Origin of the sequence: Micromonospora okii, from assembly GCF_020884795.1 — a bacterium.
GTDB lineage: Bacteria > Actinomycetota > Actinomycetes > Mycobacteriales > Micromonosporaceae > Micromonospora > Micromonospora okii.
In genome coordinates this window covers 220,211-260,742 of the sequence record NZ_BBZF01000019.1, presented here as the reverse complement: position 1 = coordinate 260,742, position 40,532 = coordinate 220,211, and the positions used below count along the sequence as shown (strand labels likewise).

The 40,532-nt window shown below is 74.8% G+C and carries 40 protein-coding genes, 1 tRNA gene, 2 pseudogenes and 1 riboswitch; of the genes and pseudogenes, 34 read left to right on the top strand and 9 right to left on the bottom strand.

Going from position 1 to position 40,532, the window contains the following annotated elements; genetic code table 11:
- Positions 1-256: 256 nt before the first annotated feature.
- Positions 257-1,066, bottom strand: a complete 810-nt coding sequence (locus tag LPU43_RS18210) for an SDR family oxidoreductase (protein WP_229401646.1) — start codon at positions 1,064-1,066, stop codon at positions 257-259.
- Positions 1,067-1,157: 91 nt separating this feature from the next.
- Here LPU43_RS18210 and LPU43_RS18205 point away from each other — a divergent pair, with 91 nt between their 5' ends.
- The gene (locus tag LPU43_RS18205; protein ID WP_229401645.1) at positions 1,158-2,576 is read left to right on the top strand and encodes an RtcB family protein; all 1,419 of its coding nucleotides are present in this window, start codon (positions 1,158-1,160) and stop codon (positions 2,574-2,576) included.
- A gap of 81 nt (positions 2,577-2,657) precedes the next feature.
- On the opposite strand, the gene LPU43_RS18200 is transcribed toward LPU43_RS18205, so the two are convergent.
- Entirely contained in the window at positions 2,658-3,083 is a 426-nt protein-coding gene (locus tag LPU43_RS18200) for an archease (RefSeq protein ID WP_229401644.1), read from the bottom strand.
- A gap of 73 nt (positions 3,084-3,156) precedes the next feature.
- The gene (locus tag LPU43_RS18195; protein ID WP_229401643.1) at positions 3,157-3,825 is read right to left on the bottom strand and encodes a TetR/AcrR family transcriptional regulator; all 669 of its coding nucleotides are present in this window, start codon (positions 3,823-3,825) and stop codon (positions 3,157-3,159) included.
- Between the two features lie 110 nt (positions 3,826-3,935).
- Here LPU43_RS18195 and LPU43_RS18190 point away from each other — a divergent pair, with 110 nt between their 5' ends.
- Genes LPU43_RS18190 through LPU43_RS18180 form a run of 3 tightly spaced genes read left to right on the top strand, consistent with a single transcriptional unit; the run spans position 3,936 to position 7,297 of the window.
- Positions 3,936-5,429, top strand: a complete 1,494-nt coding sequence (locus LPU43_RS18190; protein ID WP_229401642.1) for a flavin-containing monooxygenase — start codon at positions 3,936-3,938, stop codon at positions 5,427-5,429.
- 27 nt (positions 5,430-5,456) lie between these two features.
- Positions 5,457-6,449, top strand: a complete 993-nt coding sequence (locus LPU43_RS18185; RefSeq protein ID WP_229401641.1) for an SDR family NAD(P)-dependent oxidoreductase — start codon at positions 5,457-5,459, stop codon at positions 6,447-6,449.
- A complete protein-coding gene (locus tag LPU43_RS18180; RefSeq protein ID WP_229401640.1) occupies positions 6,446-7,297 on the top strand; it encodes an alpha/beta fold hydrolase in 852 nt (283 codons plus the stop codon). Before LPU43_RS18185 ends, LPU43_RS18180 begins: the two co-directional genes overlap by 4 nt.
- A 19-nt stretch (positions 7,298-7,316) precedes the next feature.
- Here the strand turns inward: LPU43_RS18180 and LPU43_RS18175 are convergent, their stop codons facing one another.
- The gene (locus LPU43_RS18175; RefSeq protein WP_229401639.1) at positions 7,317-8,771 is read right to left on the bottom strand and encodes a cryptochrome/photolyase family protein; all 1,455 of its coding nucleotides are present in this window, start codon (positions 8,769-8,771) and stop codon (positions 7,317-7,319) included.
- A 251-nt stretch (positions 8,772-9,022) separates the two neighbouring features.
- Between LPU43_RS18175 and LPU43_RS18170 the strand changes: the two genes are divergently transcribed.
- The 13 genes and pseudogenes from LPU43_RS18170 to LPU43_RS18115 all read left to right on the top strand — a co-directional run bounded on the left by LPU43_RS18170 (position 9,023) and on the right by LPU43_RS18115 (position 22,596).
- Positions 9,023-10,111 carry an S-(hydroxymethyl)mycothiol dehydrogenase gene (locus LPU43_RS18170; RefSeq protein ID WP_229401638.1) on the top strand — a complete coding sequence of 363 codons (1,089 nt, stop codon included), beginning with the start codon at positions 9,023-9,025 and terminating at the stop codon, positions 10,109-10,111.
- Positions 10,108-10,737 carry an MBL fold metallo-hydrolase gene (locus LPU43_RS18165; RefSeq protein WP_229401637.1) on the top strand — a complete coding sequence of 210 codons (630 nt, stop codon included), beginning with the start codon at positions 10,108-10,110 and terminating at the stop codon, positions 10,735-10,737. Before LPU43_RS18170 ends, LPU43_RS18165 begins: the two co-directional genes overlap by 4 nt.
- Positions 10,738-11,026: 289 nt before the next feature.
- Positions 11,027-11,215, top strand: a pseudogene (locus tag LPU43_RS29050) (hypothetical protein); the annotation flags it as partial.
- Between the two features lie 102 nt (positions 11,216-11,317).
- Positions 11,318-11,761 (top strand): annotated as a pseudogene (locus LPU43_RS29045) (hypothetical protein); the annotation flags it as partial.
- Positions 11,762-12,376: 615 nt separating this feature from the next.
- Positions 12,377-12,979: a hypothetical protein gene (locus tag LPU43_RS18155; protein ID WP_229401733.1), complete on the top strand. Its 603-nt coding sequence runs from the start codon at positions 12,377-12,379 to the stop codon at positions 12,977-12,979.
- 445 nt (positions 12,980-13,424) lie between these two features.
- Complete coding sequence (gene fdh / locus LPU43_RS18150; RefSeq protein ID WP_229401635.1) at positions 13,425-16,694, top strand: formate dehydrogenase; 3,270 nt, start codon at positions 13,425-13,427, stop codon at positions 16,692-16,694.
- Entirely contained in the window at positions 16,687-17,730 is a 1,044-nt protein-coding gene (locus tag LPU43_RS18145; RefSeq protein WP_229401634.1) for a 4Fe-4S dicluster domain-containing protein, read from the top strand. Before fdh ends, LPU43_RS18145 begins: the two co-directional genes overlap by 8 nt.
- A complete protein-coding gene (gene nrfD, locus LPU43_RS18140; protein WP_229401633.1) occupies positions 17,727-18,857 on the top strand; it encodes an NrfD/PsrC family molybdoenzyme membrane anchor subunit in 1,131 nt (376 codons plus the stop codon). Before LPU43_RS18145 ends, nrfD begins: the two co-directional genes overlap by 4 nt.
- A 45-nt stretch (positions 18,858-18,902) precedes the next feature.
- Positions 18,903-18,998, top strand: a tRNA-Sec gene (locus LPU43_RS18135).
- Between the two features lie 25 nt (positions 18,999-19,023).
- Positions 19,024-20,322, top strand: a complete 1,299-nt coding sequence (gene selA / locus LPU43_RS18130) for an L-seryl-tRNA(Sec) selenium transferase (protein WP_229401632.1) — start codon at positions 19,024-19,026, stop codon at positions 20,320-20,322.
- 1 nt (position 20,323) lies between these two features.
- The gene (selB, locus tag LPU43_RS18125; RefSeq protein WP_229401631.1) at positions 20,324-22,087 is read left to right on the top strand and encodes a selenocysteine-specific translation elongation factor; all 1,764 of its coding nucleotides are present in this window, start codon (positions 20,324-20,326) and stop codon (positions 22,085-22,087) included.
- A 50-nt stretch (positions 22,088-22,137) separates the two neighbouring features.
- Positions 22,138-22,335, top strand: coding sequence for a hypothetical protein (locus LPU43_RS18120; RefSeq protein ID WP_229401630.1), 198 nt, complete (start codon positions 22,138-22,140; stop codon positions 22,333-22,335).
- Between the two features lie 90 nt (positions 22,336-22,425).
- Complete coding sequence (locus tag LPU43_RS18115; protein WP_229401629.1) at positions 22,426-22,596, top strand: amidophosphoribosyltransferase; 171 nt, start codon at positions 22,426-22,428, stop codon at positions 22,594-22,596.
- A gap of 27 nt (positions 22,597-22,623) precedes the next feature.
- On the opposite strand, the gene LPU43_RS18110 is transcribed toward LPU43_RS18115, so the two are convergent.
- Positions 22,624-23,271 (bottom strand): hypothetical protein, encoded by a 648-nt coding sequence (locus tag LPU43_RS18110; protein ID WP_229401628.1) that lies wholly within the window; start codon positions 23,269-23,271, stop codon positions 22,624-22,626.
- Between the two features lie 142 nt (positions 23,272-23,413).
- On the opposite strand from LPU43_RS18110, the gene LPU43_RS18105 reads away from it, so the two are divergent.
- The gene (locus tag LPU43_RS18105) at positions 23,414-23,617 is read left to right on the top strand and encodes a hypothetical protein (RefSeq protein WP_229401627.1); all 204 of its coding nucleotides are present in this window, start codon (positions 23,414-23,416) and stop codon (positions 23,615-23,617) included.
- Here LPU43_RS18105 and LPU43_RS18100 read toward each other — a convergent pair.
- From LPU43_RS18100 to LPU43_RS18090, 3 genes are all read right to left on the bottom strand, one after another.
- Positions 23,614-24,093, bottom strand: a complete 480-nt coding sequence (locus LPU43_RS18100; protein WP_229401626.1) for a hypothetical protein — start codon at positions 24,091-24,093, stop codon at positions 23,614-23,616. The genes LPU43_RS18105 and LPU43_RS18100 overlap by 4 nt on opposite strands.
- Entirely contained in the window at positions 24,090-24,299 is a 210-nt protein-coding gene (locus LPU43_RS18095; protein WP_229401625.1) for a phosphatidylethanolamine-binding protein, read from the bottom strand. Before LPU43_RS18095 ends, LPU43_RS18100 begins: the two co-directional genes overlap by 4 nt.
- A gap of 81 nt (positions 24,300-24,380) precedes the next feature.
- Entirely contained in the window at positions 24,381-25,205 is an 825-nt protein-coding gene (locus tag LPU43_RS18090; RefSeq protein WP_229401624.1) for a universal stress protein, read from the bottom strand.
- A gap of 239 nt (positions 25,206-25,444) precedes the next feature.
- On the opposite strand from LPU43_RS18090, the gene LPU43_RS18085 reads away from it, so the two are divergent.
- The 14 genes from LPU43_RS18085 (at position 25,445) to LPU43_RS18020 (ending at position 36,965) form a co-directional block, all read left to right on the top strand.
- A complete protein-coding gene (locus tag LPU43_RS18085; RefSeq protein WP_229401623.1) occupies positions 25,445-26,632 on the top strand; it encodes a PP2C family protein-serine/threonine phosphatase in 1,188 nt (395 codons plus the stop codon).
- Positions 26,633-26,674: 42 nt separating this feature from the next.
- A complete protein-coding gene (locus LPU43_RS18080) occupies positions 26,675-27,142 on the top strand; it encodes a MarR family winged helix-turn-helix transcriptional regulator (RefSeq protein ID WP_229401622.1) in 468 nt (155 codons plus the stop codon).
- 313 nt (positions 27,143-27,455) lie between these two features.
- Complete coding sequence (gene clsA, locus LPU43_RS18075) at positions 27,456-28,076, top strand: cardiolipin synthase ClsA (RefSeq protein ID WP_229401732.1); 621 nt, start codon at positions 27,456-27,458, stop codon at positions 28,074-28,076.
- Positions 28,073-29,014 (top strand): DUF881 domain-containing protein, encoded by a 942-nt coding sequence (locus tag LPU43_RS18070; protein ID WP_229401621.1) that lies wholly within the window; start codon positions 28,073-28,075, stop codon positions 29,012-29,014. Before clsA ends, LPU43_RS18070 begins: the two co-directional genes overlap by 4 nt.
- On the top strand, positions 29,011-29,343 hold the full coding sequence (locus LPU43_RS18065; protein WP_229401620.1) for a small basic family protein: 333 nt from the start codon (positions 29,011-29,013) through the stop codon (positions 29,341-29,343). The genes LPU43_RS18070 and LPU43_RS18065 overlap by 4 nt, the downstream gene beginning before the upstream one ends.
- A gap of 10 nt (positions 29,344-29,353) precedes the next feature.
- Complete coding sequence (locus LPU43_RS18060) at positions 29,354-30,259, top strand: DUF881 domain-containing protein (protein ID WP_229401619.1); 906 nt, start codon at positions 29,354-29,356, stop codon at positions 30,257-30,259.
- Positions 30,260-30,324: 65 nt separating this feature from the next.
- Positions 30,325-30,705 carry a glycine cleavage system protein GcvH gene (gene gcvH / locus LPU43_RS18055; protein ID WP_229401618.1) on the top strand — a complete coding sequence of 127 codons (381 nt, stop codon included), beginning with the start codon at positions 30,325-30,327 and terminating at the stop codon, positions 30,703-30,705.
- A gap of 210 nt (positions 30,706-30,915) precedes the next feature.
- Positions 30,916-31,368, top strand: coding sequence for an oxoglutarate dehydrogenase inhibitor Odhl (gene odhI / locus LPU43_RS18050; RefSeq protein ID WP_229401617.1), 453 nt, complete (start codon positions 30,916-30,918; stop codon positions 31,366-31,368).
- A gap of 50 nt (positions 31,369-31,418) precedes the next feature.
- Entirely contained in the window at positions 31,419-32,123 is a 705-nt protein-coding gene (gene ftsR, locus LPU43_RS18045; RefSeq protein WP_229401616.1) for a transcriptional regulator FtsR, read from the top strand.
- A 225-nt stretch (positions 32,124-32,348) separates the two neighbouring features.
- On the top strand, positions 32,349-32,816 hold the full coding sequence (locus tag LPU43_RS18040) for a bifunctional nuclease family protein (RefSeq protein ID WP_229401615.1): 468 nt from the start codon (positions 32,349-32,351) through the stop codon (positions 32,814-32,816).
- 206 nt (positions 32,817-33,022) lie between these two features.
- Positions 33,023-33,604, top strand: coding sequence for a MerR family transcriptional regulator (locus tag LPU43_RS18035; protein WP_229401614.1), 582 nt, complete (start codon positions 33,023-33,025; stop codon positions 33,602-33,604).
- 284 nt (positions 33,605-33,888) lie between these two features.
- A complete protein-coding gene (locus LPU43_RS18030; protein ID WP_229401731.1) occupies positions 33,889-35,127 on the top strand; it encodes a nitric oxide synthase oxygenase in 1,239 nt (412 codons plus the stop codon).
- Between the two features lie 3 nt (positions 35,128-35,130).
- Positions 35,131-36,354, top strand: coding sequence for a globin domain-containing protein (locus tag LPU43_RS18025; RefSeq protein ID WP_229401613.1), 1,224 nt, complete (start codon positions 35,131-35,133; stop codon positions 36,352-36,354).
- Positions 36,351-36,965, top strand: a complete 615-nt coding sequence (locus LPU43_RS18020; protein WP_229401612.1) for an SPFH domain-containing protein — start codon at positions 36,351-36,353, stop codon at positions 36,963-36,965. Before LPU43_RS18025 ends, LPU43_RS18020 begins: the two co-directional genes overlap by 4 nt.
- A gap of 10 nt (positions 36,966-36,975) precedes the next feature.
- Here LPU43_RS18020 and LPU43_RS18015 read toward each other — a convergent pair whose 3' ends face one another.
- Positions 36,976-37,635: an NAD(P)H-binding protein gene (locus LPU43_RS18015; protein WP_229401611.1), complete on the bottom strand. Its 660-nt coding sequence runs from the start codon at positions 37,633-37,635 to the stop codon at positions 36,976-36,978.
- Between the two features lie 118 nt (positions 37,636-37,753).
- Here LPU43_RS18015 and LPU43_RS18010 point away from each other — a divergent pair, with 118 nt between their 5' ends.
- Together LPU43_RS18010 and LPU43_RS18005 are read left to right on the top strand one after the other, a co-directional pair.
- Positions 37,754-38,635 carry an NAD-dependent protein deacetylase gene (locus LPU43_RS18010; protein ID WP_229401610.1) on the top strand — a complete coding sequence of 294 codons (882 nt, stop codon included), beginning with the start codon at positions 37,754-37,756 and terminating at the stop codon, positions 38,633-38,635.
- Between the two features lie 76 nt (positions 38,636-38,711).
- A riboswitch (glycine riboswitch) is annotated at positions 38,712-38,808 on the top strand.
- A 78-nt stretch (positions 38,809-38,886) separates the two neighbouring features.
- Positions 38,887-40,532: aminomethyl-transferring glycine dehydrogenase (locus LPU43_RS18005; protein ID WP_505845717.1), on the top strand; the 1,646-nt coding region annotated here is incomplete at its 3' end.

Genomic DNA, 40,532 nt, shown 5'->3' with positions numbered 1-40,532 from the left:
GCCGGCGCGACGCAGCACAGCGCGAAGCAGCGCGAGCAGTCCGCCCGCAGGTCGTGGCCGCCGGCCGGGTCCGGCCCGGGCCGGGGGGTCTCGGACACGCTGACCGTTCTCCTGCCGATGGACGGGGTGCTGCCCGGGGGCGCCCGGTGCCGCCCCATTGTCGCGCCGACGGCCGGAACGCCATGCCAGGGGGTGGCCGACCGTGCCGGACGAGGCGGTGGCCGCCCGGCCCGGCGCGGGCGGCCACCGGGCGGGGTCAGCCGCGCCGCCAGTCGTCCGACGTCAGGTGCGAGCCGGCCTGCGGGCCCATGAGCAGCATCCCGCCGTCCACCGGCCAGGACGCCCCGGTGACGTACGCGGCGGCGGGGGAGGCCAGCAGCGCCACCACGGCGGCGACCTCCCGGGCGTCCCCGGGCCGGCCGACCGGCACCCCCGGCCGGTCCCGGGTGAACGGGTCGACGTCCTCCTGGCCGGTCATCGGGGTGGCGATCTCCCCGGGGGCGACCGCGTTGACCGTGATCCCGTCGGCGGCGAGTTCCTGCGCCATCACGCGGGTGAGCAGGCCCAGCCCGCCCTTGGCCGCGCAGTACGCCGACGACCCGACCCGGGGCGCGTGCTCGTGCACGCTGGTGATGTTGACGATCCGGCCCCCGGTGCCCGCCGCCCGCATCCGCCGGGCGGCCCGCTGGGAGCACAGGAACGGCCCGTCGAGGTCCACGGAGAGCACCTCCCGCCACTGCTCCCAGCCCGTGTCGACGAACGGGGTCGACGCGCCCGTGCCGGCGTTGTTGACCAGCACACCGACCCCGCCGAGCCGGTCGGCCAACTCGTCGACCACGGCCGCCGCCTCCGGCAGCCCGGTCAGGTCCAGCGCGGCGGTTTCGCAGCGGCGGCCGGTGGCGCGTACCTCCTCGGCGGTGCGGCGCGCGCCGTCGGCGTCGCGGTGCCAGGTGATGCCGACGTCGAAGCCGGCCCCGGCGAGGGCGACCGCGCACGCCTTGCCGATGCCGGAGTCGGCGCCGGTGATGATCGCGATTCTGGGATAGTCCTCGTAGCGCTGCGGCATGTCGCCCCCACTACCCCGGCCGGCGGCGTCGAACCACCCGGCCCGCGTCGCGGCGGGGTGTGGCCGGGCGCGGGGCGGGTAGCCCCGGTGCGTGGAGCTGGTGGAGGAGTCGCCGTACCGGTTCCGGATCGACCGGCGCGACCCGATGCGCGTGCCCGGGGTGGTCTTCGCCTCCCGCGCGCTGATCCCGGACGTCGGCGCGGACCGGTCCCTGGAGCAGGTGGCGAACGTGGCCACGCTGCCGGGCGTCGTCGGCGCCTCGTACGCGATGCCCGACGTGCACTGGGGGTACGGGTTCCCGATCGGCGGCGTCGCCGCCACCGACGCGGCCGACGGCGGGGTGGTCTCCCCGGGCGGCGTCGGCTTCGACATCTCCTGCGGGGTGCGGCTGCTCGCCGCCGACCTGGACCGCGCCGAGCTGCCGAGGCTGCGCGACGCGCTGATGGACGGCCTCGACGCGGCGGTCCCGCGCGGCATGGGCCGGGGCGCGGTGTGGCACCTGGCCGACCGGGCGGAGCTGGACGCGGTGCTGCGCGGCGGCTCCCGGTACGCCGTCGAGCGCGGCCACGGCGTGCCGCGCGACCTGGACCGCTGCGAGGACTTCGGCGCGGTCGACGACGCCGACCCGGCCCAGGTCAGCGACCGGGCGGTGCAGCGCGGCCAGGGGCAGGTCGGCAGCCTCGGCTCGGGCAACCACTTCCTGGAGGTGCAGGCCGTCGACGCCGTGTACGACGAGGCGGTGGCGTCGGCGTTCGGCCTGCACGCCAACCAGGTCGTCGTGATGATCCACAGCGGGTCGCGGGGGCTGGGCCACCAGGTCTGCACCGACCACGTCCGGGCGATGGAGCGCACCATGCCCCGGTACGGCATCGAGGTGCCCGACCGGCAGCTCGCCTGCGCCCCGACCGACTCGCCGCAGGGGCGGGCGTACCTGGGGGCGATGGCCGCCGCCGCGAACTACGCCCGGGCCAACCGGCAGTTGCTCACCGCCGCCGCCCGCCGGGTCCTGCACCGGGTCGCCGGCCGGCGGCTGGACCTGGTGTACGACATCTCGCACAACCTCGCCAAGGTCGAGACGCACGAGGTGGACGGCGTCGACCGGCGGCTCTGCGTGCACCGCAAGGGCGCCACCCGGGCCCTGCCGCCCGGGCACCCGGACCTCCCCGACGACCTGCGCGCCGCCGGCCAGCCGGTGCTCATCCCCGGTTCGATGGGCACCGCCTCGTACGTGCTGACCGGGGTGCCCGGCGGCCCGGCGTTCGCCTCCACCTGCCACGGGGCGGGCCGGGTGCGCAGCCGCAAGCAGGCCACGAGGACCGTCCGGGGGCAGGAGCTGCGCCGGGAGCTGGAGGCCCGGGGGATCGCGGTGCGCGGGGCGTCCTGGCGGGGGCTGGCCGAGGAGACGCCGGAGGCGTACAAGGACGTCTCGGCGGTGGTCGACGTCGCCGAGGCGGCGGGGCTGTGCCGCCGGGTGGCCCGGCTGGTGCCGCTGGGCGTGGTCAAGGGGTGACTCCCCGCCCGCGTCCGGCCCCGCCCGCGTCCGGCTCGCCTGCGATCCGGCCCGGGGGTCCGCCCGCGTCCGGCCCGGCCGTCACACGTCCAGGGTCACCGCGCAGGACCAGCCCGCCGCGTCGGGGCCGAAGCGCAGCCCGTGCAGCGACACGGCCTTCGGCACCGCGCCCACCAGCTCCACCGCCTCGGAGTCGACCACCCGCCACCGCACCCGCAGGCCACCGCCCACGGCGGCCACCTCCGCCGCGACCGGCAGCACCCCCTCGGTCTCCAACCGGAAGATCACCTCGTCGAGGACGGCCACCAGCAGGTCCTCGTCGTCGCCCGCCGGCACGTCGAACGCCGCCTCGGTGCCCCCGCCCGCCCCGGCCGGGTCGGCGAAGGTCTCTACCATCGCCGGCACCGCCTCGGCCAGGCAGCCCTCCCGGTCGGGCGCCCACGCCTCGATCCGCACGTCGGCGGTGTGCGGAACGGCCCGATGCCCCCGCCCCGCCCCTCGCTCCATGCCCCGATCATGCCGCCCGGCGGCCCGCCGCGGCGGCGATCCGCCCGGGGCCCGCCTCAGGTGGTGAGGGGTGTCAGCGGGCCGGCGTCGGCGTGGTCGTCCGGTAGATGCAGGTGAGCCAGAGGTCCAGCAGCACGTCGACCACGTCGCCCTCGGCGACGGCCGGCCCGTCGGCGGCGAAGGTGGCGTACCAGACCCGCTCGTTCATCGAGTTCAGCGCGATCGCCAGGTCCCGGGCGGGCAGCCCGTCCGGGGCCGCGCCGCGTCGCCGCTCCGCCACCACGGCCGCCTCGACGGCCTGCACCCAGCGCTCCAGCACCCGCGCCCACAGCCGGCGCACCTCGGCGTTCGTGCCGCGCACCTCGGCGCAGGCGAGCACCACGGCCCGGTGCGCGCCGAACGTGTCGTGGAAGCGGGCGATCAGCTCCCGCCACCGGGCCCGGGGGGCCTCGGCGAGCCGGTCCAGCACGTTGCCGGCCGCCGCGTCGGCCTCCTCCGTCACCCGGTCCAGCAGGGTGAGCAGCACCGCGTCCTTCGACGGGAAGTAGAAGTAGAACGTGGGCCGGGAGATGCCCGCGCCCCGGGCCAGGTCGTCGACGGACACCTCGGCGAACGGGCGCTGCCCCAGCAGCCGCTCGGCGGTGGCGAGGATGGCCCGCTCCCGGTCGTCGCCGGTCGAGCGCGCCGCCCGCCGGCCGCGCGCCCCGGCGCCGCCTGCGGGGGTACGGGCGGTGGCGGTCATGGGCGCAGATGCTACCTCCTCGACGGGGTGTCGATTCCAGTCGACAGGGTGTTGACCGGCGTCGACGGTGCTGGATAGGGTCTCCAACCATCCGCGACGGAAGGCGCGCCATGAACTCCGACCACGTCGACGTGCTGATCGTCGGCGCCGGCCTCTCCGGGGTCGGTGCGGCCTGCCACCTGCGCCGCGACTGCCCGGACAAGTCGTACGTGGTGCTGGAGGCGCGCGGCGCGATCGGCGGCACCTGGGACCTGTTCCGGTACCCGGGCGTGCGCTCCGACTCGGACATGTTCACCCTCGGCTACTCGTTCAAGCCGTGGACGAACCCGCGCGCCATCGCCGACGGCGACTCCATCCGCGACTACGTCCGCGACACCGCCCGCGAGTACGGCGTCACCGAGCACATCCGCTTCCACCACCGGGTGCTCGCCGCCGAGTGGGACAGCGCCAGCGCCCGCTGGACGGTGCGCGCCCACCGCGCCGACACCGGCGAGGACGTCACGCTCACCTGCGCGTTCCTGTTCACCTGCTCCGGCTACTACCGCTACGACGCCGGCTACACCCCGGACCTGCCGGGCGTCGAGGCGTACGGGGGGCGGCTGGTGCACCCCCAGCACTGGCCCGCCGACCTCGACCACGGCGGCAGACGGGTGGTGGTCGTCGGCAGCGGCGCGACCGCCGTGACCCTCGTCCCGGCGCTGGCGCGGCGCGCCGCCCACGTCACGATGCTCCAACGCTCGCCGACGTACGTCGTGGCGTTGCCGTCGCGCGACGCGCTCGCCGACGCGCTGCGGCGCTGGCTGCCGGCGAAGGCCGCGTACCCGGTGGTGCGGTGGAAGAACGTGCTGGTCGGCACCGCGACCTTCGCGCTCAGCCGGCGCGCCCCGAAGCTGGTCAAGCGGTTCCTGCTGCGCGCCGCGAAGGGCCGGCTCCCGGCCGGCTACGACGTCGACCGGCACTTCTCGCCCCGCTACGACCCGTGGGACCAGCGGCTCTGCGTGGTCCCCGACGGCGACCTGTTCGCCGCCGTCGCCGCCGGCCGGGCCGCCGTGGTGACCGACCGGATCGCCACCTTCACCCCCACCGGCCTGCGGCTGGCCTCCGGCGCGGAGCTGACCGCCGACGTGGTGGTCACCGCCACCGGGCTCAACCTGCTCGCCCTCGGCGGCATGACGCTCACCGTGGACGGCGAGCCGGTCGACGTGGGGGACACGGTCGCCTACAAGGGCATGATGCTCTCCGGCGTGCCGAACTTCGCGATGACGATCGGCTACACCAACGCCTCCTGGACGCTCAAGGCCGACCTGGTCGCCACGTACGTGTGCCGGCTGCTGCGGCACCTCGACGCCACCGGACAGCAGGTCGTCACCCCGCTCGCCCCCAACTCCGGCGAGCTGGTGCCGCTGATCGACCTGAAGTCCGGGTACGTGCTGCGCAGCCTCGACGCCCTACCCAGGCAGGGCGTGTCCGCGCCGTGGCGGCTGTACCAGAACTACGCCCGCGACGTGCTGCTGATGCGGTACGGCCGGCTGGCCGACGGCGGGGTGACCTTCGCCCGCGCGACGGCCCCGCCGGCCCGGCCCGCCGACACCCCCGTCGGCTGACCGCCACCGACCGAAAGGGAGATCGACGTGCGCAGGTTCGACTTCACGGCCGCGACGGCCGTGGTCACCGGGGCGGCCAGCGGCATCGGCGAGGCCCTTGCCCACGGCCTGGCCCGGCGCGGGGCCGAGCTGGTCCTGCTCGACCGGGACGCCGAGCGGCTGGCCGCCGTGGTGGACGCCATCCGGGCCGACCACCCCGACCGGAAGGTCACCACCTACCTGGTCGACCTCGCCGACGCCGCCGAGACGACCCGGGTCGCCGAGGAGCTCCGGCGCCGCCACCCCCGGGTGCGGCTGCTGGTCAACAACGCCGGCGTCGCCCTGGGCGGCCGGTTCGACCAGGTCACCCTGGACGAGTTCGACTGGGTCGTCGACGTCAACTTCCGGGCCGTGGTGCGGCTCACCCACGCCCTGCTCCCCGCCCTCAAGGCCGAGCCGGGCGCCCACCTGGTCAACCTGTCCAGCCTCTTCGGGATCATGGCCCCCGCCGGGCAGGCGGCGTACGCGGCGAGCAAGTTCGCCGTCCGGGGCTTCACCGAGGCGCTGCGCCACGAGCTGGCCGACGACGGCATCGGGGTGACCTGCGTGCACCCGGGCGGCATCCGCACCCGGATCGCGCAGAACGCCCGGATCGGCAGCGGCGTCCCCGTCGCCGAGTACGAGGTCGGCCGCCGCCAGTTCGAGAAGCTGCTCACCATCGACCCGGCCGTGGCCGCCGAGGTCGTCCTGCGCGGCGTCGAGCGCCGCCGGGGCCGGGTGCTGATCGGCTGGTCGGCGAAGGTGCCGGACCTGCTGGCCCGCCTCGCCCCCGCCGGGTACGGGCGGGTCGTCGCCCTGGTCATGAAGAACCCCGCCGGGCGGACCCCGGCCGCCGCCATCCCACCCGCCGTCCCCGCTGCTTCGCCCGCCCCCGCCGCCTCGTCCGCCGCGACCTCGGCCCCCGCCGTGACCTCGTCCCCGGTGCCCGCCGCACGGCGACCGGCCGAGCCGGCCCCGGACCGGCCGGGGGAGTCGGCGTGACCGTGCCGGCCGACACCGTCGTCACCGTCCACGGGCGCGCCACCCGCTGCCGGGTCGCCGGCGACGGCCCGCCGGTGGTGCTGCTGCACGGCATCGGCCGCACCCTCGCCGACTTCGCCGAGCTGCACGACCGGCTCGCCCGCGACCACCGGGTGATCAGCGTCGACCTGGCCGGGCACGGCGGGTCCGCGCCGCTGGACGGGCCGCACACCCTGCCCGCGCTGGCGCGGGCGGTGGCCGGCTGCCTCGACGCGCTCGGCGTCGACGGCCCCGCCCACCTCGTCGGCAACTCCCTCGGCGGGGCGGTCGCGATGCGGCTGGCCGTCGCCGACCCGGCCCGCGCGGCCAGCCTGACGCTGGTCGCCAGCGCCGGCTTCGGCGCGGAGGTCACCGTCGCGCTGCGGGTGCTCGCGCTGCGGCCACTCGGGCGGCTGCTGCTGCGCCCGAGCCGCTTCGTGGTCCGGCGCACCGAGCGGGCCCTCTTCCACGACCGGCGGCACGTCACCGCCGCGCGCCTCACCGAGGCGTACGCGATGGCCCGGCGACCGCACGCCGCCCGGGTGATGCTGGAACTCACCCGCAGCCTCGGCACGTTCCGGGGCGTCGCCGCGCCGTGGCGGGAGGAACTGCTCGACGCGGTGGCGAAGCTGGACCTGCCAGTCCTGGTGGTGTGGGGCGACCGGGACCTGATCCTGCCCGCCGTCCACCTCGACGCCGCCCGCGCCCGGCTGCCCCGGGCCCGCGCCCACCTGTTCGCCGACACCGGCCACATGCCGCAGATCGAGCGGGTGGAGGAGCTCCACCGGCTGGTCACGGGTTTCTGGGCCGAGCAGGCCGCCGGGCGCTGAGCGGGCCGCCGGGCGGGCGTCACGGCGGGCTGGAGCCGCGCTTGTCCTCCTGGGCCAGCACCGCCTGGCGCATCTGCGGGTCGTCGCGTTCGGCCAGCTCGGCGGCGAGCCGCGGGTCGGTGTCGAGCCGGTCCCGGTTGCGGTGCAGGAAGGCCCCGAACCCCGCGGTGTACGGGCAGGCCAGCTCGCCCAGCGCCGTGTCCGGCTGGTACCGGCAGCCCGTGCAGTAGTCGCTCAGCTCGTCGACGTACCGGCCGTCGACCGCGTACGGCCGGGTGTCCACGCGGCCCAGGTCGGCGTACTGGCTCATGCCGATCACGGCCGCGTTCATCACCCAGTCGGTGCCGTCGACGAAGCAGTCCCGGAACCAGGCCGCCAGCTCCGCCGGCCGCCAGCCGCGCTGCAACGCGTAGTTGCCCAGCACCAGCAGCCGCTGCGCGTGGTGCGCCCAGGCCCGGTCCCGCACCCCGGCCAGCACGTCGGCCAGGCAGCGCGCCTGCACGGCGTCCGCGTCGAGGGTGGCGAACCAGTCGGGCAGCGGCTCCGTCGCGGCCAGCCAGTTGGCGCCCTGGAAACCGGGGCCGAAGTACCAGTAGAGCTGCCAGAGGAACTCCCGCCAGCCCAGCAGCCCCCGGATGAACGGCTCCACCGCCGACAGCGACGCGTTGCCGGCCCGCCACGCCTCCTCGGCCGCCCCGATCGCCTCCGCCGGATCGAGCAGCCCCAGGTTGAACGACGACGACAGCACGCTGTGCGCCAGCAGCGGATCGCCGCCGCTCATCACCTCCTGGTACCGGCCGAAGTCGGGCAGCCGGTGCCGGACGAAGTGGCGCAGCCGGGCGTCGGCCTCGGCGTGGGTGGCGGGGTAGCGGCGCGGGGCGTCCCGCCCCAGGAACCGGACCCCCTCCTGCTCCCACCGGTCCAGCTCGTCGCGGACCTCCGCGTCGATGACGTCCTCCACGATGGGCGGGGGAGCGGGGGCGACCAGGCCGTCCCCGCGTTCGCACGGGTGGGGCCGGCGGGGCACCCGCCCCGGCGGGCCCTCGAGCACGCCGTGCCGGCGACGCGCCCAATCGTAGAAGTCCCCGATCCGCAGCGGCCCCCGCCGGGGCGCGTCGGCCCACTCGGCGAAGCCGTCCCGGCTGGTGAGGAAACCCCGGGGCGGCAGGATCGTCAGCCCCGGCACCGAGCGGGCGAAGGCCAGCCCCGCCCGCGACCCCGGGTGGCAGACCTCCACCGGCCCGTCGACCTGGGCGAGGGCCTCCCGGAACGTCCCGGCGCGTACCAGGATCGCCCGTTCGCCCAGCTCGGCGGCCCGGTGCCGCAGCGCGGACAGGATCAGGTGCGCCTTCTGCCGGTGCATCGGGCGCCGCCGGAACAGCTCCCGGGCCTCCACGAGCAGGACCGGCTGCGCCGGATCGTCGAGAAAGTGGGGCCCGAGTTGGTCGGCGAGCAGCCACCGGCGCGAAGACATGCGTCGATTCTGCCGAGTGGGCGCGGGCGCCGCGAACGGCACCGGCGTGTCCGTCGGGTGGCGCACGCCACAGTACGCCGTCGAGCCGTCACCGCCGCCGGAACGGGGCCGAGCACCGGCATCGGTGGGTCGGGGGCGGGGGTCGAAGGTAGTTTCGCCAGGGAGCGGGATCGGCGCGACCGCTCCCGTCGCCGACGCGGCGCCTGCGGGCCGGCGGCGGAGCCACCGACAGCGCGTGAGCAGGAGGAATCGTGAGCCAGGAAGTCCGGGGAGTCATTTCGCGGCGCAAGGGCGCGCCGGTCGAGGTCACCACCATCGTGGTGCCCGACCCGGGGCCCGGCGAGGCGGTGGTCCGCGTCCAGTCCTGCGGGGTCTGCCACACCGACCTGCACTACCGCGAGGGCGGCATCAACGACGACTACCCGTTCCTGCTCGGCCACGAGGCCGCCGGGGTCGTCGAGCAGGTCGGCGAGGGGGTCACCGAGGTCGCCCCCGGCGACTTCGTGGTGCTCAACTGGCGGGCCGTCTGCGGCGTCTGCCGCGCCTGCCGTCGGGGCCGGCCCTGGTACTGCTTCGCCACCCACAACGCCTCGCGCAAGATGACCCTCACCGACGGCACCGAGCTGACCCCGGCGCTGGGCATCGGCGCGTTCGCCGAGAAGACCCTCGTCCACGCCGGACAGTGCACCAGGGTCGACCCGGCCGCCCGGCCCGCCGCCGTGGGCCTGCTCGGCTGCGGGGTGATGGCCGGCCTCGGCGCGGCCATGAACACCGGCGGCGTCACCCGCGGCGACAGCGTGGCGGTCATCGGCTGCGGCGGGGTCGGCGACGCCGCCGTCGCCGGCGCGGCCCTCGCCGGGGCCACCACGATCGTCGCCGTCGACACCGACCCCCGCAAGCTCGACCTGGCCCGCGGGTTCGGCGCCACCCACACCGTCAACGCCTCCGCCGACGACCCGGTCGAGGCGATCCGCGCCGCCACCGGCGGCTTCGGCGCCGACGTCGTCATCGACGCGGTCGGCCGACCCGAGACCTGGAAGCAGGCGTTCTACGCCCGTGACCTGGCCGGCACCGTCGTGCTCGTCGGCGTGCCGACCCCCGAGATGACCGTCGACCTGCCGCTGCTCGACGTCTTCGGTCGCGGCGGCGCGCTGAAGTCGAGCTGGTACGGCGACTGCCTGCCCAGCCGGGACTTCCCGATGCTCACCGAGCTGTACCTGCAGGGCCGCCTCGACCTGGACGCGTTCGTCACCGAGGAGATCGCCCTGGACCAGGTCGAGGAGGCGTTCGCCCGGATGCACGGCGGCGACGTGCTGCGCTCGGTGGTGGTGTTCCCGTGACCGCCCGCGTCGACCACGCCGTCACCTCCGGCACGTTCTCCCTCGACGGGCAGACCTTCGACGTCGACAACAACGTCTGGGTGGTCGGCGACGACAGCGAGTGCGTCGTGCTGGACGCGCCGCACGACGTCCAGGCGATCCTGCGGGCCGTGGGCGGTCGCCGGGTGGTGGCGATCGTGGCCACCCACGCCCACGACGACCACGTCCGGGTGGCCCCCGAGCTGTCCCGGGCCACCGGCGCGCCGGTGCTGCTGCACCCCGACGACCGGGTGCTGTGGGACATGGTCCACCCCGACGTGAGCCCCGACGGCGAGCTGCGCGACGGCGCCACGATCGAGGTGGCCGGCACCGACCTGCGGGTGCTGCACACCCCCGGGCACAGCCCCGGCGCGTGCAGCCTGTACGCCCCGAGCCTCGGTGTGGTCTTCACCGGCGACACCCTCTTCGCGGGCGGGCCGGGGGCCACCGGGCGCTCGTACAGCGACTTCCCGACGATCGTCGAGTCGATCCGCGCCCGGCTGCTGACCCTGCCGCCGGAGACGGTCGTGCACACCGGCCACGGTGACAGCACCACCATCGGCGCGGAGGCGCCGCACCTTGAGGAGTGGCTGGCCCGGGGGCACTGACGCACCGTCGACCACGCCCCCGCCCCCGGATCGGGACATTTCGCCCGGGTCGGCACGACCGTGCCGGCCCGGGCGCTCGCGTGCGCCTTTCCCAGGGGCTTCCCGGCCCCGCCGACCGGTTGCCCTGCGTGACGGCCGTCCCACCGCCAGCGCTGCCGCACATATCCGGAATGACGGACACCTGAAGCTGGTTGTGTCCCCGTACCGCCGGCCGGCAAACCTCGCCTGCCGCGCACCCCCAGGGGCGCTCAACCCGGAGCGCGTCGTAACGATCGAAAGGGCAACCATCGTGAAGGCCGACTTCACTCGATGGCTCCCGGCCATCGCCAAGACCACGAACCGCAGGACCATCCTGACCGTCGCCGGAGTCGCCGTCCTCGGCGGCCTGGCCCTCGGCGGCCCGACGGCCGTCGCGGCCCCCGTCACCGCCGGCCCGCACGAGGGCGCCGTGGCCGCCATCGGCCTGGCCACCGGCAAGAGCCGCGAGGGCGTCACCGTCGAGTCCGCGCAGACCACCGGCGAGCCGGCGTCCGCCGGCAGGCAGTCGTCCACGGACGGCAGGCAGTCGTCCACGGACGGCAAGCCCAGCCGGGACGAACTGATCCCGCACGGGCTGGAGGGCGCCCAGTCGCGCATCCCGCTCGACGACGCGCAGCTCGCCAACGCCAGGGAGATCGTCAAGGTCGCCAAGAAGACCGGCGTCGGCGAGCGCGGCGCGGTGATCGGCGTGGCCACCTCGCTCCAGGAGTCGAAGCTGTACAACCTGGGCCACCTCGGCGCGTACAACGACCACGACTCGCAGGGCCTGTTCCAGCAGCGCCCGTCGTCCGGTTGGGGCTCGCCCGACCAGATCACCGACCCCGAGTACGCCTCCACGGCGTTCTTCGAGGCGCTGAAGAACGTGGGAGGCTGGCGCGAGCTGCCGCTGACCGCGGCGGCGCAGACGGTGCAGGTGTCGGCGTTCCCGTACGCGTACGCGCAGTGGGAGGAGCAGGCGGCGGACATCGTCCAGCGGCTCTGGTGACCCCCGTCCCCCAGTCCTCGGCCCCCGGTCGGCCCCTCCATTCGGAGGGACCGCCCGGGGGCCTTTGTTCTCATGACCAACTCCATGTCGGCGGCATGGGGGCATCCCCGGGACGCGGATGCCGCCGTGTCGCCGACATTCAGTGGATCGACGCGAGCCCTGGGTGCCGAAACATGCCCGTCTGTCCGGTCTGGGTTGCGTGGGGCCGGCCGTCCGGTCGCCCGGTGCTCGCTGGCCCGGAGATGGGCCGTCGTCCCCGGCATCCGGTGGACGGTGCCGCGTCTGGGGCGGTGTATCCCGTTGGCCGGACGCTCGCTCAGGCGATGTGACCGGCGGCATCGTGGGGTCGGAATCGTGGCGGGCCCGGGGTGGTTACACATGGCGTACGACCGAGTAGCGCAGTGCCTCTGACCTGCGCCGACGCCCCCACCCCCCCCGGGTTGCCGGGTGGGAATGGCGGTGGGTGGCCGGTCGTTACACATGGTCCCCGGGCCGCGAGTCGGCCGGGCGAAGACTTCTTTTCCTCGTGATTTCTTGTTGGGCGCCTCGTGGTGCTCACACCCGCCCTTGTTCCCCCTGGGGTGGGTGTCGATCCCCCGAATGGAGCTGTCGATCATGAACACGATGCTGCGTAAGAGTGTGCTGGGTATCGCTGGTCTGGCGTTCGCCGGTGGTCTGGCCGCCGGTCCTCTGAACCACGACACCACCGCCCCCGCCGCTGCGGTGGATGCCCGGCCCGTCGCCGTCGCGGTGCAGGCCGACAAGCCTGCCGTCGACATGGGCAAGCTGATTCCGCACGGTGTGCAGGGTGAGCAGTCGCGTATCGAGCTGAACGACGAGCAGACGGCGAACGTGAAGGCGATCATCGCCGCGACGAAGAAGGCGGGCATGGACGAGCGTGCCGCCGTGGTCTCGATCGGTACGGCGTTGCAGGAGTCGAAGCTGGAGAACCTGGGTCATCTGGGTGACCGCAACGACCACGACTCGCAGGGCCTGTTCCAGCAGCGCCCGTCGTCGGGCTGGGGCAGCGTGGAGCAGATCACCGACCCCGAGTACGCGACCATGGCGTTCCTGAAGGGCCTCAAGCAGGTCGACGGCTGGCAGGACATGCCCCTGACCGAGGCCGCCCAGACGGTGCAGGTGTCGGCGTACCCCGACCACTACGCCCAGTGGGAGCAGCAGGCCGCCGACCTCGTCGCCCAGCACTGGAACAGCTAAGACCCACCCGCACCACCCCGCCTACCGGCCGGACCCCGATCCACGGGGCCCGGCCGGTGGCGTGTTAGCAGGGGACCCTTCCTATACAGAAAGCGTTAACAAGGGGCCCTTCCTTGCACCCTCGTCGGGCGGGGAAAAATTGGGTGCCGGATCGGGTGGAATATCGGCGGGGGCGGGTAAGTTGTAGCCGGTGTCGGTGTGTCCAGTGTCCCCGGGCCTCACCTAAATTGCCGTCGCGGAATACCGTTCGGCTGGAGCCGCGTCGCGCCACTCGCCGAGAGGCGACCTGCACACCGACACCCCGAGCCGCCCCCGGCCAGCTGGCCGGGGGCGGTTTCGTCTGCCCGTACGGTGGAAAAGATCCCCCCGGGTCGCGACGTGCCGACGGCTGGCCTATGTTCGAAAGCGTCAGGCTTCCGCCCGTGGGGGAAGGGGGTGTTCCGGGATGGGTCTGCGGACGTTCATCCAGGGCTGGCCGGTGTACCGGCAGCTCACCGGCACCGACCCGCTCGGCCGGGGCGCGGCGGCCCAGTCGGCCCGGTCGGCGGAGCTGACCGCCCGCACCGAGACCGCCGACAGCATGGCCCGCTCGGTCTGCCCGTACTGCGCGGTCGGCTGCGGCCAGAAGGTCTACGTCAGCGACGGCCGGGTCACCCAGATCGAGGGCGACCCGGACAGCCCGATCTCCCGGGGGCGGCTCTGCCCGAAGGGCTCGGCCAGCAAGAGCCTGGTCACCAGCCCGTTGCGGCAGACCACGGTGCGCTACCGGCGGCCGTACGCGACGGAGTGGGAGGACCTGGACCTCGACACCGCCCTCGACATGATCGCCGACCGGGTCCTCGCCGCGCGCGAGGAGACCTGGGAGGACGTCGACGACGAGGGCCGGCCGCTGAACCGCACGCTGGGCATCTCCAGCCTGGGCGGGGCGACGCTGGACAACGAGGAGAACTACCTCATCAAGAAGCTGTTCACGGCGATGGGGGCGCTCCAGATCGAGAACCAGGCCCGTATTTGACACTCCGCCACCGTCCCCGGTCTGGGGACCAGCTTCGGTCGCGGCGGCGCGACGGACTTCCAGCAGGACCTGGTCAACGCTGACGTCATCGTCATCCAGGGCTCCAACATGGCCGAGGCCCACCCGGTGGGCTTCCAGTGGGTGATGGAGGCGAAGAAGCGCGGCGCCAAGGTCTTCCACGTCGACCCGCGCTTCACCCGCACCAGCGCGCTGGCCGACACGTACCTGCCGATCCGCGCGGGCACCGACATCGCGCTGCTCGGCGGCGTGGTGCGCTACATCCTGGAGAACGAGCTGGACTTCCGGGAGTACGTGCTGGCGTACACGAACGCCGCGTCGATCGTCAGCGAGCGCTTCGTCGACACGGAGGACCTGGACGGGCTCTTCTCCGGCTACCAGCCGGAGACCGCCTCCTACGACCAGACGAGCTGGCAGTACGAGGGCCAGGAGCGCAACGGCGGCGAGGACACGGCCAAGGAGCGGGACAGCGCGGCGGGCCTGCGGCACGAGTCGCACGGCATGCCGGTGCCGGGGCAGCCCCCTCAGGACGAGACGCTGCAGCACCCGCGCTGCGTCTACCAGATCCTCAAGCGGCACTTCTCCCGGTACACCCCGGAGATGGTGGAGCGGGTCTGCGGCGTGCCGAAGGAGAAGTTCCTGGAGTTGGCCCGCGCCTGGACGGAGAACTCCGGCCGGGAGCGCACCGGCGCGCTGGTCTACTCGGTGGGTTGGACCCAGCACAGCGTGGGCGTGCAGTACATCCGCACCGGCGCGATCATCCAGACCCTGCTGGGCAACATCGGCCGTCCCGGCGGCGGCATCCTGGCGCTGCGCGGGCACGCCAGCATCCAGGGCTCCACCGACATCCCGACGCTGTTCAACCTGCTCCCCGGCTACCTGCCGATGCCGCACCACGCCGACCACGTGACCTTCGACGACTGGGTGGACAGCATCAGCCAGCCCGGGAAGAAGGGCTTCTGGGGCAACTCCCGGGCGTTCGCGGCGAGCCTGCTGAAGGCGTACTGGGGTGACGCGGCGACGCCGGAGAACGACTTCTGCTACGGCTACATGCCCCGGATGACCGGCGACCACGGCACCTACCAGCAGGTGCTCAACATGATCGACGGGAAGATCAAGGGCTACTTCCTGCTCGGCCAGAACCCGGCGGTCGGCTCCGCGCACGGCCGGGCGCAGCGGCTCGGCATGGCCAACCTCGACTGGCTGGTCGTGCGCGACCTGTTCATGATCGAGAGCGCCACGTTCTGGAAGAACGGCCCCGAGGTGGAGACCGGGGAGATCGTCCCGCAGGAGTGCCGCACCGAGGTGTTCTTCCTGCCGGCGGCCTCGCACGTGGAGAAGGAGGGCACGTTCACCCAGACGCAGCGGCTGTTGCAGTGGCGGGAGAAGGCCCTCGACCCGCCGGGCGACGCCCGCTCCGAGCTGTGGTTCTTCTACCACCTCGGGCGCAGGCTGCGGGAGAAACTGGCCGGCTCCACCCACCCGCGCGACCGGGCGCTGCTCGACCTGGCCTGGGACTACCCGACGCACGGCCCGCTGGTCGAGCCGAGCGCCGAGGCCGTCCTGCGCGAGATCAACGGGTACGACACGGTCACCAACCGCCCGCTGGCCGGCTTCACCGAGGCGCGCGACGACGGCTCCACCGCGATCGGCTGCTGGATCTACAGCGGCGTGTACGCCGACGACGTGAACCAGGCCGCCCGGCGCAGGTCCCGCCACGAGCAGGACTGGGTGGCCGCCGAGTGGGGCTGGGCCTGGCCGGCGAACCGCCGCACCCTCTACAACCGCGCCTCCGCCGACCCGCAGGGCCGACCGTGGAGCGAGCGCAAGAAGTACGTGTGGTGGGACCCGGAGGCCGGCGAGTGGACCGGCTACGACGTGCCGGACTTCGAGAAGACGAAGCCACCGACGTACCGGCCGCCGGACGGAGCCTCCGGCCCGGAGGCGATCGCCGGCGACGACCCGTTCATCATGCAGAGCGACGGCAAGGCGTGGCTGTACGTGCCCAGCGGCGTGCTGGACGGCCCGATGCCGACGCACTACGAGCCGGCCGAGTCCCCGCTGCGCAACCCCATGTACGGCCAGCAGGCCAACCCGACCCGCAAGGTCTACCCGCACCCGGTGAACCGGATCAACCCGAGCCCACCCGAGGCGCACAGCGGCGTCTTCCCGTACGTGTTCACGGTCAGCCGGCTCACCGAGCACCACACCGCCGGCGGGATGAGCCGCAACGTGCGGCCTCTGGCCGAGTTGCAGCCGGAGATGTTCGTCGAGGTCTCCCCGGAGCTGGCCGCCGAGGTCGGGCTCTCCCACCTGGGCTGGGCGCACATGGTCAGCGGCCGGGCGGTGATCGAGGCGAAGGTGCTGGTCACCGACCGGCTCACCCCGCTGCGGGTGGACGGGCGGATCATCCACCAGCTCTGGCTGCCGTACCACTTCGGGTCGGAGGGGCTGGTCACCGGCGACTCGGCCAACGACCTGTTCGGCATCACCCTGGACCCGAACGTGCTGATCCAGGAGAGCAAGGTCGGCACCTGCGACGTGCGACCCGGCCGGCGGCCCACCGGGCCGGCCCTGCTGGACATGGTCGCCGACTACCAGCGGCGGGCCGGGCTGACGGTCGAGCACCGGACCCCGCTCGCGACCACCGACGCGGCCGGCGAGAGGGGCGAGGATGCCTGACGCCAACAGTCTCTACGGGCCGCTGGACCCGGCCCCCGACGCGGGCTGGGCCGACGCCCCGCCCCGGATGGGGTTCTTCACCGACACCAGCGTCTGCATCGGCTGCAAGGCGTGCGAGGTGGCCTGCAAGGAGTGGAACGACGTGCCGGCCTCCGGCCTGGACCTGCTCGGCATGTCGTACGACAACACCGGCGCGCTGACGGCGAACTCGTGGCGGCACGTGGCGTTCATCGAGCAGCCCCGCCCCGCCGGGCACCGCACCCCGCCGTTCGCCGGCAACCCCACCGACGGGCCGGTCAGCGCCGCGGCGGCGGCGGTGGCCGCCGGCACGGGCAACGACACCGGCACCGACCCCGGGGTGCCGCCGGGCGACCCGGCCGCCGCCGCGCGGATGGCCGCCGGCCCCGAGTTCCTCGGCATGCCGGGCGCGCAGCCGCCGGGCCGGGGCACCGGGGCCGCCGAACGCACCGACTTCCGCTGGCTGATGATGTCGAACGTGTGCAAGCACTGCACCCACGCGGCCTGCCTGGACGTCTGCCCGACCGGGGCGCTGTTCCGCACCGAGTTCGGCACGGTCGTGGTGCAGGAGGACATCTGCAACGGCTGCGGCTACTGCATCTCCGCCTGCCCGTACGGGGTGATCGACCAGCGCAAGGGCGACGGCCGGGCGTGGAAGTGCACCCTGTGCTACGACCGGCTGGGCGCCGGGCAGACCCCGGCGTGCGCGCAGGCCTGCCCCACCGAGTCGATCATGTACGGCGAGCTGGACGAGCTGCGCGAGCGGGCCGCCGCCCGGGTGGCGACCCTGCACGAGCGGGGGGTGCCGGAGGCCCGCCTCTACGGCCACGACCCCGACGACGGCGTCGGCGGCGACGGCGCGTTCTTCCTGCTGCTCGACGAGCCGGAGGTGTACGGGCTGCCGCCGGACCCGGTCGTCACCACCCGGGACCTGCCCCGGATGTGGCGGCGCGCCGGGCTGGCCGCCCTGACCATGGCGGCGGCGGCCGTCGCCGCGTTCGTCGGAGGTTCCTCGTGAGTCCGCAGCGCCCCCCGGTGGGCGACCGCTTCCGCCACTTCCTCAGCGCTCTCGGCGGTGCCACCACCCCCGCGGGCGACCCGGCGGTCCCGCAGGTCGCCGCGCCGGCCGGCGTCCCGCCGACCACGGAGCAACGGCGCGGCGGGGGGCGGCGCGGCGGCGGTGAGCCGCTGAACGTTCCGCCCGCCGAGTTCACCTCCTACTACGGCCGCCCGATCCTGAAGCCGCCCGTGTGGAAGTGGGACATCGCGGCGTACCTGTTCACCGGCGGGACGTCCGCCGGCTCGGCGCTGCTGGCCGCCGGCGGGCAGCTCACCGGCCGCCCCGCCCTGCGTCGCGCCGGCCGGGTCGCCGGGCTGGCGGCGATCGGCGCCAGCACCTTCTTCCTCATCCACGACCTGGGCCGTCCGGACCGCTTCCACCACATGCTGCGGGTGGCGCGGCCCACCTCCCCGATGTCCATGGGCACCTGGATCCTCGGCGTGTTCGGGCCGGCCATCGGGGCGGCCGCCGTCGCCGAGGCCGCGCCGCTGCTGCCCGCGCGGGGGGTGCTCGGGCTGGGCCGCCGGCTGCTGCCCCCGGTGGGGCACGCCGCCGGCCTGGTGGCCGCCGTCACCGCGCCGGCCCTGGCCACGTACACGGCGGTGCTGCTGGCCGACACGGCCGTGCCGTCGTGGCACGAGGCGTACCCGGAGCTGCCGGCCGTCTTCGGGGGCAGCGCCCTGGCCAGCGGCGCCGGCGTGGGCCTGCTCGCCGCGCCCACCCGCCAGGCCGGCCCCGCCCGTCGGATGGCCGTGGCCGGCGCGGCCATGGAGCTGTGGGGCTCGCACCGGATCGAGCACCGGCTCGGCCTGCTCAGCGAGCCCTACCGCAACGGCACGCCGGGGCGGCTGCTGACCGCCGGCCGGCTGCTGACCGCCGCCGGGGTGGCCGGCGCGCTGGTCGGGCGGCGCAGTCGCCTGCTCTCCGGGCTCTCCGGCGTCGCCCTGCTCGCCGCGTCCCTGGCCACCCGGTTCGGGATCTTCCACGGCGGCGTCGCCTCCGCCCGCGACCCGAAGTACACCGTCGTCCCGCAGCGCGAGCGCGTGCGCCGCCGTGAGGCGAGCCACTCGGAGGGGGAGAGCTGAGCCCTTCCCGGGCGGCGTCGCGGGCGCTGTGATCCAATGGCCGGTGGAGGCGTTCAGGCGGCTGGTGCCCCTCCCGGTCTTCAAAACCGGTGTGGTCCGGGACCCGGGCCAGGCGGGTTCGATTCCCGTCCGTCTCCGCCAAGCGAAACCGGGGGAGAGGGCACCGATGCGCCACGCCGATCCGCGACGGCGGGTGCCGCGCACCGACACCCTCCTGGCCGATCCGCGCCTCGCCGCCGCCACCACCACGCTCGGCCGGCGTCGGGTCAAGGCCGCGATCGTCGCCGCCCAGGACCGCGCCCGCCGTGGCGAGATCACCCCCGAGCGGGTACGCGACGCCGCCCTCGCGGCCCTGCCCGCCCCCGCCCCCCGGGCGGTGCTCAACGCCACTGGCGTCGTGCTGCACACCAACCTCGGCCGGGCGGCGCTCTCCGACGCCGCCGTGGCCGCCCTCACCGCCGCCGCCGGGCACACCGACGTGGAGCTGGACCTGGGCACCGGCCGGCGGGCCCGGCGCGGTCGGGACGCCCTCGACGCGCTCGCCGCCGCCGTGCCCGACGCGGGCGGCGTGCACGTGGTCAACAACGGCGCCGCCGCCCTGGTCCTCGCGGCCACCGCCCTGGCCGCAGGCCGGGAGATCGTGGTCAGCCGGGGCGAGCTGGTGGAGATCGGCGACGGGTTCCGCCTGCCCGACCTGCTGGCCAGCACCGGCGCCCGGCTGCGGGAGGTGGGCACCACCAACCGCACCACCCTCGCCGACTACGCCGCCGCGCTCGGCCCCGACACGGGCTTCGTGCTCAAGGTGCACCCGTCGAACTTCCGGGTCACCGGGTTCACCTCCGCCGTCGGCGTGGACCGGCTGGCCACCCTCGGCGTGCCCGTGGTCGCCGACATCGGCTCCGGGCTGCTCGCCCCCGACCCGCTGCTGCCCGCCGAGCCCGACGCGGCGAGCACCCTGCGGGCCGGCGCGCACCTGGTCACCGCCAGCGGCGACAAGCTGCTGGGCGGGCCGCAGGCCGGGCTGCTGCTCGGCGACGCCGACCTGGTCGACCGGCTGCGCCGGCACCCCCTCGCCCGCGCCCTGCGGGTCGACAAGCTGACCCTCGCCGCCCTCGCGGCCACCGTGGGCGACCCCGCCACCCCCACCCGGGTCGCGCTGCACGCCGACCCGGCCGCGCTGCGGGAGCGCACCGAGCGGCTGCGCGACCGGCTCGCCGCCGACGGCCGCAAGGCCGAGGTGCTGCCGTGCGCGGCCGTGGTGGGCGGCGGCGGCGCGCCGGGTGTCGAACTGCCCTCGTGGGCCCTGGCCCTGCCCGAGCGGTACGCCGGCCCGCTGCGCACCGGCGCGCCGCCGGTGCTCGGCCGGGTGGCCCAGGGGCGGCTCCTGCTGGACCTGCGCTGCGTCCCCGCCGCCGCCGACGACGCGCTGCGCGCGGCGATCCTGGCCGTGCCGGAGGACGACTGACATGTGGGTGGTGGCCACCGCCGGGCACGTCGACCACGGCAAGTCCACCCTGGTGCGGGCGCTGACCGGGATGGAGCCCGACCGGTGGGCCGAGGAACGCCGCCGGGGCATGACCATCGACCTCGGCTTCGCCTGGACGACGCTGCCCTCCGGCGGCACCATCGCCTTCGTCGACGTCCCCGGCCACGAGCGGTTCGTGCCGAACATGCTCGCCGGCGTCGGCCCCGCCCCGGCCGCGCTGCTGGTGGTCGCCGCCGACGAGGGCTGGATGCCCCAGTCCGCGGAGCACCTGGCCGCGCTGCACGCGCTCGGGGTGTCGTACGGGCTGCTGGTGGTGACCCGCGCGGACCTGGCCGACCCGGGGCCGGCGCTGGCCCACGCCCGCGCCCGCATCGCCGAGACCTCGCTCGGCGCGGTGGACGCCGTGGCCGTCAGCGCGGTCACCGGCGCCGGCCTGCCCGAGCTGCGGACCGCCCTGGACCGCCTCGTGGCCCGGCTGCCCGACCCGGCGGCCGACGCCCCGGTGCGGCTGTGGGTGGACCGGTCGTTCACCGTCAGGGGCAGCGGCACCGTCGTCACCGGCACCCTCGGCGGCGGGCGGCTGGCCGTCGGCGACCACCTCGAACTCGCCGGCACGGGGGAGCCGGTACGGGTACGCGGCCTGCACTCCCTCGGCGAGGCCCGCGACGAGGTGGCCGCCGTCGCCCGGGTGGCGGTGAACCTGCGCAACGTGCCCCGGGACCGGCTGGGCCGGGGCGACGCCCTGCTCACCCCCGGCCGGTTCGGCCGCACCGACCTGCTCGACGTGCGGCTGGCCGGGGACCCGGCCGGTGACCTGCCGGCCACCCTCACCCTGCACGTCGGCTCGGCCGCCGTCACCGCCGGGGTCCGCCCGCTGGGCCCGGACACCGTTCGGCTGCGGCTGGCCCGCCCGCTGCCGCTGCTCGTCGGCGACCGGGCCCTGCTGCGCGACCCCGGCCGGCACCACGTGGCAGGTGGGGTGACCGTCCTGGACGTGGCCCCGCCCCCGCTGGCCCGGCGCGGGGCCGCCGCCGCCCGCGCCGCCGTGCTCGCCGGCCTCGACGGCCGGCCCGACCTCGCCGGTGAGCTGCGCCGCCGCCGCCTCGCCCGCCGCGAGGAGCTGACCCGGATGGGGGTGCCCGCCACGGCCGCCCCGGTCGCCGGGGACTGGCTCGCCGACCCCGAGCACTGGCGCGCCCTCGCCGCCCGGCTCGCCGAGGAGACCACCCGGTACGCCCGCGCGCACCCCCTGGAGCCCGGCGTCCCCGTCGACGTGCTGCGCCACCGCCTCGACCTGCCCGACCGGGCGCTGGTCGAGGCCCTGGTCCGCCCGCCGCTGCAGGTGGTCGCCGGCCGGGTCACCGCCGCGCCCGGCGACGCGCTGCCCGAGCCGGTGGCCCGCGCGGTGGCCCGGGTCCGCGCCGAGTACGGCGACCGGCCGTTCCAGGCCCCGGAGACGCACCGCCTCGCCGACCTGGGCCTCGGGCCCCGGGAGATCGGCGCGGCCGTGCGCGCGGGCGCGCTGCTGCGGCTGGCCGAGAACGTGGTGCTGCTGCCCGGCGCGGTCGACGACGCCGCCCGGGTGCTGGCCGGGCTGCCGCAGCCGTTCACGCTCAGCGCCGCCCGGCAGGCCCTCGACACCACCCGCCGGGTCGCCGTGCCGCTGCTGGAGCTGCTGGACCGGCGCGGGGTGACCCGCCGGCTGCCCGACGACGCCCGCACCGTCGTCGCCCCGCCCCGCTGAGCCGGCCGGTTCGGGCGCGACCCGGGCGAACCGTGGCCTAGCGTGGCGGCATGGACCCCTCGGCGGTCTGGCGGGACAAGAACCACCGGTGGCGCATCGAGGCGTACCGGGCGCCGGACCTGCGGTTCGCGATCTTCGCCACGAACGGCCCCACCGAGTCGGCCCCGCTGTGGCTGTTCGGGATGGCCGCTCTGGCCCGCTGGCTGATGACCCACGCCATCTCCCTCGACGACCTGGAGGCCGACTGAGCCGGGCCAACCCCGGACGGGGGAGCGGGGCCCGTTCCGCCGCCCGCGCCGCCGGCGCCCGCGTACGTTCGCGGGGTGAAGGACCGAGGAATGCGCACGGCCGTGGCGGTGCTCGCCGGCCTCGCGGTCATCTACTTCGGCAGCCGGGGACGCGCGCCCGACGAGGGCGGCGGGGTCACCGGCGGGGTGATCGTGCTGGCGGTGCTGGCCGCCGCGCTGGCCTGGTACCTGACCAGGCCGGGCGACAACGCGGCCAAGTGACCGCCCCGGCCCCGCGCGCTCGGCGCGTCAGCGGGCGGCGCGGGTGACCTTGTCGGCGGTCTCCTCGCCCAGGGCGACCCGCACCAGCGCCGAGGCGAGCCGACCGAAGTCGCCGTCGCCGACCAGCGCGGCCAGCCCGTGCGCGTCCGCCGGCAGGCCGAGCCGTCGCGCCCCGGTCAGGGTCCGCCGGTCGGCGTACGGGCGCACGTCCGCCCAGACGGCCTGCGCCTCGCGCAGGAAGATGTCCGCGCCCGTGGGGCCGATGCCGGGGAACCCGGTGAGCAGCCGGCGCAGGGCGGCGCGGTCGCCGTCGGCCTCCCGGTGCAGCCGGCGCAGGTCGCCGTGCCAGCGCTCCAGGCACAGCCGCGCGCCGGTGCCGAGCATCGTGGCGGTCCGCTCGTCGTAGCGGCGGTAGTGGCCCCGGCCCAGCGCGTCGACGCGGTCCTGCCAGCCGGCCGCCTCCATCGCCTGCGGGGTGCGGTACCCGGCGGCGAAGAGTTCCCGGGCGGCGGCCACCGCCACCGAGGCCCGGATCCGGGTGCTCAGCAGGGTGGCGAGCACCAGCAGCCGGTACAGCGGGCCGGGCCGGTCGGCGAGCCCGACGCCCGCCTCGTCGGCATACGTGCGGCCTTGCCGCTCGAGGAGGGTCCGTGCGGTCTTCCGGGCGTCCGCCACGGTATCCGGATACCCGGATCGGGGCGGTCCACCCGCGCCGAGGCCCGGGGCGTGGCGTCCGAATGGCGGGCACGGCGGCGGGTACACCGCTCGTGGGCGTGGCGCCCGCCGCGCCGTCCCTTCCGAGGAGGAGACCGCCGTGATGAACCCGCAGCAGCCGGAACTGCGCCGCAACGCGCGCAACGACGCCGTGCAGGACGCCAAGGGGCCCGGTGCCTCCGGTCACCCCCGCCACCAGGGCACGTCCCAGGGCGACCGGGGGCGCGCCGTGCCGCGCGGGCAGGCGTCCCCGTACGGGCCCGCCGCCGCCCACGTGGCCGACGACGACAGCGACGACCGGGCCTAGCGCCCGCGCGCCGACGACGGCGGCCGCAGCCGGTTCCAGGTGGCTGCGGCCGCCAACCCGTACGCCAGGTGCGGCACGACGTCCGACAGCCAGTCCGTCCGGCCCCAGCGGCGCGGGTCCGTCACGCCCAGCACGGTCATCGACCCGTCCGACGTCGCCATCACGCCCCCGCCGAGCAGCGTCACCGCCACGGGCAGCGGCACCCGCCGACGCCCGGCCAGCAGCGCGTACGCGACGCCGGCGCCGACGCCCACCCCGTAGCCGAGGACGGGCCCGAGGCCCGAGCGGCGGTTGTCCGCCCGGTCCTCGGGGCCCAGGTCCACGTGCGCCAGCCCGGCGATCCGCCCGGCGGTCTCCTCCGGGGTGCTGCTCGCCGGCCGGGCGCGCAGCACCATGTCGAGGTAGCTGACCACGTTCAGGGCCGCGCTGCCCACCGCGCCGGCGATGGCCCCGTCGACGAGCCGCGCCGCGCTCACTTCGGGTCGCCCGGCTCGCGTTCGCCCTTCGGGCCGTACGTCCGCTCTCCCCGCACGACGCCGCGCTGTCCCCGGTCGTCCTGCAGGATGCGGTTGGCGACCCGATTGGCCTCGGAGTCCGCCGCCCGTCCGGAATTCTCGATCAGGTCGCGCAGCCGCGCCCGCGTCTTGTCGTACGCGTTGCTGCCGGGTCGTGGTCCTGGCATCGTCGCCTCCTGCGGTCTGGGGCCGTTGGCGCCCGGTGTCTACCCGCCCCCGCCGGGGCCAACCGTCGCCGTCGCCGGGGTTCACCCGGGGGTGCGGACCACCGCCACCGGACAGTCGGCGTAGTGCAGCACCGACTGGCTGATCGAGCCGAGGAAGAGGCCGGCGAGGGTGCCCCGGCCCCGGCCGCCGACCACCAGCAGCCGCGCGTCACGGGACGCCTCGGTCAGTGCCCGGGCCGCCCGGTCGCGGGCCAGCACCCGCTCGACGGGCAGCTCCGGCCGGCGCGCGGCGAGCCCGGCCAGGGCGTCGGCCAGCACCTGTTCGCCGCCCGGTGCCCCGGAGTGGGCGTGCACCGCGCGCAGGGGCGCGCCGCGCGCGGCCGCGGCGTCGGCGGCGAACTCCACGGCGGCCGGGTGCTGGCCCGAGTCGTCGACCCCGACGACGACCGGTCCGTGGTCCCGCGTCGCCCCCCGGGCGACCAGCACCGGGCAGTCCGCGTACGTGGCGACCTGGAGGGCCACGGATCCGACGACCAGGGTGGCGAACCCGCCGAGCCCCCGGTTGCCGAGGACGATCAGCGCGGCGGTGGGGGACTCGCCGAGCAGCACGGCGGCGGGCGCCCCGTCGATGATCTCGCCGGTGATCCGCGTCCCCGGGGCGTGTGCCTCGGCCTCGGCGACCGCCTCGGCGACGACGCGTTCGGCCTGCTGGCGCAGCCCCGACCCGGGCGGGCTGCCGGCGGCCGGGCCGAGCGGCACGCGCAGCAGCGGCCAGATGAACCCGTGCACCACCCGCAGCGGACGCTGCCGCAGGGCGGCCTCCCGGGCGGCGAGCCGGACGGCCCGCAGACTCGGTTCGGAGCCGTCCGCGCCGACCACCACCGCCGCGCCGCTGGCCGAGTTCACCGCGCCACCTCCTCGCGTGGGCCCGCGGTCAGTATCGCGGCTGCCGCGCCGTCGCCGGGGCGATATTCGGCGGGCCGCCGCGTCGCCGGGCCGAGTCTTACGGGCCTGCGTACGCCGACGGTCGGCGCGTACCCGCTGGCCCGGGGCCCGTCGGCCCGGTCCGGGCGACCGGGCCGGGGAGGGCGTCGCGGCCCTCCGTATGATGCTTGCTCTACAGCAAGAGTTGTCGGAGGGTGATCATGCCGGAGGCGTCCGGAACGGTGTCCCGCGCGCTGCGCGAGGCGCCGCCCGACCGGTTGGCGGAGGCCGCCGACGAGGCGGTCCGCGCTGCCCTGGGCGCGTCGCGGACCGACGTGTTCGTCGCCGACTACCGGATCAGCGGGCTCTGGCCCGTGCTGGACCCGGACCTGCCGGACGCGGGCTTCCTGGCCTGCCACGGCGTGGCCCAGCGCTGCTTCAGCAGCCAGCAGCCGGTGCTCGACGGTGGCGACGACGGCCGGTGCCGGATGTACCTCCCGCTGACGGTGTGGGGCGAGCGCCTCGGCGTGCTCATGGTCGAGCTGCCGTCGCCGCCGGGGGCGTCGGCGGTGGAGACGGCCCGGGACCTCGCCGGTGAGCTGGCCCTGGCGCTGCGCGCGGCCGACCGGGGGACCGACCGGTACCGCCGGGCCCGCCGCCGGGAGCGGCTGAGCATGGCGGCGGAGATGCAGTGGGACCTGCTGCCGGGGCGCAGCGTCACGCACGGGGCGTTCCTGCTGGCCGGGCAGTTGGAGCCCGCGTACTCGGTGGGCGGCGACCACTTCGACTGGTCGGTGGACGGCGACCGGCTGACGCTGACGGTGCTCAACGGCGCCGGCACCGGGCTGTCGGCGTCGCTGCTGACGGCGGTGACGGTCAACGCCATGCGTAACGCCCGCCGCTCCGGCGGCGGCCTGGTCGAGCAGGCCGAGCTGGCCTCGGACACCATCTTCTTCCAGCACCGGGGGGAGCGGCACGTGGCGACCCTGCTGCTGGAGCTGGACACCACCGACGGCCGGGTGCGGGCGGTCGACGCGGGCTCCCCGCACGTGCTGCGGCTGCGGGGCGGGTCGGTGGAGCGGGTGCCGCTGGAACAGCAGTTGCCGCTGGGCATGTTCGCCGAGACCAGGTACGAGGTGCAGGAGTTCGCCGTGGAGCCCGGGGACAGGCTGTTCGTGGTCAGCGACGGCGTGTACGCGGCGGCCCCCGGCGGCCGCGAGCCGTACGGGGAGCGGGCCATGGCGCGCTCGATGCGCGCGACGCGGTTGCAGCCGGCGACGGAGGCTGTTGGTACGGTGATGCGCGGGCTGCAGTCCTACCATGCCGACGTCGATCTGCGCGACGACGCGGTGGTCGTCTGCCTCGACTGGCGCGGCCGTGACGGGGCGCCGGGCGACCGGGCGCGGTAACGGGACGACAGGGAGACGAGCGGACATCGCAGGGGACGTCGGGTGGAGCAACCGGATCTCGCCGCGGCGATCGACGCCGCCGCAGAGGCGCTCGTCCGGGTCCTCGACCCGACGGGTTCGCGATACCAGATGACGGTCTCGCCCACGCAGCTTCGGGTCCTGTCGCTGATCAGCAGCCGCCCGGAGACCAACGTGAACCGCCTCGCGGAGCTGCTGGACGTGGTGCCGTCGTCGGCGAGCCGACTGTGTGACCGGCTGGAGGCCATCGGGCTGCTGCGCCGGGTGGGGGACCCGAGGGACCGCCGGGAGGTCCGGCTGGTGCCGACGGCGGCGGCGGAGGCCCTGCTGCGGGAGCTGAAGGAGCGCCGGCAGCGGGCGGTGCGGGCGGTGCTGGAGCGGATGCCCTCGCGCACGCAGCACGAGCTGCTGCTGGCGCTGTTGTCGTTCGCCCAGGCGGCGGCGCCGAGCGCGCCGGTGGCCCAGCAGGACTCGTCGGCCCGCACCGCCTGACCGACCTGGGGGACTTCCAGAGAGCCACCCTTTCATCCTAGGAAGCTCTACGCGACGTGAGCCCACCCACAGGCCCGCAACGCCGCCGCGCGCCCGGCAACGGGCGAAAAGCAGCCGGATATAGTGGCAGCGCAACTCGCCGGCCCGCGATCCACGTGATCCCGGGCGGCACCAAGGGGGAGGTCCCGGCCCGGGATCCGAAGGCGCCGGCGAAGGCCGGCCCGGCAACGCGCACGTCCTTCCGCAGCGCCCGCACCGGGCGTCGGACCGTGCTGCGGAGGGAGGTTCGGTGGCGCGTCGGCCCACGGGGGCGCTGCCCCCGGAGAGCACCGGCGGCCCGGGTGCCGCGCCGGTAGGGGACCGGATCCTCACCCTGCCCAACCTGATCAGCTTCGTCCGGCTGCTCGGCGTGCCGCTCTTCCTCTACCTGCTGCTGGTCGCGCACGCCGACATCGCCGCCGTGGTGGTGCTGGCGATCGGCGGCACCACGGACTGGGTCGACGGCTGGATCGCCCGCCGGCTGCGGCAGGTCAGCCGCCTCGGCGAGCTGCTCGACCCGCTGGCCGACCGGCTCTACATCCTGGCCACGCTGGTGGCGTTCACCGCCCGCGAGGTGGTGCCGTGGCAGTTCACCGCCGTCCTGCTGGCCCGGGAGCTGCTGCTGCTGGGCTCGCTCGGGGTGCTGCGCCGGCACGGGTACGGGCCGCCGCCGGTGCACTACGTCGGTAAGACCGCCACGTTCCTGCTGCTCGCCGCGTTCCCGGTCCTGCTGTTGGCGCACGCCACGTCGGCGGCCACCGCGACGGTGGCCGGCGCGGTCGGCTGGGCGTTGGCCTGGTGGGGCCTGGCCCTGTACTGGGCGGCCGGCGCGCTGTACGTGGTCCAGGCGGCGCGTCTGGTGCGGGCCGTGCGCGCGCCGGGGGTGGCCGCGTGAGCGCTCCGGCCGGCGGGCGGCCGAGTGCGCCCGGCGCGGGGCGGGGGTTCACGCCGGACTTCCTGACCGAGTTGTTCCGTAATCCGCTGGACCCGGGGTACGCGGACGCGGCGGAGCGGCGTCGGGCGGCCGGGGCGCGGCCGGCGGGGTGGCGGTCCCGGTCCGCGCAGGCGGTGAGCGTCGTGGTGATCGTGGCGTTGGGTTTCCTGTTCGCGGTGGCGTACCGGCAGACGGTGGCCGAGGAGCCGGGGCGCAGCAAGGCGCGGGCCGGGCTGGTGGCGCAGATCAAGGCGCGCGAGGCGCAGACCGACGAGTTGGCGGCGCGGGCGGACCGGTTGCGGGAGGAGGTCGGCCGGCAGCGTGACGCGGCGTTGAGTGGCTCGCAGGCCTCGCGGTTGCGCAGGTTGGAGGCGGGCACGGGGCTGGGCCGGGTGCGTGGTGACGGTGTGGTGGTGCGGTTGGCGGACGCGGCGGCGCAGGAGGGGGACGCGGTGACGGGGGCGGGGGGTGGTCCGCCGCGGGTGTTGTACACGGATCTGCAGAAGGTGGCCAACGACCTGTGGGCGGCGGGCGCGGAGGCGGTGGCGATCAATGGTCAGCGGTTGACGGCGACGTCGACGATCCGGTCGGCGGGTGCGGCGATCCTGGTGGACTTCCGTCCGGTGACGGGTCCGTACGAGGTGTCGGCGATCGGTCCGGGTTCGTTGCGGGAGCGGTTCGGTGACAGTCGGGCGGCGTATCTGATGCGGGAGTTGGTGGAGTCGGTGGGTTTGTCGTTCCAGGTGCGGGAGGTGGAGGAGCTCACTCTGCCGGCGGCTCCGGAGCCGCGGCTACGCTACGCCGAGCCGAGTCCGAGCCCGTCGGGGGTGGCGGGTTCGTCCGGTCCTGAGCCGTCCGGCTCTGGTTCGTCTCCCAGTCCTACCGGAGGTGGCCGATGATCGCGGTGCTGGCGTTGATCGCCGGGGTGGTGCTGGGGGTGTATCTCGATCCCACGGTGCCGGCGGCGTTGCAGCCGTATCTGCCGATCGCCGTGGTGGCGGCGTTGGACGCGGTGTTCGGTGGGGTGCGGGCGAAGCTCGACCGGATCTTCGACGACAAGCAGTTCGTGGTGTCGTTCATCTCGAACGTGCTGGTGGCGGGTCTGATCGTGTATCTGGGTGACCAGTTGGGCGTGGGTGGGCAGTTGTCCACGGGCGTGGTGGTCGTGCTGGGGGTGCGGATCTTCGGCAACGTGGCGGCGATTCGTCGTCACCTGTTCCGGGCGTAGGTTCGTGGCGATGAGCGAAGAGCACACGGAGACGGGTACGGGGTGGCCGCAGCCGGCGCGCCCGGGTGGGCCGGTGGGGGAGCCTGATCCTCGGCCGGAGGCGCCGGAGGCGGACGAGGTCAGCCCGTTGGCGCCGGAGGGTGGGTCGCCGGGGCCGGAGGAGGGCGCGACGGTGGACCTGTCGGCGGGGGGTGGTTCCTCCGGGGCTGTTCCGGTGGGGCGGCGGTTGACGTCGGCGGGGGCGATGATCGCGTTGTTGCTGGGCTTGTTGGGGTTCACGTTGGTGGTGCAGTTGCGCACGACGTCGACGGACCCGACGACGGCGGCGACGCGGCAGGAGGACCTGGTGCGGATCTTCTCGGATCTGGATTCGCGGGAGAAGCGGCTGCGGCAGGACATCGAGTCGTTGGAGGAGAGCCAGCGGCAGTTGCGTTCGGGTGAGCAGGGTCGGCAGGCGGCGTTGGAGGAGGCGACGCGGCGGGCGGACGAGATGGGGATCCTGGCGGGGACGTTGCCGGCGCGGGGTCCGGGGTTGACGGTGCGGTTCGAGGCGGGGTCGAAGCCGATTTCGGCGTACCGGGTGTTGGACGCGGTGCAGGAGTTGCGGGGTGCGGGCGCGGAGGCGATGCAGATCTCGGGTGGGGGTGGTGGTGCGGCGCGGATCATCGCGTCGACGTACTTTCTGGACGGTTCGGGTGGGGATCTGGTGGTGGACGGGCGTCGGTTGTCGGGTCCGTTCACGATCACGGTGATCGGTGATCCGACGACGATGGCGACGGCGTTGAAGATTCCGGGCGGGGTGGCCGCGTCGGTTGCCGGTGACGGCGGTAACGTGATCGTCGAGGATCGTGAGGTTGTGGAGGTTTCGCAGCTGCACGAGCCTGTGAAGTTGGAACACGCCCGTCCGGTCTCCTGACCGGGTGTGGCCGCGCCGGTTGGTCGGCGCAGCGTTGGTCGGCACGATGGTGAAGGACGCGTCTGGTGATACCTGAGGATCTGCGGTATACCGCTGAGCACGAGTGGGTGGCGGGTGACGGGTCGGGCGTTGTCCGAATCGGCATCACGCACTTCGCGCAGGACGCGCTGGGTGACATCGTGTACGTCCAGTTGCCGGAGGAGGGCACGCAGGTGGCCGCCGGTGACTCGTTGGGTGAGATCGAGTCGACCAAGAGCGTGTCCGAGCTGTATGCCCCGGTGGGTGGGGTCGTGGCGGCGCGCAACGGGGCGTTGGCCGACACGCCGGAGGTGATCAATTCTGATCCGTACGGTGCGGGTTGGTTGGTGGAGATCACGCCGGGTGATCCGACGGCGGTGGACGGGTTGTTGACCGCCGGCGCGTATCGCGAGCTCACCGGGGGCTGAGTGTCCGTCGGGCGTGGTGGTGTTCTTCCGCGCGTCCGGTTGCCCTGCATTTCGGCGCTGGCTAGGCTCGCCCAGTCGACCGAGAACCGAATAGTTGCGCGTTGTGGAGTTGCCTTCCCGGGCACGGGGAGCCAGCCGCCGGGTGGACTGCCCGGCGGCCAGACCCGCCATACCCGACGCCGACGTGAAACAGATCCGTGAGGTGGTTCCATGACGCGCCCAGACGACGAGTTCCCCCCACTCGACGTCACTTCGACGCTCAATCTCGGTTCGCTCGAAGAAGTGCTCGAGGGGCCGGACACCGATGTGGTGCCGAGCCGGATGTCCGGTTCGTTGCCGCCGGGGATGGCGCTGCTGGTGGTTCGTCGGGGTCCGAACGCGGGTGCCCGGTTCCTGCTGGATCATGATGTGACGACCAGTGGCCGGCATCCTGACAGTGACATCTTCCTGGACGATGTGACGGTGTCGCGGCGGCATGCGGAGTTCCACCGGGACGGTGGGACGTTCACGGTGCGGGACGTGGGCAGCCTGAACGGCACGTACGTGAACCGGGAGCGGGTCGAGGCGGCCACGTTGAGCAATGGTGACGAGGTGCAGATCGGCAAGTTCCGGGTGGTGTTCATCGCCGGTCCGCGTCCGCAGGAGGAGGCCGGCCGGGGGTGAACGAGCCTGCGGCTTCGACGCCGCCCGCGGTGGCGCGCGCCCGTCCGTTGATGAGCATCGGCGAGGTGCTGGCGCAGTTGCGGGTGGAGTTTCCTGACGTCACGATCTCGAAGTTGCGGTTCCTGGAGGCCGAGGGGCTGGTGGAGCCGCAGCGTACGGCTGCGGGTTACCGGAAGTACAGCCGGGACGATGTGGCGCGGTTGCGGTTCGTGCTGACCGCGCAGCGGGACCAGTACCTGCCGTTGCGGGTGATCCGTGAGCAGTTGGCGGGGTGGGACGGGTCGGCGGACGGGCCGGTGCCGTCGCGGCCGACGTTGGTGGCGGTGGGTCCGGGTGGTGAGGTGCCGGGTCGTGCCGGTGCCGAGCCGCCGGTGGATTCGGCGCGGGTGCGGTTGGGTCGGGCCGATCTGGTCGCGCGGAGCGGGATCGACGAGTCGACGTTGGGTGAGTTGGAGCGGCTCGGGGTGTTGGTGTCCGATCCGCCGGGTTGGTACGACGGGGATGCGTTGATCATCGCGCGGGCGGTGGCGGGTCTGGCGGCGTACGGGTTGGAGCCTCGGCATCTGCGGGGTTACCGAACGGCGGCGGATCGGGAGGTGGGTCTGTTCGCGCAGTTGGTGGCGCCGTTGGCGCGGCAGAGTGATCCGGCGGCGCGGGCGCGGGCGGCGGAGACGGCGCGGGAGTTGGTGGTGTTGTCTCAGCAGTTGCACGCGGCGTTGGTGCGGGTGGGTCTGCGGTCGACGTTGGGTCGGTGAATGCGGTGGTGCTGCGCGGCCCGGGCGGTGGCCCGGGCCGCGTGGTGTCGGTGGGGGCCGGTGGGTGGGTTCTGGGTGTGGGGGCGTGTCGTAGGCTTGCCGGGGTAGTCCCTTTCCGGTGCGGGGCGTGGTGCGCGTAGCGCGTGGGTTGTGCGTGTCGCGGTCCGTGTACCGTGCAGGGAAGGGCGCGGTGCGGGCGCAGGTGACAACGACACGGAGGCGGCGGTGCGCGAGCTGAGCGTGGTCGGGGTTCGGGTGGAGTTGCCCAGCAACCAGCCGATCGTCCTGCTGCGGGAGGTCGAGGGTGATCGCTATCTGCCGATCTGGATCGGTGCGGTGGAGGCGACGGCGATCGCGTACGAGCAGCAGGGGGTCAAGCCGGCGCGGCCGTTGACGCATGATCTGTTGCGGGACGTGTTGGCGGCGTTGCAGGCGCCGTTGCGGGCGGTGGAGATCACCGAGTTGAAGGAGAACGTCTTCTACGCCGAGCTGTTGATCGGTGACGACGGGGTGCGGGTGTCGGCGCGCCCGAGTGACTCGATCGCGTTGGCGTTGCGGGTCGGTGCGCCGATTCGTTGTGCCGAGCAGGTCCTCGGTGAGGCGGGGATCGTCATTCCTGACGAGCAGGAGGACGAGGTGGAGAAGTTCCGGGAGTTCCTGGAGCAGGTGAGTCCGGAGGATTTCGCGGGCTGACGGCCTGGTTGTCTTCTCCTGTGCGCCCGCGCCGGGCGTGGTCACTGTGGGTGATCTGCCTCGGGTGCGGGTGATCTTTGCTGTGGCTGCGCGGCGTGTCGCGGTCGTCTTTCGCGGTGACTCTTCAAGGGCGCTATAGGGTTGCCGTGTCGAGGGGCGCGCGTCTGCGGATGCGGCGTCGTCGCACTGGCGGGGAGGTTGTCCGGATGCACGAGCCGCGAGATCCCGAGCCTGGTACGCAGCGGGAGGCGGGTGTGGTGCCGGCGGGGCCGGCGGCTGAGGATGACGGCGCGGTGGGCTACCGGGGTGTGACGGCCTGCCAGGCGGTGGGCATCACGTACCGGCAGTTGGACTACTGGGCGCGGACGTCGCTGGTGGTGCCGAGTGTGCGGGACGCGTCGGGTTCGGGGACGTCCCGGTTGTACTCGTTCCGCGACCTGGTGGTGTTGAAGGTCGTGAAGCGGTTGTTGGACGCCGGGGTGTCGTTGCAGAACATCCGTCGGGCGATCGAGGCGTTGCGGTCGCGTGGGGTGGCCGACCTGGCGGGGATCACGCTGATCTCGGACGGCACGACGGTGTACGAGTGCCGGTCGCCGGAGGAGGTGGTCGACCTGTTGCAGGGCGGCCAGGGCGTGTTCGGCATCGCGATCGGTGGGGCGTTCAAGGAGATCGAGGGGTCGTTGTCGCACCTGCCGGCCGAGCCGGCGGAGCCCGTGGTGGGCGTGCCGGAGGAGGACCCGGTGCACGACGAGTTGGCGGCCCGGCGGGCGCGTCGGCGCGCGGGTTAGCCTCCCCGACTCTCAGCCCCTGGCGGGCGTGTCCAGTGTGGTCGGCTTGGCGGGATGTGTCGATTGTGCACGGTCCCGATGCGAGTCGTCATGTTGACAGCTTTTACGTTCACGGGAATCCTATGTGCGGCGTTCGCGGCCTGCCGCTGGGATGTCACCGTCTGTTGATGCGGTGTGCGGTGGTGGGCTCGGCGGGCGGGACGACGCAGGCAGTGGCGACGACGCTGCCCGACGAGCGGATTTGAACCGAAGTGCAGACTGACAGTCATGCCGCCGTGACCGTGATGGACGTCGGCGGTCGTGCCGTGGACGGCAACGGGTCGGGTTGCCCGGTGGCGCACGGCGCGCCGCCGCCGGTGGACCCGCCGGCCGGGGACGTGGTGGCGGAGGCGGTGGACTTCCTGCGCCTGTTCCACACCGAGCGGCGCCTGCCGGGGTTGGCCGAGCGGGTCGCGCGGGTGCGCGAGGAGATCGCGGTGACGGGCACGTACCGGCACACGAGCGAGGAGCTGGTGTACGGGGCGAAGGTGGCGTGGCGGCAGTCGGTGCGCTGCGTGGGCCGGGTCCGCTGGGCGGGCCTGCGGGTGCGGGACCGCCGGGACGTGACGACGGTGGCGGGGATCGCCCGGGAGTTGGCGCAGCACCTGGCGGTGGCGGACAACGGTGGCCGGATCCAGTCGGTGATGACGGTGTTCGCGCCGGACCGGCCGGGGGTGGGTCCCCGGGCTCGGGTGTGGAACGACCAGCTCGTCCGTTACTGCGGGCGGCGCGGGTTCAACGGGTCGGTGCTGGGTGATCCGGCGCAGGTGGCGATGACGGACGCGGCGGTGCGGTTGGGGTGGCGTCCGCCGCCGGTGCCGGGGCGCTTCGACCTGCTGCCGTGGGTGATCGAGACGGCGTACGAGGAGCCGACGCTGGTGGAGGTGCCCCGGGACCTGGTGCGGGAGGTCGCCCTGACGCACCCGGAGCACCCGTGGTTCGAGGCGCTGCGGTTGCGGTGGCACGCGCTGCCGGTGATCAGCAACATGCGGCTGCGCGTCGGTGGGGTGGACTACAGTTGCGCGCCGTTCAACGGCCACTACCTCAGCGACGAGATCGGCACCCGCAACATGGGCGACCGGGAGCGCTACGACCAGTTGCTGCCGGTGGCGCGGGGGCTGGGGCTGGACACGTCCCGGGAGGACACCCTGTGGCGGGAACACGCCGTGCTGGTGATCAACCAGGCGGTGCTGCACTCGTTCCGGCTGGCCGGGGTGCGGGTGTCGGACCCGCACACGGAGTCGGAGTTGTTCATGAAGTTCTGCGCGCAGGAGGAGCGGGCGGGCCGGCCGGTGCACGGTGACTGGTCGTGGCTCAACGGCAGCGTGGGGTGGGCGGCGTTGCACGCGGTGCACCACCGCTACTACGACACCCGGGTGCCGAACCCGAACCTGTGGCCGGCGCGGCGGGCGTACGGGCCGGACGGCGTGGCGGAGCTGACCCTGCGGGAGCGTCACGACGCGGCCCGCCGGCGGGAGGGCTGAGGCGTGGACGCGGCGGCGTTGCGGCAGAGTTGGGCGCAGTTCTCGGTGGCCGGCCCGGAGGCGGCGAGGTACTTCTACGCGACGTTGTTCACGATCGCGCCGGAGACCCGGTCGATGTTCCCGACGAACATGCGCTACCAGGAGGACAAGCTGCTGGCGGCGTTGGGGCACGTGGTGAGCCACGTCGACGACGAGCGGGAGTTGGCGGCGTTCGCGCGGCGGTTGGGCGCCGACCACCGCCGGTTCCGGGGCACCGACCGGCAGGGCCGCCCCGTGCTGCTGGGGGAGTGGCACTACATGTGGGTGGGGCAGGCGCTGCTGGCGACGTTGGAGCGGTTCCTCGGCCCGGGGTGGACGCCGGCGTTGCGGGCGGAGTGGGCGGGCGCGTACGACGTGGTGGCACGGCTGATGCTGTCGGGTGCGGCGGAGGCGGAGCGGTCGACGCCGCCGTACTGGGAGGCGGAGGTCCTGGCGGTGCAGCGCCGCCGCGCGGACGTGTGCGTGTTCACGGTGCGCCCGAACTACCTGTGCGAGTACCTGCCGGGGCAGTCGCTGCCGGTGCAGGTGCCGCAGTTGCGGCTGTGGCGGTACCTGTCGCCGGCGAACGCGCCGCGCCCGGACGGCACGATCGAGTTCCACGTGCGCGCGGCGGGCCGCTTCTCCACGCACGTGGTGCGCCGGCTGGCCCAGGGGGACGAGGTGTTGCTGGGTTCCCCGGTGGGGGCGGCGCTGTCGTCGTTCGACCGGTCGCCGCACCTGCCGTTGCTGCTGGTGGCCGGCGGCACGGGGTTGGCGCCGTTGCGGGCGGTGGCGGAGGCGGTGGCGCGGCAGGGGGGCCGGCGTCCGACGACGTTGGTGGTGGGTGGCCGCACCCCGGAGCACCTGTACGATGACCGGGCGTTGCGGGAACTCGCGGCGGCGGGTCCGCCGGGTTCGTGGTCGGAGGGCTGGTTGCGGTACGTGCCGACGGTGGAGTCCGGGTGGCAGTGGCCGGGGGCGGTGGGCACGGCCGCGGAGACGGCGGTGCGGTTGGGCCCGTGGCGGGAGGCCGACGTGCTGGTCTGCGGCAGCCCGGAGATGACCCGGGAGACGATCACCGCGTTGACGGCGTCGGGCGTGCCACCGGAACGGGTTCTGACCGAGAGTTACGACCATTCCCTCTATCCGCCCCTCGCGGGCGCGGCCGGGGCCGCGCGGCGGGACTTCACGGGGACAGGTGCCCGATGAGCATCGACCACGGCGACCGCACGGGCGCGACGAGCCGCGCGGTGGGGGCGTTGGAGACGCGCCGGTTCCGGGGCGGTGACTGGTTGCCGGCCGACGACGTCGTCGTGCTGGTCCGGGCCGCCGACGAGCGGATCGCGGTGCTCGACGGCGAGGCGCAGCGGCTGCGGCGGGAGAACGAGACGCTGGTGCAGCAGGTGGAGATGCTGCGGCACGGCGCGTTGCCCAGCGCGGTGCCGCAGGGCCCGGACCCGATGGCGATCGAGTTGGCGGCGCGGGCGCAGGACGAGGCGAGCCGCACGATCTCCGAGGCCAGCGCGGAGGGGGCGGAGATCGTCGCCGACGCGCGGCGGCAGGCCGACGACATCCTCGCCGAGGCGCACCGCCGCGCCCAGACGGTGGCGGGCCGGTCGGGGCCGCACGCCGAGGAGGTGCAGGAGCGGGTGCGGGAGCTGGAGGCCCGCAACGCGGCGCTGGTGGCGGCGGTCACGGCCGGGCAGCAGCAGTTCGCGCGGTGGCAGTCGCACCTGCTGGCGCAGGCGGAGCAGTTGCGGGCCGACGCGGTGGCGGCGGGCGCGGCCGGTCACCAGTTGGGGCAGGCCCTCGGCGGGTAGCCGTCCTGGTTCAGGGGCGGCCGACGGCGGCGACGGCGTCGGCGATGGGGGTGTTCCCGCCGACGAGTTCCAGCACCGCGCCGACGCTGCCGGGGCGGTGCAGCAGGGCGGCGAGGACCCGGGCGACGTCGGTGCGGGTGACGGCGCCGGCGTCGACGCGCGGGGCGAGGGTGACCCGCCCGGTGGGTGGGTCGTCGGTGAGCCGGCCGGGGCGCAGCACCGTCCAGTCCAGGTCCCGGGCGGTCAGGTCGTCCTCGGCGGCCTTCTTGGCCCGCAGGTAGGCGGCGAAGACCTCGTCGGTGCCGGCGGGCGGGGCGTCGTCGACGCCCATGGAGGAGACCAGCAGGTAGCGGCGGACCCCGGCCTGTTCGGCGGCGTCGGCGAGCAGGACGGCGGCGGCCCGGTCGACGGTGTCCTTGCGGGCGGCGCCGCTGCCGGGGCCCGCGCCGGCGGCGAAGACCACCGCGTCGGCGTCGGCCAGGTGCGCGGCGACCTGCGCGACGTCGGCGTGTTCGAGGTCGCACACCCGTGCCTGCGCGCCGGTGGCGCGCAGCGCCGGGGCGTGGTCGGGGTTGCGGATCAGCCCGACGGGGGTGTCGCCGCGGCCGGCGAGGTCGGTCTGCAGCAGCCGGGCGACCTTGCCGTGTCCACCGGCGATGACGACGCGCATACCTGCCAACGTAGCGGCTGCGGGCCGCCGGCACCCGACGGTCGGCCGCACGGGCCCCGGGTGGGAGCGGCGCAGGTCACGGCCCGGGGGCGGGCGGCGGAGGGTGCGGTGCGGCAGCATGGACGGCGTGACCGAGACGACCGACGCGCTGGCCGGGCTGCTCGCCGCCGGTGGGGTCGTGGTGCTCAGCGGCGCCGGCCTGTCCACCGACTCCGGCATCCCCGACTACCGGGGGCCCAGCGGCGTGGCCCGCCGGCACACCCCGATGACGTTCCAGACGTTCACGGGGGATGCGGTGGCGCGGCGCCGTTACTGGGCGCGCAGCCACCTGGGGTGGCGCACGATCGCCCGGGCGGCCCCCAACGGCGGGCACCGGGCGGTGGCCCGGTTGCAGCGCGCCGGGCTGGTCGACGCGGTGATCACCCAGAACGTCGACGGCCTGCACGCCGCCGCCGGGTCGACGCCGGTGGTGGAGTTGCACGGCAGCCTCGACGAGGTGGTGTGCCTGGGCTGCGGCAACCGCACCTCCCGGGAGGAGTTGGACCGGCGGCTGCGCCAGGCGAACCCGGGCTTCGACGCGGCGGTCGCCGCGGTCAACCCCGACGGGGACGTGGACCTGGCCGACGCCGAGGTGGCCCGGTTCCGCACGGTCGACTGCGGGTCCTGCCGCACGGGGGTGCTGAAACCCGACGTGGTGTTCTTCGGCGAGACGGTGCCCGCGGCGCGGGTGGCCCGCTGTTTCGACCTGGTGCGCGGGGCCCGGTCGCTGCTGGTGCTCGGGTCGTCGTTGACGGTGATGTCGGGCCGCCGGTTCGTCATCGACGCGGCGCGGCGCGGCATCCCGGTGGCGGTGGTGAACCAGGGGCCGACGCGCGGCGACGGGTACGCCTCGGTGCGCCTCGACGCGCCGCTGGGGGTGGCGCTGCCCGCCCTCGCCGACCGGCTCGCCCCCGCCGACGCCCCGGCCGAGGCCGGGCAGTTGGTGGCCGGCGGCGGGTGACCCCACGCCGGGCCGCCGCGCGGGGCGGTACGGCGGTTGCCGGCGACGGCGGCGCTGGTAGCGTGGGGGGTGCCGGTACCCCCGCGTGGGAGAGACCGCCCGGTGGTGTGGGCGGCGCCGAAGGGGCAGCTTCCTCCCCGGAACCTCTCAGGCAGAAGGACCTCGCGGGATGGCACTGTGGAGCGCCCTTGCCCGGGGCGTGACTCAGGGGGAGGCCGACCTGTCGACCTCACCCCCTCGGGAGCGCCGCCATGACCGTTGAGCCGTTCGCCGCCCGTCACATCGGGCCGGGCCCCGACGACGAGCGGCGCATGTTGGCCGCCGTCGGCTACGAGTCGATCGACGAGCTGATGGACGCCGCGATCCCCGAGGTGATCCGCTGGCACGGCACCCTGGACCTGCCGGAGCCGGCGAGCGAGCACGACGCCCTGGCCGAGCTGCGGGCCCTGGCCGCCCGCAACACCGTGGCCGTGTCCATGATCGGCCTGGGGTACCACGGCACGCACACCCCGGCGGTGATCCGCCGCAACGTGCTGGAGAACCCGGCCTGGTACACGGCGTACACCCCGTACCAGCCGGAGATCAGCCAGGGTCGGCTGGAGGCGCTGCTGAACTTCCAGACGATGGTGACGGACCTGACGGGCCTGGCCACGGCGAACGCGTCGATGCTCGACGAGGGCACCGCCGCGGCGGAGGCGATGACCCTGGCGCGGCGGGCGTCGCGGAGCAAGAGCCCCGTGTACGTCGTCGACGCCGACGCGTTGCCGCAGACCATCGCGGTGATCGCCAGCCGGGCGCAGCCGCTGGGCATCGAGGTGCGGGTGCTGGACCTGGATGTTGACGAGCTGCCGGCGGAGTTCTTCGGCCTGCACGTGCAGTACCCGGGGGCGTCGGGGGCGGTACGCGACCACGCGCCGCTGGTGGCCGCCGCCCACGGGGTGGGGGCGCTGGTGTGCGTGGCGGCGGACCTGCTGGCGTTGACGCTGCTGCGCCCGCCGGGGGAGGCCGGCGCGGACATCGCGGCGGGCACCACCCAGCGGTTCGGGGTGCCGATGGGCTTCGGCGGCCCCCACGCCGGGTACCTGGCGGTGCGTTCCGGGTTGGAGCGGATGCTGCCGGGCCGCCTCGTGGGGGTGTCCCGCGACGCCGACGGCAACCCGGCGTACCGGCTGGCGTTGCAGACCCGCGAGCAGCACATCCGGCGGGAGAAGGCGACCAGCAACATCTGCACCGCGCAGGTGCTGCTGGCGGTGATGGCCGGCATGTACGCCGTGTACCACGGCCCGGAGGGGCTGCGGGGCATCGCGGAGCGTACCCATCAGATGGCGGCGCGGCTCGCGGCCGGGTTGCGCGCCGGCGGGGTGTCCGTCGCGGACGTGGCGTTCTTCGACACGGTGGCCGCGACGGTGCCGGGGCGGGCCGCCGAGGTGGTCGCGGCGGCGCAGGCGCGGGGGGTGAACCTGCGGCTGGTCGACGCCGACCGGGTGGGGATCTCCTGCGACGAGACGACGACGGTGGCGCACCTGCGGCGGGTGTGGGAGGCGTTCGGGGTGCCCGGCGTCGACGGCGACGTCGACGCGGGCGTGCCGCAGGCGTTGGCGCGCACGTCGCCGTTCCTGACCCACCCGGTGTTCGGCGCGCACCGCTCGGAGACGGCGATGCTGCGCTACCTGCGGCGGCTGGCGGACTTCGACTACGCCCTGGACCGGGGCATGATCCCGCTGGGGTCGTGCACGATGAAACTGAACGCGACCACGGAGATGGAGCCGGTGAGCTGGGCGGAGTTCGCCCACGTGCACCCCCTGGCGCCCGAGTCGCAGACGGTCGGGTATCGGGAGCTGATCGCCCAGTTGGAGGGGTGGCTGGCGGAGGTGACCGGCTACGACGCGGTCAGCGT

Excerpts from the sequence above, each read along its gene's own strand:
- LPU43_RS18210 (WP_229401646.1), bottom strand. The coding sequence starts at position 1,066 with ATGCCGCAGCGCTACGAGGACTATCCCAGAATCGCGATCATCACCGGC.
- LPU43_RS18200 (WP_229401644.1), bottom strand. The coding sequence starts at position 3,083 with ATGGAGCGAGGGGCGGGGCGGGGGCATCGGGCCGTTCCGCACACCGCC.
- LPU43_RS18195 (WP_229401643.1), bottom strand. The coding sequence starts at position 3,825 with ATGACCGCCACCGCCCGTACCCCCGCAGGCGGCGCCGGGGCGCGCGGC.
- LPU43_RS18190 (WP_229401642.1), top strand. The coding sequence starts at position 3,936 with ATGAACTCCGACCACGTCGACGTGCTGATCGTCGGCGCCGGCCTCTCC.
- LPU43_RS18175 (WP_229401639.1), bottom strand. The coding sequence starts at position 8,771 with ATGTCTTCGCGCCGGTGGCTGCTCGCCGACCAACTCGGGCCCCACTTT.
- LPU43_RS18155 (WP_229401733.1), top strand. The coding sequence starts at position 12,377 with ATGAACACGATGCTGCGTAAGAGTGTGCTGGGTATCGCTGGTCTGGCG.
- LPU43_RS18145 (WP_229401634.1), top strand. The coding sequence starts at position 16,687 with ATGCCTGACGCCAACAGTCTCTACGGGCCGCTGGACCCGGCCCCCGAC.
- selA (WP_229401632.1), top strand. The coding sequence starts at position 19,024 with ATGCGCCACGCCGATCCGCGACGGCGGGTGCCGCGCACCGACACCCTC.
- selB (WP_229401631.1), top strand. The coding sequence starts at position 20,324 with ATGTGGGTGGTGGCCACCGCCGGGCACGTCGACCACGGCAAGTCCACC.
- LPU43_RS18120 (WP_229401630.1), top strand. The coding sequence starts at position 22,138 with ATGGACCCCTCGGCGGTCTGGCGGGACAAGAACCACCGGTGGCGCATC.
- LPU43_RS18115 (WP_229401629.1), top strand. The coding sequence starts at position 22,426 with ATGCGCACGGCCGTGGCGGTGCTCGCCGGCCTCGCGGTCATCTACTTC.
- LPU43_RS18105 (WP_229401627.1), top strand. The coding sequence starts at position 23,414 with ATGAACCCGCAGCAGCCGGAACTGCGCCGCAACGCGCGCAACGACGCC.
- LPU43_RS18095 (WP_229401625.1), bottom strand. The coding sequence starts at position 24,299 with ATGCCAGGACCACGACCCGGCAGCAACGCGTACGACAAGACGCGGGCG.
- LPU43_RS18085 (WP_229401623.1), top strand. The coding sequence starts at position 25,445 with ATGCCGGAGGCGTCCGGAACGGTGTCCCGCGCGCTGCGCGAGGCGCCG.
- LPU43_RS18065 (WP_229401620.1), top strand. The coding sequence starts at position 29,011 with ATGATCGCGGTGCTGGCGTTGATCGCCGGGGTGGTGCTGGGGGTGTAT.
- LPU43_RS18060 (WP_229401619.1), top strand. The coding sequence starts at position 29,354 with ATGAGCGAAGAGCACACGGAGACGGGTACGGGGTGGCCGCAGCCGGCG.
- odhI (WP_229401617.1), top strand. The coding sequence starts at position 30,916 with ATGACGCGCCCAGACGACGAGTTCCCCCCACTCGACGTCACTTCGACG.
- ftsR (WP_229401616.1), top strand. The coding sequence starts at position 31,419 with ATGAGCATCGGCGAGGTGCTGGCGCAGTTGCGGGTGGAGTTTCCTGAC.
- LPU43_RS18035 (WP_229401614.1), top strand. The coding sequence starts at position 33,023 with ATGCACGAGCCGCGAGATCCCGAGCCTGGTACGCAGCGGGAGGCGGGT.
- LPU43_RS18030 (WP_229401731.1), top strand. The coding sequence starts at position 33,889 with ATGGACGTCGGCGGTCGTGCCGTGGACGGCAACGGGTCGGGTTGCCCG.
- LPU43_RS18020 (WP_229401612.1), top strand. The coding sequence starts at position 36,351 with ATGAGCATCGACCACGGCGACCGCACGGGCGCGACGAGCCGCGCGGTG.
- LPU43_RS18015 (WP_229401611.1), bottom strand. The coding sequence starts at position 37,635 with ATGCGCGTCGTCATCGCCGGTGGACACGGCAAGGTCGCCCGGCTGCTG.
- LPU43_RS18010 (WP_229401610.1), top strand. The coding sequence starts at position 37,754 with ATGGACGGCGTGACCGAGACGACCGACGCGCTGGCCGGGCTGCTCGCC.